This is a genomic window from Streptomyces sp. NPDC088812 (genome assembly GCF_044750285.1).
GTDB lineage: Bacteria > Actinomycetota > Actinomycetes > Streptomycetales > Streptomycetaceae > Streptomyces.
The window spans coordinates 238269-294523 of record NZ_JBIVJP010000009.1 but is presented as its reverse complement, the minus strand read 5'-3'; the positions used below and the strand labels follow the sequence as shown (position 1 = coordinate 294523).

50 protein-coding genes and 1 pseudogene (1 of these 51 only partly in view) are annotated in these 56255 nt (G+C 73.2%); 25 read left to right on the top strand and 26 right to left on the bottom strand.

Going from position 1 to position 56255, the window contains the following annotated elements:
• Positions 1-181: 181 nt before the first annotated feature.
• The gene (locus tag ACIP67_RS18670) at positions 182-1039 is read right to left on the bottom strand and encodes a helix-turn-helix domain-containing protein (RefSeq protein ID WP_401692885.1); all 858 of its coding nucleotides are present in this window, start codon (positions 1037-1039) and stop codon (positions 182-184) included.
• 502 nt (positions 1040-1541) lie between these two features.
• A complete protein-coding gene (locus tag ACIP67_RS18665) occupies positions 1542-2300 on the bottom strand; it encodes a GPP34 family phosphoprotein (protein ID WP_401692884.1) in 759 nt (252 codons plus the stop codon).
• Positions 2301-2696: 396 nt separating this feature from the next.
• Here ACIP67_RS18665 and ACIP67_RS18660 point away from each other — a divergent pair, with 396 nt between their 5' ends.
• The 3 genes from ACIP67_RS18660 (at position 2697) to ACIP67_RS18650 (ending at position 9282) form a co-directional block, all read left to right on the top strand.
• On the top strand, positions 2697-5222 hold the full coding sequence (locus ACIP67_RS18660) for a D-alanyl-D-alanine carboxypeptidase (protein ID WP_401692883.1): 2526 nt from the start codon (positions 2697-2699) through the stop codon (positions 5220-5222).
• Positions 5223-5404: 182 nt separating this feature from the next.
• Positions 5405-7477 (top strand): MFS transporter, encoded by a 2073-nt coding sequence (locus ACIP67_RS18655; protein ID WP_401692882.1) that lies wholly within the window; start codon positions 5405-5407, stop codon positions 7475-7477.
• 221 nt (positions 7478-7698) lie between these two features.
• Positions 7699-9282, top strand: a complete 1584-nt coding sequence (locus ACIP67_RS18650; protein ID WP_401692881.1) for a sodium:solute symporter family protein — start codon at positions 7699-7701, stop codon at positions 9280-9282.
• Positions 9283-9293: 11 nt separating this feature from the next.
• Here ACIP67_RS18650 and ACIP67_RS18645 read toward each other — a convergent pair whose 3' ends face one another.
• Together ACIP67_RS18645 and ACIP67_RS18640 are read right to left on the bottom strand one after the other, a co-directional pair.
• Complete coding sequence (locus ACIP67_RS18645; protein ID WP_401692880.1) at positions 9294-10079, bottom strand: hypothetical protein; 786 nt, start codon at positions 10077-10079, stop codon at positions 9294-9296.
• Positions 10080-10400: 321 nt separating this feature from the next.
• Positions 10401-11525: an ADP-ribosylglycohydrolase family protein gene (locus ACIP67_RS18640; RefSeq protein WP_401692879.1), complete on the bottom strand. Its 1125-nt coding sequence runs from the start codon at positions 11523-11525 to the stop codon at positions 10401-10403.
• Positions 11526-11705: 180 nt separating this feature from the next.
• On the opposite strand from ACIP67_RS18640, the gene ACIP67_RS18635 reads away from it, so the two are divergent.
• Entirely contained in the window at positions 11706-12236 is a 531-nt protein-coding gene (locus ACIP67_RS18635; protein WP_401692878.1) for a DUF2165 domain-containing protein, read from the top strand.
• A gap of 28 nt (positions 12237-12264) precedes the next feature.
• On the opposite strand, the gene ACIP67_RS18630 is transcribed toward ACIP67_RS18635, so the two are convergent.
• Positions 12265-12846: a hypothetical protein gene (locus ACIP67_RS18630; RefSeq protein ID WP_401692876.1), complete on the bottom strand. Its 582-nt coding sequence runs from the start codon at positions 12844-12846 to the stop codon at positions 12265-12267.
• 83 nt (positions 12847-12929) lie between these two features.
• Complete coding sequence (locus tag ACIP67_RS18625; RefSeq protein WP_401692874.1) at positions 12930-15542, bottom strand: bifunctional FO biosynthesis protein CofGH; 2613 nt, start codon at positions 15540-15542, stop codon at positions 12930-12932.
• Between the two features lie 347 nt (positions 15543-15889).
• Between ACIP67_RS18625 and ACIP67_RS18620 the strand changes: the two genes are divergently transcribed.
• Positions 15890-16576 carry a hypothetical protein gene (locus tag ACIP67_RS18620; RefSeq protein WP_401692872.1) on the top strand — a complete coding sequence of 229 codons (687 nt, stop codon included), beginning with the start codon at positions 15890-15892 and terminating at the stop codon, positions 16574-16576.
• 26 nt (positions 16577-16602) lie between these two features.
• Here ACIP67_RS18620 and ACIP67_RS18615 read toward each other — a convergent pair whose 3' ends face one another.
• On the bottom strand, positions 16603-17457 hold the full coding sequence (locus ACIP67_RS18615) for an LLM class F420-dependent oxidoreductase (RefSeq protein ID WP_401692930.1): 855 nt from the start codon (positions 17455-17457) through the stop codon (positions 16603-16605).
• A 337-nt stretch (positions 17458-17794) separates the two neighbouring features.
• Between ACIP67_RS18615 and ACIP67_RS18610 the strand changes: the two genes are divergently transcribed.
• Entirely contained in the window at positions 17795-19303 is a 1509-nt protein-coding gene (locus ACIP67_RS18610; protein ID WP_401692870.1) for a CehA/McbA family metallohydrolase, read from the top strand.
• 21 nt (positions 19304-19324) lie between these two features.
• On the opposite strand, the gene ACIP67_RS18605 is transcribed toward ACIP67_RS18610, so the two are convergent.
• From ACIP67_RS18605 to ACIP67_RS18595, 3 genes are all read right to left on the bottom strand, one after another.
• Positions 19325-19606, bottom strand: a complete 282-nt coding sequence (locus tag ACIP67_RS18605; RefSeq protein WP_385074284.1) for a hypothetical protein — start codon at positions 19604-19606, stop codon at positions 19325-19327.
• Positions 19603-19878 (bottom strand): hypothetical protein, encoded by a 276-nt coding sequence (locus ACIP67_RS18600; protein ID WP_401692868.1) that lies wholly within the window; start codon positions 19876-19878, stop codon positions 19603-19605. The genes ACIP67_RS18605 and ACIP67_RS18600 overlap by 4 nt, the downstream gene beginning before the upstream one ends.
• Before the next feature lie 74 nt (positions 19879-19952).
• Positions 19953-20390, bottom strand: a complete 438-nt coding sequence (locus tag ACIP67_RS18595; protein WP_401692867.1) for an ATP-binding protein — start codon at positions 20388-20390, stop codon at positions 19953-19955.
• Positions 20391-20588: 198 nt separating this feature from the next.
• Here ACIP67_RS18595 and ACIP67_RS18590 point away from each other — a divergent pair, with 198 nt between their 5' ends.
• Together ACIP67_RS18590 and ACIP67_RS18585 are read left to right on the top strand one after the other, a co-directional pair.
• Positions 20589-21440, top strand: coding sequence for a helix-turn-helix domain-containing protein (locus ACIP67_RS18590; protein WP_401692865.1), 852 nt, complete (start codon positions 20589-20591; stop codon positions 21438-21440).
• A gap of 10 nt (positions 21441-21450) precedes the next feature.
• Positions 21451-21747, top strand: coding sequence for a DUF397 domain-containing protein (locus tag ACIP67_RS18585; RefSeq protein WP_401692864.1), 297 nt, complete (start codon positions 21451-21453; stop codon positions 21745-21747).
• Here ACIP67_RS18585 and ACIP67_RS18580 read toward each other — a convergent pair.
• Positions 21737-22549, bottom strand: coding sequence for an endonuclease/exonuclease/phosphatase family protein (locus ACIP67_RS18580; RefSeq protein ID WP_401692863.1), 813 nt, complete (start codon positions 22547-22549; stop codon positions 21737-21739). The two genes, ACIP67_RS18585 and ACIP67_RS18580, sit on opposite strands and share 11 nt — an antisense overlap.
• Positions 22550-22630: 81 nt before the next feature.
• Complete coding sequence (locus tag ACIP67_RS18575) at positions 22631-23299, bottom strand: hypothetical protein (protein WP_401692862.1); 669 nt, start codon at positions 23297-23299, stop codon at positions 22631-22633.
• A gap of 119 nt (positions 23300-23418) precedes the next feature.
• Here ACIP67_RS18575 and ACIP67_RS18570 point away from each other — a divergent pair, with 119 nt between their 5' ends.
• The 4 genes from ACIP67_RS18570 (at position 23419) to ACIP67_RS18555 (ending at position 27606) form a co-directional block, all read left to right on the top strand.
• Positions 23419-23649 carry a hypothetical protein gene (locus ACIP67_RS18570; RefSeq protein WP_401692861.1) on the top strand — a complete coding sequence of 77 codons (231 nt, stop codon included), beginning with the start codon at positions 23419-23421 and terminating at the stop codon, positions 23647-23649.
• A complete protein-coding gene (locus tag ACIP67_RS18565) occupies positions 23625-23945 on the top strand; it encodes a type II toxin-antitoxin system PemK/MazF family toxin (RefSeq protein ID WP_401692860.1) in 321 nt (106 codons plus the stop codon). Before ACIP67_RS18570 ends, ACIP67_RS18565 begins: the two co-directional genes overlap by 25 nt.
• 145 nt (positions 23946-24090) lie before the next feature.
• Positions 24091-27063 (top strand): AfsR/SARP family transcriptional regulator, encoded by a 2973-nt coding sequence (locus ACIP67_RS18560; RefSeq protein ID WP_401692859.1) that lies wholly within the window; start codon positions 24091-24093, stop codon positions 27061-27063.
• A gap of 294 nt (positions 27064-27357) precedes the next feature.
• Positions 27358-27606 (top strand): hypothetical protein, encoded by a 249-nt coding sequence (locus ACIP67_RS18555; RefSeq protein ID WP_401692858.1) that lies wholly within the window; start codon positions 27358-27360, stop codon positions 27604-27606.
• Between the two features lie 106 nt (positions 27607-27712).
• Here the strand turns inward: ACIP67_RS18555 and ACIP67_RS18550 are convergent, their stop codons facing one another.
• From ACIP67_RS18550 to ACIP67_RS18540, 3 genes are all read right to left on the bottom strand, one after another.
• On the bottom strand, positions 27713-28279 hold the full coding sequence (locus ACIP67_RS18550) for a hypothetical protein (RefSeq protein WP_401692856.1): 567 nt from the start codon (positions 28277-28279) through the stop codon (positions 27713-27715).
• A gap of 103 nt (positions 28280-28382) precedes the next feature.
• Complete coding sequence (locus tag ACIP67_RS18545) at positions 28383-30749, bottom strand: PQQ-binding-like beta-propeller repeat protein (RefSeq protein WP_401692855.1); 2367 nt, start codon at positions 30747-30749, stop codon at positions 28383-28385.
• Positions 30750-31059: 310 nt separating this feature from the next.
• On the bottom strand, positions 31060-31794 hold the full coding sequence (locus ACIP67_RS18540; RefSeq protein WP_401692854.1) for a VOC family protein: 735 nt from the start codon (positions 31792-31794) through the stop codon (positions 31060-31062).
• Between the two features lie 134 nt (positions 31795-31928).
• On the opposite strand from ACIP67_RS18540, the gene ACIP67_RS18535 reads away from it, so the two are divergent.
• Positions 31929-32564 (top strand): TetR family transcriptional regulator, encoded by a 636-nt coding sequence (locus ACIP67_RS18535; RefSeq protein WP_401692929.1) that lies wholly within the window; start codon positions 31929-31931, stop codon positions 32562-32564.
• Positions 32565-32913: 349 nt separating this feature from the next.
• Here the strand turns inward: ACIP67_RS18535 and ACIP67_RS18530 are convergent, their stop codons facing one another.
• Positions 32914-33366, bottom strand: a complete 453-nt coding sequence (locus ACIP67_RS18530; protein ID WP_389521511.1) for an Lrp/AsnC family transcriptional regulator — start codon at positions 33364-33366, stop codon at positions 32914-32916.
• Positions 33367-33448: 82 nt separating this feature from the next.
• Between ACIP67_RS18530 and ACIP67_RS18525 the strand changes: the two genes are divergently transcribed.
• The 3 genes from ACIP67_RS18525 to ACIP67_RS18515 all read left to right on the top strand — a co-directional run bounded on the left by ACIP67_RS18525 (position 33449) and on the right by ACIP67_RS18515 (position 36103).
• The gene (locus ACIP67_RS18525) at positions 33449-34072 is read left to right on the top strand and encodes a LysE family translocator (RefSeq protein ID WP_401692853.1); all 624 of its coding nucleotides are present in this window, start codon (positions 33449-33451) and stop codon (positions 34070-34072) included.
• Positions 34073-34126: 54 nt separating this feature from the next.
• Complete coding sequence (locus ACIP67_RS18520) at positions 34127-34792, top strand: pyridoxal 5'-phosphate synthase (protein WP_401692852.1); 666 nt, start codon at positions 34127-34129, stop codon at positions 34790-34792.
• 312 nt (positions 34793-35104) lie between these two features.
• Entirely contained in the window at positions 35105-36103 is a 999-nt protein-coding gene (locus ACIP67_RS18515) for an expansin EXLX1 family cellulose-binding protein (protein ID WP_401692850.1), read from the top strand.
• A 221-nt stretch (positions 36104-36324) separates the two neighbouring features.
• Here the strand turns inward: ACIP67_RS18515 and ACIP67_RS18510 are convergent, their stop codons facing one another.
• Positions 36325-36933, bottom strand: a complete 609-nt coding sequence (locus ACIP67_RS18510; RefSeq protein WP_401692848.1) for a GNAT family N-acetyltransferase — start codon at positions 36931-36933, stop codon at positions 36325-36327.
• A 398-nt stretch (positions 36934-37331) separates the two neighbouring features.
• Between ACIP67_RS18510 and ACIP67_RS18505 the strand changes: the two genes are divergently transcribed.
• Together ACIP67_RS18505 and ACIP67_RS18500 are read left to right on the top strand one after the other, a co-directional pair.
• The gene (locus ACIP67_RS18505; RefSeq protein ID WP_401692846.1) at positions 37332-38975 is read left to right on the top strand and encodes a subtype B tannase; all 1644 of its coding nucleotides are present in this window, start codon (positions 37332-37334) and stop codon (positions 38973-38975) included.
• A 294-nt stretch (positions 38976-39269) separates the two neighbouring features.
• Complete coding sequence (locus tag ACIP67_RS18500; RefSeq protein WP_401692844.1) at positions 39270-40463, top strand: flavin-containing monooxygenase; 1194 nt, start codon at positions 39270-39272, stop codon at positions 40461-40463.
• A gap of 156 nt (positions 40464-40619) precedes the next feature.
• On the opposite strand, the gene ACIP67_RS18495 is transcribed toward ACIP67_RS18500, so the two are convergent.
• Positions 40620-41933 (bottom strand): MFS transporter, encoded by a 1314-nt coding sequence (locus tag ACIP67_RS18495; protein ID WP_401692843.1) that lies wholly within the window; start codon positions 41931-41933, stop codon positions 40620-40622.
• Positions 41934-42004: 71 nt separating this feature from the next.
• Here ACIP67_RS18495 and ACIP67_RS18490 point away from each other — a divergent pair, with 71 nt between their 5' ends.
• The gene (locus tag ACIP67_RS18490) at positions 42005-43009 is read left to right on the top strand and encodes a GlxA family transcriptional regulator (protein WP_401692842.1); all 1005 of its coding nucleotides are present in this window, start codon (positions 42005-42007) and stop codon (positions 43007-43009) included.
• Positions 43010-43554: 545 nt separating this feature from the next.
• Here ACIP67_RS18490 and ACIP67_RS18485 read toward each other — a convergent pair.
• From ACIP67_RS18485 to ACIP67_RS18475, 3 genes are all read right to left on the bottom strand, one after another.
• A complete protein-coding gene (locus ACIP67_RS18485) occupies positions 43555-44076 on the bottom strand; it encodes an ATP-binding protein (protein ID WP_401692928.1) in 522 nt (173 codons plus the stop codon).
• 734 nt (positions 44077-44810) lie between these two features.
• The gene (locus ACIP67_RS18480; RefSeq protein WP_401692841.1) at positions 44811-45323 is read right to left on the bottom strand and encodes an EF-hand domain-containing protein; all 513 of its coding nucleotides are present in this window, start codon (positions 45321-45323) and stop codon (positions 44811-44813) included.
• Between the two features lie 149 nt (positions 45324-45472).
• Positions 45473-45853: an STAS domain-containing protein gene (locus ACIP67_RS18475; protein ID WP_389521493.1), complete on the bottom strand. Its 381-nt coding sequence runs from the start codon at positions 45851-45853 to the stop codon at positions 45473-45475.
• 338 nt (positions 45854-46191) lie between these two features.
• Between ACIP67_RS18475 and ACIP67_RS18470 the strand changes: the two genes are divergently transcribed.
• From ACIP67_RS18470 to ACIP67_RS18455, 4 genes and pseudogenes are all read left to right on the top strand, one after another.
• Positions 46192-46773 (top strand): sigma-70 family RNA polymerase sigma factor, encoded by a 582-nt coding sequence (locus ACIP67_RS18470; protein ID WP_401692840.1) that lies wholly within the window; start codon positions 46192-46194, stop codon positions 46771-46773.
• Complete coding sequence (locus ACIP67_RS18465) at positions 46770-48257, top strand: maleylpyruvate isomerase N-terminal domain-containing protein (protein WP_401692839.1); 1488 nt, start codon at positions 46770-46772, stop codon at positions 48255-48257. The genes ACIP67_RS18470 and ACIP67_RS18465 overlap by 4 nt, the downstream gene beginning before the upstream one ends.
• Before the next feature lie 9 nt (positions 48258-48266).
• Positions 48267-48317, top strand: a pseudogene (locus ACIP67_RS18460) (hypothetical protein); the annotation flags it as partial.
• Positions 48318-48399: 82 nt separating this feature from the next.
• Positions 48400-48531: a hypothetical protein gene (locus tag ACIP67_RS18455; RefSeq protein ID WP_401692838.1), complete on the top strand. Its 132-nt coding sequence runs from the start codon at positions 48400-48402 to the stop codon at positions 48529-48531.
• Between the two features lie 16 nt (positions 48532-48547).
• Here ACIP67_RS18455 and purU read toward each other — a convergent pair whose 3' ends face one another.
• Both purU and ACIP67_RS18445 read right to left on the bottom strand, forming a co-directional pair.
• On the bottom strand, positions 48548-49432 hold the full coding sequence (gene purU, locus ACIP67_RS18450) for a formyltetrahydrofolate deformylase (protein ID WP_389521487.1): 885 nt from the start codon (positions 49430-49432) through the stop codon (positions 48548-48550).
• A gap of 185 nt (positions 49433-49617) precedes the next feature.
• The gene (locus tag ACIP67_RS18445; RefSeq protein ID WP_401692837.1) at positions 49618-50121 is read right to left on the bottom strand and encodes a hypothetical protein; all 504 of its coding nucleotides are present in this window, start codon (positions 50119-50121) and stop codon (positions 49618-49620) included.
• Between the two features lie 117 nt (positions 50122-50238).
• Here ACIP67_RS18445 and ACIP67_RS18440 point away from each other — a divergent pair, with 117 nt between their 5' ends.
• Complete coding sequence (locus ACIP67_RS18440; protein WP_401692835.1) at positions 50239-51555, top strand: ABC transporter substrate-binding protein; 1317 nt, start codon at positions 50239-50241, stop codon at positions 51553-51555.
• A gap of 139 nt (positions 51556-51694) precedes the next feature.
• On the opposite strand, the gene ACIP67_RS18435 is transcribed toward ACIP67_RS18440, so the two are convergent.
• Together ACIP67_RS18435 and ACIP67_RS18430 are read right to left on the bottom strand one after the other, a co-directional pair.
• A complete protein-coding gene (locus tag ACIP67_RS18435; RefSeq protein ID WP_401692833.1) occupies positions 51695-53455 on the bottom strand; it encodes a hypothetical protein in 1761 nt (586 codons plus the stop codon).
• A 212-nt stretch (positions 53456-53667) separates the two neighbouring features.
• Complete coding sequence (locus ACIP67_RS18430; protein WP_401692831.1) at positions 53668-55053, bottom strand: transcriptional regulator; 1386 nt, start codon at positions 55051-55053, stop codon at positions 53668-53670.
• A 408-nt stretch (positions 55054-55461) separates the two neighbouring features.
• Between ACIP67_RS18430 and ACIP67_RS18425 the strand changes: the two genes are divergently transcribed.
• Positions 55462-56124: a bifunctional DNA primase/polymerase gene (locus ACIP67_RS18425; protein ID WP_401692830.1), complete on the top strand. Its 663-nt coding sequence runs from the start codon at positions 55462-55464 to the stop codon at positions 56122-56124.
• A 46-nt stretch (positions 56125-56170) separates the two neighbouring features.
• On the opposite strand, the gene ACIP67_RS18420 is transcribed toward ACIP67_RS18425, so the two are convergent.
• Positions 56171-56255, bottom strand: partial view of a hypothetical protein gene (locus ACIP67_RS18420; RefSeq protein ID WP_401692829.1) — the 3' portion only. 50 nt of this gene lie beyond the right edge of the window; 85 of the gene's 135 nt are visible here — the last part of the coding sequence; its start codon lies off the right edge, out of view — the gene reads right to left on this strand; the stop codon is at positions 56171-56173.

Here is a 56255-nt window from a genome sequence, read left to right as displayed (position 1 = left end):
ACGACTGCGGGCCCACGGCACGGTTTACGCCAACGGTGGTGTCCGCTGGCGTGATCGACGCTACTGGCTGACATCGACTTCCGAAGCGACTATTCACTCGACCGGTTGGCATATTCCAGGCGGGTCTTCCCTACCGGCCGGGCCACGGTGTATCGTGCGGCGCTTTTCCGGCGAGAACGCCCTAACGGGCGTAGTCCTTCGCGATGTCGGCGATGAACTGGCGGGACTGGTCCACGTTCAGTGCCTGGGCCCGCAGGTGCTCGTACATCACGCTGTACTTCTGCACGTCGTTCGGCTTCTCCAGGTAGAGGTCGCTGGTGACGCCCTCGATGTAGACGACACTGGAGTCGGACGCGTCGGGGAACTCCAGGATCGCGTACTGGCCGTTCAGACCCGGGTGCGCGCCCATCTCGAAGGGGATCACCTGGACGGTGACGTGCGGCAGCTGGGACTGCTCGACGAGGTGCTCCAACTGGTCGCGCATGAGGGAGCGGTTGCCGACGACGCGGCGCAACGCGGCCTCGTCCATCACCGTCCACAGGCGCAGCGGGTTCTCCTCGGCGCTGATTCGTTCCTGCCGCCGCATCCGCACCTGCACCCGCTTCTCGATCTCCGTGGGCACGGTTTCCGGCAACGCCCCCGAGATCAGCGTCTCGGCGTACTGGCGGGTCTGCAACAGGCCGGGCACGACCTGCGGGTCGTACACGCGCAGGCTCGCCGCGTCCGTCTCCAGGCCGATGTAGACGCTGTAGGGGACGTCCCCGAAGGCGTGCCACCAGCCCTGCTGGCGCGAGTCCTTGGCCATCTGCATCAGCGAATCGACGATCCGCTGGTCCTCGACCTCGTAGACCCCGCACAGGTCGCGGACGTCGCGCTGGCTGATGCTGCGGCGGCCGTTCTCCAGGCGGCTGATCTTCGACTGGGACACGAGCAGGCGGTCGGCGACCTGTTCGGCCGTCATGCCCTTGTCCTCGCGGAGCTTGCGCAGCTCCTGGCCGAGCCGGCGCCGCCGGACGGTGGGATTGACATTGGACGCCACGGGACGTGCACCTCCGGCTGCATGCCTGTCATTGACACTTTGCGTATCTGCTGTTGAGCAGACTGCCACCAAGGTGCTCACTACCGCTGGAAAACGGTGGATATGCGGCCGGTACACGTCACTTGGGTGTTTCCGCAGTTCCGCTCCCACCCCTTCCCGTCCTCCCACCCCTTCCCGTCCTCCCGCCCTCGCTTCCGCCGGACATGCGTCCGCGCGGGGCGGTGGCGCCGGGTGTCCCGGGGGACGTACGGCTTCACCGCCCCGCGCGGCCGCGCGGCTCCCGAACGGGCTCTGCGGGTCTTGCGGGGGCGCAGGGGACCGGCGTCTGCGCGCCGGGTCCCTTACGGGTCGTACGGGTCATGCGGGTCGTACGGGCGGCCGTGCGTCCACACGGCCCCGCGCCCGTACGGGGCTTACGGGTCTTGCGGGCCGTACCGGCGGTACGGGCTGTGCGCACCGCACCGGTCGTGCGGGCCGTACGGGTACGGCGTGGGACGGCGACTCAGTGGGCCACCACGCGCGCCATGGGGCCTCGGCCCGGCTGCGCCGGAACGCCATGAGCGGGTTCCGGAGCGGACCTGGCTCCCGGTCCGGCCTGGCGGCCGGGCGCCTGGGCCGGGTTGCGGCGTGGCTGGGCCCCGGCACCGTTCTGAACGTCCATCACGGCGTGCGCCACGAGACCGCCCATGGGGTCGTGCCGGATCAGGTCCCGCAACCGGGACCGGGACGACCGCCCCTCGTTGCCCGGGTACAGGTGCTTGCCGAGACCCACCGCGTGCGCCAGCGCGGCGAGCGCCGCGGTCCGCGGGTCCGGCGGCACGCCGGTGCGGATCGCCGAGTCCAGCCGGGTCCTGATCTCCCGGCTGATCGCCGTGTCCGTCGCCTGGTAGCGAGTCGTCGGCAGCACTCCGCACATCTGGCCCGCGACGGCATGCACCATGCCGCACCGCTCCAGATGCGAGAGGTAGGTCTGGCGGAGCCCGAGACGCGGCCCGCCGATCCAGTGGACGGCCCGCACCGGTGCGCCGCGCCTTCGCAGCAACTCCAACGCGCAGTCCAGTGTTGGATCTCCAGTCGGCCGTGGGGACACCACGGCGATACGATCCCCGTCTGGGGCTATCCGTCCGGCCAGCGCCAGCTCCACTAGCTGTGCTCCGGCCAGACCAAGGTCGAGCGACTGCGGCTGTGCAGTGGTACCCGTGGTCGGGTCCAATGCCAGCAACAGAAGCTCCTCCGGAATTGTTCTGCGGCTCCTGCCCATCCATGCCTCCCCGCGTGGATGAATGACAGGGTGACCCCTCTCACATTCATCTGTCGAGGGTGCGTGACCTGTTCGTAGTGGAACCAGTAGGTATGTCGTTCTCGTCTACCGCTGGAGCCAAGCCCTCGACACAGGACACTGGTAGATGGTTCGGACAGCCCGTGAGGCGGTGTCCCGGGCGGGCGGTTCATGGTTCGACAGGCGCGCGGTGGCGTGCGGCACATGGAGGAGGCATCGGTGGCGGGCGAGTCCCCCGACAGGTCGAAGCAGCGTGAGTCGTCGGAGGAACCGACGTCGGGGAGCGCGGGAACGGTTCCCGAGGCCCGGGATCCGCGGGTCCCGATGACGCGGGAGAACGAGGCGTCGGCTTCGGCGCCGGGCCCGTCCCGGGGCGGAATGGACACGGCGACCCGGGTGTTCTCCGTGCGCGACCTGAAGTCCGAGGGCGAGGGCGAGGACACGGCGGGGGACTCCGCCGGCGGCGCCGACCCCGCCGAGGGCGCGTCGGCGGACACCGAGGGCCGGGAGAGGCCCGAGGGCACCGGGAAGGCCTCCACGGGCCCTGAGGCCGCCGAGACGGCCGGGGAGGCGCGCGAGGGGGCGCGGGGGGCGGACACGGCGGCCTCCGGCGGCTCCGGCGCCCCGGAAGGCGGCGACACGCGCCTGAAGGCCGCTGTGGCCCAGTGGGTGGTCTCGGCGGACGAGAAGGGCGAGAAGGGCGGCGGCGGCGCCGGAGAGGCCGACGGGTCCGTCGGCACCGGCACTACCGGCGACACCGACGACACCGGCAAGACCGGCAAGACCGGCGATGACACCGCCGCCGACGCGGACGCCGATGCCGACACCGGACCGGAGCCCGAGGCCAAGTCCGCGCCGAAGGCCGCCCCCAAGTGGGCCACGGGCTCCGCCGGGAACGCCGAAGCCGAGTCCGGGTCCGGGTCCGGGTCCGGGCCTGAGACCGAGTCCGGGTCCGGGTCCGGGTCCGGGCCTGAGACCGGGCCCGGGTCCAAGACCGAGTCCGGGTCCGGGCCCAGGGCGGAGTCCGGGTCCAGGGCGGAGTCCGGGTCCAGGGCGGAGTCCGGGTCCAAGGCGGACGCCAAGGCCAAGGCCGACGGACCGAAGTCGGACGAGCCGAAGCCCGCCGCGGCCGACGCCCCCAAGGCCGAGGGCACCCAGGCCGACGCGGTCGACACGTCCGACGAGGACCCCGCCTCCCCCGTCGACCAGCCCACCGCCGTCTTCAAGGCCGTACGGCCCCCCGCGCCCGCCGTCGACCAGCCGACCACCATGCTGAAGCTGGGCGGTGCCGCGAAGGCCGACGCGAAGCCGGGCTCCGAGACCGACGCGAAGGCCGATGCGAAGCCCGGCACCGATGCGAAGCCCGGCACCGGCGAGCGGGGCCCGAAGGGCGAGCCCGGGGCCGAAACCGAGCCCGAGGCCGAGCGGACCAGCAAGTTCGTCGCGCTCAAGCCGCTCGACGACCCGTCCGCCCGCAAGCCGAAGCCGGCGGAGCCCACGGCGCCCGCCACACCCGGAAAAGCACCGGGGAAGGCACCGGGGAAGGCGCCCGGAACCACTCCCGCCGAGGCCACCGCCGTCGTCCCGCAGATCGGCCCCGAGCGGACCACCCAGCAGCCGCTGCCGCCGAAGCCGCCGCTGGACCTGCTGGCCGAGCTGACGAACACCCCGCCGCCCCCGCCGACTCCGCTGCGGACGTTCGCCCGCCGGGTCAAGATCTGGACGCCGCTGGTCATCCTGCTGATCATCGTCTTTGCGATCGCGCAGGCGGTGCGGCCGCTGCCGGCGACCGCGCTGACGCTCACCGCGAAGGACTCGTACACGTTCGAGGGCGGCGAGCTGTCGCTGCCGTGGCCGGACGAGGGCCAGGGCTGGATGGACGTCGACGGCATCGGCACGATGGACGGCTTCGGCGACCAGAACCCGGTCGCCATCGGCTCCGTCGCCAAGGCCATGACGGCGTACGTCGTCCTCAAGGACCACGCGCTGAAGTCGGGCGAGGAGGGGCCGAGCGTCCCGGTCGACGCCACCGCCGAGAAGGAGGGCGGCTACGACGCGGACGGCGAGTCCACCCTCAACACCGTCAAGGAGGGCGACAAGCTGACCCTGCGCCAGGCGCTCTCCGCGATCATGATCCCGTCGGCGAACAACATCGCGCGGCTGCTGGCCCGCTGGGACGCGGGCACCGAGGCGGACTTCATCGAGAAGATGAACGCCACCGCCAAGGAGCTCGGGATGAAGAACACGACGTACACCGACGCCTCCGGGCTGAAGGAGACCACCGTCTCCACCGCCGAGGACCAGGTGAAGCTGGGCAACGAGCTGGTGAAGATCCCCGCGCTGATGGAGATCACCAAGCTGCCGGAGTGGACCGACCCGTCCGGTCAGAAGTGGCGCAACTACAACACGCTCGTCCCCTACAACGGCGCCATCGGCATCAAGACCGGCTCCACCACCAAGGCCGGCGGCAACCTGCTGTTCGCGGCCACCAAGGAGGTCGGCGGGGAAACGGTCACCCTGGTCGGCGCGGTCCTCGGCCAGCACAAGCCGTCGATCATCGACACGGTCAACGCGGTCAGCAAGACCGCGCTGCTCGCCGCGCAGGACGCGCTGGTCTCGTCGAAGATCCTGACGAAGGGCGACGTCGTCGGGTACGTGGACGACAAGCTGGGCCACCACACCCCGGTCGTGGTGACGAAGGACGTCACGGCGGTCGGCTGGGCCGGGCTGACGACGAAGCTGTCGTTCGCCGCCGGGGACGTGCCGCACACCGCGAAGGCGGGCACCCAGGTGGGCACGCTCACCGTGGGCGACGGCTCCGGCGGCGCGGTCGAGGTACCGGTCGCCCTCCAGGCGGACCTGGTCGAGCCCGGCTTCCTGGACAAGTTGACCCGCGTCGGCTGACCCGCCGGCCGCGCACGGCCCCTCTCCCACCCCTACCGCACCCCGCCAGGGCCACCGCCCGGCGGGGTGCGTGCTAGCGTCACGAAACGGACAGGTCGGCGGTCGCGGCGACGCGGCCGTGAAACGGGCGCGAACGGGACGCGGCCGAGAAGAGAAGACGGGACACGGGGAGTTGCCTTCAGGTGGCCACTGCGGAGCCGACACGCGCCGACGACACCGATCCGGGCCCGGACACCGGCCCGCGGCTGCACCTGCCCGCGCCTCAGGCCGGTGACCACGACCGCGACGCCGACGACCGTCACGCCGACGGCCGTGACGCCCACGACCGTGACGCCCACGACCGTGACGCCGACGACCGCGGTCCCGGTGACGGCGGCCCCGGCGACCGCGATCAGGGCGACCGCACCTCCGGCGACCGCACCCCCGGCGGCGGCCCCGACGGCAGCGCCGGCGGCCCCGGCGACGGCGTCGGCGCCCTCGGTGACCGCCGCACCGGCGAGCGGGAGCCCGCTGCCGGGGCATCCCGGGTGAGGGGACTCCTCGGCCGGGTCGCCGCATGGCTGCGGCGGCATCTCGTGTTCTCCGTGACGGTCCTGTCCGGCGTCCTGCACGTCGTCTGGTTCTTCGCGTTCGCGAACAGCGGTGGGGATCTGGCGGCGCAGGACGCCTGGGCCGAGTTCGTCGGCCGTCACCCCGACTCCGCGTACAACCTCGCCTGGTACGGCGGGATGCACCCGGTGTCGTACAGCGTGGTGTCGCCGTATCTGATGTCCGTCCTCGGCGTCCGGACGACGATGATGATCGCCGGGACGCTCTCGGCGGGGCTGCTGACGCTGATCCTGCTGCGCTGCCGGCCGGTGCGGAACCCCCTGTGGCCGGCGCTGGCGGGGGTCTTCGCCCTGCTGTGCAACGCGGTCTCGGGGCGGGTGACGTTCGGGCTCGGCAACATGTTCGCGCTGGCGGCGGTCGCCGTCGTGTTCTGCTGGCCGTACCGCTGGCGCTACAAGCGGTGGGCGAAGGCGCTGTGCGCGGCGCCGCTGGCCGCGCTCGCCACCATGGGGTCGCCGGTGGCGGGCCTGTTCGTGGGTCTGGTGGCGGCCGCGCTGTTCCTCCAGAAGCGGCGGCCGGGCGCGTGGGCCCTGGGCCTGGCGCCGAGTGCGGTCGTCGCGGTCTCCGCCTGGCTGTTCCCCTTCTCCGGCACCCAGCCGATGTCGTTCGGCTCGGCGTCCCTGCCGCTGGTGTTCTCGGTGATCGTCTTCGCGGTCGTGCCGCGCGACTGGAAGACGGTACGGATCACGGCGGCGGTGTACGGGCTCGCGGTGCTGCTGGTGTGGGTCATCAGCTCGCAGATCGGGTCGAACATCACGCGTCTGTCGATGCTGTTCGCGGGTGTGGTGCTGATGGCGGCGCTGCCGTTCGCGGTGCCTCGCACCGTCAAGTGGTACGTGATCGTGCTGTCGTCGGTGCTCTTCGTCGGCTGGATCGGCTACAAGTCGGTCGACGACATCGTCCGCACGACGCCGGCCGCGTCCTGGGCGCGTGAGCTGGCGCCGCTGGTCAACGAGTTGCAGGAGGTCGGCGCGGAGAAGGGCCGGGTGGAGGTCGTCCCGGCCCGCTCGCACCGCGAGGCCTCCGCGCTGGCACCGTACGTCAACCTGGCGCGCGGCTGGAACCGGCAGGCGGACATGGAGCGCAACCCGCTCTTCTACGACGACACGCTCAACTCGGCGAACTACCACGAGTGGCTCCAGCGGTGGGCCGTGCACTTCGTGGTCGTGCCGAAGGACGAGCCGGACGGGGACGGCGGGCAGCGGGAGCGGGAGCTGGTGCAGCGGGGGCTGCCGTATCTGGAGCAGATCTGGGGCGACGCCAACTGGCAGCTGTTCCGGGTCACCGACCCGGCGCCGCTCGCCGAGCCGAACGCGGTGGTGGAGCTGGCGGCGCAGGGCGAGATGAGGATCGACGTGCGCAAGGCGGGGCGGATCCTGATCCGGATCCCGTACTCGCCGTGGCTGGGCCTGGTCGACGCGGAGGGCGAGGGCCTGGAGCCGCCGCAGGAGACGGAGGCGTCCAAGGACCGGGCCGAGGGCGAGCCGAAGACGTACGAGAACGTGAACGGCTGTCTGTTCGAGACGGAGGAGGACGCGGACGGCGACCGGTGGACCATGCTGGTCGCCCCGTCGGCGGGGACGTACCGGCTGGCGGCGCCGTACCAGTTGCGTCGGGGGACCCCGTGCCCCGACGAGCTGAAGTGACCCCGACGGGCCCATGAGCTGACCGCTCGTTCGCACCCGTCAGCCGACCGCTCGTTTTCGGCCAACTCCCGCACGAATCACGCTCGTTCAGATCTGTGAATCCAGGTCACCACGGAGAACTATTTTACCTGCTCTTGACCTTCCATGCGCTTGCCGCGGGCATGTCACCGAACCCAGAGTTCACATGCCTGACCCTGGCGGCTGACCCTGGAAGGGGACACATGAACGGTCTCGACTGGGCCGTGCTCATCGGCTACTTCGGTGTGATGGTCGCCATCGGCGTCTGGTCCCACAAACGGGTCGACAACGTCAGCGACTTCTTCACCGCGGGCGGCAAGATGCCCTGGTGGCTGTCCGGCATCTCGCACCACATGTCCGGCTACAGCGCGGTGATGTTCACCGGATACGCCGGCATCGCCTACACCTACGGCGTCACGTCCTTCGTCACCTGGTCCTTCCCCATCGCCCTCGGCATCGCCATCGGCTCCAAGCTGTTCGCGCCCCGCATCAACCGGCTCCGCTCCCGGCTCCACGTCGCCTCCCCGCTGGAGTACCTGAAGAACCGGTACGACCTGAAGACCCAGCAGGCGCTGGCCTGGTCGGGGATGCTGCTGAAGATCGTGGACGTGGGCGCCAAGTGGGCCGCCATCTCCACCCTGCTGTCCGTGTTCACCGGTATCTCGCTGAACCAGGGCATCCTCATCACCGGCGGCATCACGGCGATCTACTGCACGATCGGCGGGCTGTGGGCGGACGCGCTGACCGAGCTGGGGCAGTTCGTCATCCAGCTCCTCGCCGGTGTCGCGATGTTCATCGCGGTCGTGCTGGAACTCGGCGACCGGAACATCGGGTTCCTCGGTGCGTGGGACGAACCGGCGTTGCAGGGCCACGACAAGCCGCTGGTCGGACCGTACGGCACGGTGTTCCTGCTGGCGTTCCTCTTCATCAAGCTCTTCGAGTACAACGGCGGCATGCTCAACCAGGCCCAGCGCTACATGGCCACCGCCACCCCGCAGGAGGCCGCGCGCTCGGCCCGGCTGTCGGCGGTGCTGTGGCTGGTGTGGCCGGTGGTCCTGTTCTACCCGATGTGGATGTCGCCGCTGCTCGTCGAGTCGCAGAAGCCGGACGGTTCCGACTCCTACGGCCTGATGACCGAACAGCTCCTGCCGCACGGTCTGCTGGGGCTCGTCATCGTCGGGTTCTTCTCCCACACGATGGCCATGTGCTCCTCCGACGCGAACGCCATCGCCGCCGTCTTCACCCGTGACTGCGCACCGGTGTTCTCGGCGAGGGCCCGCGCGTGGAACCAGCGCTCCGGTCTGATCGCGGCCCGGATCGCGACGGTCGTCTTCCTCGCCCTGTCGATGGCGGCCGCCACCCAGGTCAACTCGCCCACCTTCAAGGACATCATCACCGTCGTGATCAAGTGGGTGGCCGGGCTGATGGGACCGATGGCGATCCCGATGATGCTCGGTCTGCTGCGACCGTTCCGCCGCTCCGGCCCGACGGCCGCCCTGACCAGCTGGTCGATGGGGCTGCTCGCCTTCTGGCTGGTCAACTACCCGATCAACTGGAACGTCGAGGGCGGGGTGCCGCTCCAGTACCAGGTGTCCGTGCCGCTCGCGGTGTCGCTGGTGCTGTACGTCCTGATCGGCTTCCTGAAGCCGGAGGACACCCCGGAACGGCTGGCGATCATCGACCGGATCAACTCGGACGGGGACGGCCCCGGCGCGACGGGGTCGGCGGTACCGCTCCCCGCGGAGCCCGTGCAGGACGTCGTACGGGCTCCGGCCGAGGACCGGTGAGGGGCGCCCGCTCAGGTCGCCCACGCGAGCGCACCGGTCATGGCGCTGTGCAGGAGGGTCAGGACCCGCAGCGGATGGTTCTTGGCCGTCGCGGTGTTCACGACCAGGACGTGGTGGAGGACGACGCGCCCCGACGCGCCCGTCGGCCGGAGGGGCGTCACCCAGAAGGTGAGGTCGCCCACCGTGACGGGTGACCCGTCGGTCTCCACCCGGCCCTGAGGGCCCACGTACGTCTGGCGGAAGGCCGCCGCGACGCTCTCCGCGGCGCGGCGGTTCTGCTTCGTGTCCGTCACCAGCTTGTACAGACTGACGCCAGGCATGTACAGGTGCGGGTTGCGCAGGCTGCGGTGCGCGAACCAGTCCGACGGCTCGGTGACCGCGCCGGCGCGGGTCGGCGGGGTCACCCGGGTCAGCCTGGTCGGCCTCGGCGGTGTCCCGATGAGCGTGCTTCCGGGGCCGGTGAGCCAGAACGCCTGGTTCTCCCCGTTGTGGAGGAAGTACCGGGTGCGCTCGGGCTGGTTGCCGTCGATGAGGGTGTTCGTCGCCTCGATGAAGTGGACCGGTCCCCGCACCTCGTCGCTCAGGCCGAGCGGCGTCACCGCGAACCGGAGGCCGGCCTCCTCCGTGAGGGCCCTCTCGGCGGGGACCTGCCCGTGGTCGTCGAGGATCGCCTGGTGGAACAGCAGCCGCGCGGCCTCGGTCGCCTTGCTGTCGCTGAGCCAGCTCTCGACGGTCCGCTGGACCAACGCCGTCGCGAGCGCTCCGCCCACGATCTTGGCAATGCTGAACCAGACCATGCGACTCCCCCCGTGGAATCGAAAGTGTGGACTCCCGCCTGAGAGCGGAGACTACGGCAGCTCCCGGACTCACCGGCAGGGCGTTGTGGGGCGCGAACGACGGCGTGCGGTATCGCCGGGCGCGCTTGCGGTCGGAACGCACGCCCCCTGGCAGGTGCTGTCTGCGACAGGTGCCCGCCGACGGGGGCTCGACGGAGAACCGGGTGTGCGTTCTCCTGGGTCTTCCTGGGTACAGGCGTCTACCTGCGGAGGCCGGCAGCGTCGCCGGCCACGACGGCCGCCGCCGGTACGCCCGTTCGGGCCGCTGACGCGGTCACGGGCCTACGCCCTGTCGCCCCGGGGGTAGCGTGCCAGCCAGCCCGGTGACGCGCCCGTGGGGTTGTGGAGGGCCGGACCCTGGGTCATCTCCATGGCGAAGTCGTCGGCGAGTTCGAGGATCGTGGGACGGCCCTCCAGTTCGGCCAGCCAGGCCGGCGGAAGGGCCGTCTCGCCGTGCAGGGCGCCGAGCAGGCCGCCGGTCAGGGCGCCGGTGGGTGCCGAGGGGGCGCCGTGGTTCACGGCGAGGCGCAGACCGTGGCGGACGTCCTCCGCGACCAGGGCGCAGTAGACGGCGGCGGCCAGGACCGCCTCGGCCGTGCCCGCGCCGGCCAGTTCCTCCACCCGCGCCGGGCCGGGCAGTCCCTGCCGTACGGCGCCGAGCGCGTGCTGGAGCGCCTGCGACACCGCCTCGTGTCCGGGCCGTGCGGCCAGCAGGGCGAGCGCCCGCTGCACCGCGCCGTCGAGGCTGTCGCCGCGGGCCAGAGCGTGCACGGTCACCGCGTACGCGCCCGCCGACAGGCAGGCCGTGGGGTGGCCGTGGGTCTGGGCCGCGCACTCGACGGCGAGCTGGGCGACGAGTTGCGGCTCCCAGCCGACGAGGAGGCCGAACGGCGCCGATCGGACCGTGGCCTCCGGGCCCGTGGCGCCGGTGTTCTTGGGCGACTCCAGGGTTCCCATGGTGTCGTCGCCGAGCCCGAGCAGCAGGGGCCGGGTCGGGTCCCGGCGGGCGTACAGCCACTCCTCGCGGGCGAGCCAGCCGTCGTCCTTGCGGCGCAGGTCGGGTCCCCAGTCGCGCTGGGTCGCCGCCCAGCGCAGGTACGCCCGGTGCAGGTCGGTCGGCGGGTGCCAGGCGCCGGTGTCGCGGCGGACCTGGGCGCGGATCAGGCCGTCCACGGTGAAGAGGGTGAGCTGGGTGAGGTGGGTGACGGCCCCGCGGCGGCCGTAGGCGGGGGCGAGGTCGACGAGGCCCTCGGGGCCGTGGGCCCGGCGGATCTCCTCCAGGTCCATCAAGCCGACCGGTGTGCCGAGGGTGTCCCCGACGGCCGCGCCCAGCAGCGTGCCACGCACCCGGCTGCGGAAGTCCTGCTGTTCGCTGCGGCCCCAGACGGCGCCGGTTGTCGCACCCACCAAGTCCTCCCGGGCACCGTCCGTACGTACGACGTTCGTCACTGTAATCGACAGAGGCGACAGGGGGCCGTGGAGGTGGTGAACCCTTGAACCACACGTCGGTCTACGTCAGTTGGCGTCGGCGCCATTCTGGCGCGATGTGTGCGGGAGGCCGCACCCCCGGCCGGGCAGATCTCCCCCATGACCACAACCACCTCACGTACCACATCGACCCCGACCGACCGCGCCCGCACCACGGCGGCGACGGTCCTGACCGCCACGGTCGCCCTCTACATCACCCTGGTCGCCTTCGGGAACATCACCGATTTCGGGACCAACCAGCAGTTCGTCAGACATGTTCTGGCCATGGACACCACCTTCAAGGACGAGGACCTGATGTGGCGGGCCGTCACCAGCGAGTGGCTCCAGGACGCGGCGTACGTCGCGATCATCGCGTGGGAGACCGTCTCCGCGCTGGTCCTCCTGGCCGGGACCTGGCTGTGGATACGGCGGGACGAGGCGCGTGCCCGTCAGGTCTCCACCTACGGGCTGCTGATGCTGATGCTGCTGTTCGGCGGCGGGTTCATCGCGATCGGGGGTGAGTGGTTCGCGATGTGGCAGTCCGGCGACTGGAACGGGCTGGACGCGGCACTGCGCGTCTTCGTCCTCAGCGGGATCGTGCTGATCGTCCAGTACCTGCCGGCAGGCCGTGCGCCCGGAGGTGACGCCTGACCGGTTCAGAGTCCGGGCGGGATGCCGATCACTCCACGACCCGGACGATCGTCCCCGTCGCCCCGAACGCCCACAGGGCCGCCCCGTCGGCCTTCGCCATGCGGATGCCGCCGGTCCGGGTGCCGGCGGCGGGGGGCGGGGAGGAGCCGTCGACGGCGTTGGAGAAGGCGATGTTGACGCCGGACTGCACGGAGAAGTAGATGATGTGCTCGATCTCGACGCCGTCGGAGCCCGTGGTGGCGCCCTTGCGTACGGAGACCGTGTAGCTGCCGGGGGCGGGGTTCACCGTGCCCGGCCAGACCGTGAAGGTGCGGCGGGCCTGGTCGTCGGCGTCGACCAGCCAGACCCGCTGCTGCTCCAGCGAGTAGACGACGCGGCGGCCCGTGCCGGAGGCGTCCGGCACGGACTGCGCCGTCGGGCTCGCGGAGGGGGCGGGGGCGGGCTTCGTCCCCGCCGAGGCGGAGGCGGAGGCGGACGGTTCGACCGACGCCGCCGTCGGATGCGGGCCCTGTTCGGCCTTCACCGTCAGAGCACCGACCACGACGATCGCGCCGGCCGTCAGACCGGTGACCCAGGCCCACGAGGGAAGCCGTCGGGCAGCCACGGGCACGCCTCTCCTCAGTCTTCGGCCCCCGGGTGCCCGGGGGTTGGATCATCGTACTGTGAGGCCCCTGTCCCCCTGCCCCCCTGTCTTCAGTCCAGCACCGGCAGTAGTTCCGGCAGGTGCCCGTCCGACGCGTGGGCGGCCCGTCGCCGTTCCTCCGGGACGTCGCCGTACAGCGTGGTGCGAGGCCTGGCCGGCCGTCCGGCCGCGTCGGCCACGGCGACGAGGTCCTTGACCGACTTGTAGGAGCCGTAGGAGGAGCCCGCCATCCGGGAGATGGTCTCCTCCATCAGGGTGCCGCCCAGGTCGTTGGCGCCGGAGCGGAGCATCTCGGCCGCACCCTCCGTGCCCAGTTTGACCCAGCTGGTCTGGATGTTGGGGATATGCGGGTGGAGGAGGAGCCGGGCCATCGCCGTGACGGCCCGGTTGTCCCGCGTGGACGGGCCGGGGCGGGCGATGCCGGCCAGATAGACGGGGGCGTTGGTGTGGATGAAGGGGAGGGTGACGAACTCGGTGAAGCCGCCGGTGCGTTGCTGGATGCGGGACAGGGTGCGCAGGTGGCCGAGCCAGTGCCGGGGCTGGTCGACATGGCCGTACATCATGGTCGAGGAGGAGCGGATGCCCAGTTCATGGGCGGTGGTGACGACCTCGATCCAGGTGGCCGTCGGCAGCTTGCCCTTGGTGAGGACCCAGCGGACCTCGTCGTCGAGGATCTCGGCGGCGGTGCCGGGGATGGAGTCGAGCCCGGCTTCCTTCGCGGCCGTGAGCCATTCGCGGACCGACAGTCCGGTGCGGGTCGCGCCGTTGACGACCTCCATGGGGGAGAAGGCGTGGACGTGCATGCCGGGGACCCGGTCCTTCACCGCCTTCGCGATGTCGAAGTAGGCGGTGCCGGGCAGGTCGGGGTGGATGCCGCCCTGCATGCAGACCTCGACCGCGCCGACGTCCCAGGCCTGCTGGGCGCGGTCGGCGACCTGTTCCAGGGAGAGGGTGTAGGCGTCGGCGTCGGTGCGGCGCTGGGCGAAGGCGCAGAAACGGCAGCCGGTGTAGCAGACGTTGGTGAAGTTGATGTTGCGGGTGACGATGTACGTCACGTCGTCGCCGACGGCCGCCCTGCGCACGTCGTCCGCGATCCGGGTGAGGGCGTCCAGCGCGGGGCCGTCCGCGTGCAGGAGGGCGAGTGCCTCGTCGTCGGTGAGACGCGTCGGGTCGTCGGCGGCCGTGGCGAGCGCCGCCCGTACGTCGGTGTCGATGCGCTCGGGTGCCATGCCGGGGGCGGCGGCCTCGCGCAGGGCGCCCCAGTCGCCGTAGACCTCGTCGAAGTCGTCGCGGCGGTCGGAGGTGCGGCCCTCGGTGTCGATCGTGGTGTGCAGGTCGGTGCGGCCGGTGGCGGTGAACGCCTCCTCCGGCTCCTGCCACGGCCGGCCCTCGACGACGGCGTCCGGGCGGGCCAGGCCCGTCTCGGGGTCGGCGAGCGCGCGGACGTGCGGCAGGAGCCGCGGGTCGAGCCAGGGTTCGCCGCGGGTGACGAACTCCGGATAGACGCAGAGCCGTTCGCGCAGTGCGAACCCGGCCGTCCGGGAGCGCTCGGCGAGTTCCTCGATCTGCGGCCAGGGGCGTTCGGGGTTGACGTGGTCGATGGTGAGCGGGGAGACGCCGCCCCAGTCGTCGATGCCGGCGCCGATGAGGCGTTCGTACGCGGAGTCGACGAGGTTCGGCGGGGCCTGGAGGCAGGCGGAGGGGCCCATGAGGTGGCGGGCGACGGCCACCGTGGCGACCAGTTCGTCCAGTTCGGCGTCGGGCGTGCCGCGCATCGCGGTGTCCGGCTTGGCGCGGAAGTTCTGGATGATCAGTTCCTGGACGCCGTGGTAGGCGCGGGAGACCTTTCGCAGCGCGAACAGGGACTCGGCGCGCTCCTCGTACGTCTCGCCGATGCCGATGAGGATGCCCGAGGTGAAGGGGACGGAGGAGCGGCCGGCGTCCTCCAGCACCCGCAGGCGGACGGCGGGCTCCTTGTCCGGGGAGCCGTGGTGCGGGCCGCCGGGCTCGGACCAGAGCCTCTCGGCCGTCGTCTCCAGCATCATGCCCATGGAGGGGGCGACGGGCTTGAGCCGCTGGAAGTCGGTCCAGGTCATGACGCCGGGGTTGAGGTGCGGGAGGAGTCCGGTCTCCTCCAGGATGCGGATCGAGATCGCGCGGACGTAGGCGATGGTGTCGTCGTAGCCGTGCGCGTCGAGCCATTCGCGCGCCTCCGGCCAGCGGTCCTCGGGCTTGTCGCCGAGGGTGATCAGGGCTTCCTTGCAGCCGAGGGCGGCGCCCTTGCGCGCGATGTCGAGGACCTCGTCGGGGGACATGAACATCCCGTGCCCGGCCCTGCGCAGCTTCCCGGGCACGGTGACGAAGGTGCAGTAGTGGCACTTGTCCCGGCACAGCCGGGTCAGCGGGACGAAGACGCTCTTGGAGTACGTGATGACACCGGGGCGGCCGGCCGCCTCCAGGCCCGCGTCCCGCACCCGGGCGGCGGACGCGGCGAGGTCCTCCAGGTGCGCGCCGCGGGCCTGGAGCAGGACCGCCGCCTCGGAGACGTCGAGGGCGACGCCGTCCCGGGCCCGTTTGAGGGCGCGACGCAGGGCGTTCTCGGTCGGGCCGGTGCCGCCGGGGCGGTCGGTGGGGCCGGTTCCGGAGCTCGCGGAAGTCGTCATTCTCCGAGCATACGATCACGTTTTCCGGGCGTTCCCGGGTGTGGGTCGGGCGGGGGGAGCGGGGCGCCCGGGATCTCCGGGCGGTTGGGCGGCCGGGCGGGCCGGGCGGGCCGGGCGGGCCGGGCGGGCGGGCGGGCCGGGATTTCCGGGTTTCCGGGTTTCCGGGTTTCCGGGTTTCCGGGTTTCCGGGATCTCCGGGATCTCCGGGATCTCCGGGCCGGCCGGGATCTCCGGGGTTTCCGGGATCTCGGGTTCCCCGGAAGCGGTGGGCCCTGAGTACGCGTACCCATCCCCCGTGCGCTGCCGCACCGATACGCCGCGTGCCCCGGCCGTTCTACGGTCCCCCCATGCCCGAGGAGATCACCCCCGCCCCCGCGACCGGCACAGCCTCCGCTCCCGCCCCGGCGCGCACCAGCGTCGCGCGAGCCGTCGGGATCGGCTGCGCGGCGCTCGTCGCCGTACCGCTGCTGCTCGTCCTCGCCCTGGTCGTCTGGCTCGCCGTGGTGACGAAGGACGCGTCGGACTTCCCCCGCGTCGCGCCCGAGGTGATGGCGGGCCGCGCGGTCGACCGCTCCCAGGAGGCGTACGACGTCCTCGGGTTCACGCGCACCATCGAGCCCGGAGTCGAGGACCTGGGCGTCTCGACCGAGAACACGCTCGCCGCGGACTACTGCTACCGGGGCGGGCTGACCGACGAGACGGTCGACGGCGCCTACCGCGTCAGTCACAGCTGGGCGCTGGACGACGTGCCCGCCGAGCAGGCGGTCCCCGCCCTGCGCCGGCTGCACCGGCACCTGGAGGACACCGGCTGGGAGATCTCCTCGTACCGGGAGAACGTGTCCGGCGACCAGTGGGACCTGTTCGCCTCGCGCTCGGACGGCGAGGAGCGGGTGTCCTTCCACTGGTACGCGGACCGCGGCTGGTTCACCGGCGGCGCCTCCACGTCCTGCGCCGTGGACCCCGGGTGGCGGGCGGGCGAGGACCAGCCCGCCGAGGCCGTGCTCACGCCGCCCGCCTTCGGACCGTCGGCGTAGGCGGGTCAGGCCCACTCGTCGGCGGGTCAGGACTGCTGGAGGTACGGCGCATACCCGTCCAGGGCCCGCAGCACCTCCGCCTCCCCCGCCGGGGGCAGTTGTACGACGGTCTCCTCGATGCCCAGGTCCGCGAAGTGCGCGAGCTTGCCGGGGCTCGGGTGGACGGCGTACGGGACGACCTGGAGGGCGGACGGGTCACGGCCGGCGTCGGCCCAGGCGGCACGCAGGGCGGGCAGCGACTCGGTCAGGCCGCGCCCGCCGATGGGCAGCCAGCCGTCGGCGTACGCGCAGATGTGGGAGAAGAGCCGGGGTCCGGCGGCGCCGCCGACGAGGGTGCGCGGGCCGGTGACGGGGCCGCGCGGCTTCCGGACGGGCTTGGGATGGGCGGTGCTGGCCCGCACGCCGCCGAACTCGCCCTCGTACGCGGTGGGTTCCTCGCTCCACAGGGCGCGCATCAGGGCCATCCGCTCCCGTACCAGCTCGCGCCGGGTGCGCCACTGCACACCGTGGTCGGCGGCCTCCTCCACGTTCCAGCCGAAGCCGACGCCGAGGGTGAGGCGGCCGCCGGAGAGGTGGTCGACGGTCGCGACCTGCTTGGCCAGGTCGATCGGGTCGTGCTGGGCGACGAGGGTGATGCCGGTGCCGAGGCCGAGGTGCTCCGTGACGGCCGCCGCCTGGCCGAGGGCGACGAACGGGTCGAGGGTGCGGCCGTACTCGCGCGGCAGCTCGCCGCCGCCGGGGTAGGGCGTGGTGCGCTCCACCGGGATGTGCGTGTGCTCGGGCAGGTAGAGGCCGGCGAAGCCGCGCCGCTCCAGCTCACGGGCCAGGCGGGTGGGGGTGATCGTCTCGTCGGTGAGGAAGATCGTGACGGCGATGCGCATGGGGGGCATGGGGGCCTTTCGTACGCGGGTGGACGGCGCGATGGGGCGGGGCGGTTGGGCAGGGGGCCATTGGGTGGGGCGGCTGGACGGGGGACGGCGTGGGTGCCCGCAGGTGCACGCGTGTTCCCCGGTACACGGGTGAACCTGGGGGATATACGGGTGGCACCCCCTGCCGGTGCCTGCGGTCATCTGTACCGCCCTCGACCCCGCCTGTCGATACCGACCGGTCGGCATCCTCGCCGCGACCGGCGCCGCATCTCGTGCTCATGACATAACGCCGCTCGCGGATCGCCCGTTCTTCCACGGGAGTTCACCCCTGACCGCCACACTGCCGGACATGTGTGACGACGCCCAGGGAATCGGAAGACGCGCACTGTTCGTGACGGGCACCGCCGCCGCGCTTACGGTGGGAGGCGTGAGCTTCGCCGGCGCCTCCGGCCGTGAGCCGGAGACGAGGACCGTCCGGGGCACCCTGCCCACCGGGTCGCCGGACTTCGTGTACGTGCCCGTGGAGGTCCCGCCGGGAGTGCGGGAGCTCAGGGTCGCGTACACCTACGACCGCCCCTCCGTGCCCGCCGGCACCCCCGGCAACGCGCTCGACATCGGCGTCTTCGACGAGCGCGGCACCGAGCTGGGCGGGGAGGGCTTCCGGGGCTGGTCCGGGGGCGCCCGCACCGAGTTCTTCGTGCGGGCGGACGAGGCGACGCCGGGCTATGTCGCCGGTCCGGTGCGGCCGGGCACCTGGCACATCGCCCTCGGCCCGTACACGGTGGCGCCGCGGGGGCTGGCGTACGAGCTGACGATCACCCTCACGTACGGCGAACCGGGCGAGGCCGCCGCGCCGGTGTACCCGCCGGAGCGGGCGCGCGGGCGGGGCCCGGCCTGGTACCGGGGCGACTGCCACCTGCACTCCTGGTACTCCGACGGCCGCCGCACCCCCGCCGAGATCGGGGCGCTGGCACGCGCGGCCGGCCTGGACTTCGTCAACGCCTCGGAGCACAACACGCACGCCGGGCACGGCCACTGGGCCGACGTGGCCGGGGACGACCTGCTGGTCCTGCTCGGCGAGGAGGTCACGACGCGCAACGGCCACGTACTGGCCCTCGGCACCGACCCCGGGACCTTCGTCGACTGGCGCTACCGGGCGCGGGACAACCGCTTCGGCCGGTTCGCGCGGCGGATCCGGCGGGCGGGCGGCCTGGTCGTCCCGGCCCACCCGCACGCCACCTGCGTCGGCTGCGGCTGGAGGTTCGGCTTCGGCGACGCCGACGCGGTCGAGGTGTGGAACGGCCCCTGGACGCCCGACGACGAGGTCGCCCTGGCCGACTGGGACGCGATGCTGGTGGCCGGGGTGCGGGAGGGCCGGCGGGACTGGATCCCGGCCATGGGCAGCAGCGACGCGCACCGCGACCCGGACGTGGTCGGCCTGCCCCAGACGGTGGTGTGGGCCGACGACCTCACCCGCCGCGCGATCCAGGACGGCATCCGCGCCGGGCGGTCCTACGTCGCCGAGTCCGGCCGGGTGTCCCTGACGTTCACCGCGACCGGCGCCCGCGGCGAGCACGCGGGCATCGGCGAACGCCTGGCCGTCGCCCCGGACACCCCGGTGACCGTCCGCCTGGAGGCGACCGGCGCCCCCCGCTGCACGGTCCGCCTCGTCACCGACCAGGGCGTGCTGTTCACCGGCGACCCGCTGCCGGTGACCGGCTCCGGGGTCGTGGAGTGGCGCACGACGGCCGCGTACGCCGCGTACGTCCGGGCCGAGATGCGCCACGAGGTGGCGGCGGGGCCCCTGCCGGGGACGTTGGCGGCGTTCACCAATCCGGTGTTCCTGGGCAGGGACTGAAGACGGCACGGCCGGGGCGGCTCAGTCCACCACCTGTGGGTCGCGGAAGTAGTAGACGACCGTCACTCCCATACCCGGGGTGTGCGTGTACACGACCGTGATCGCCTCGGCCGAGTCACGGGCGAGAGGAGTGGTGTACGTGTACTCCACGGACGGAGGCCGCCAACCGGGGATCTCGCGACCGACCGCCGGGTCGCGCCCGATCGCCGTGAGCGCTTCCCGGACGGCCTCCCGCTCCCCCTCCGTCAGGTCTCCGAACGCCTTCCTCGCGGGCTCGGCCTCCTCCAGCGGGACTCCGTTCACGTACCCCCGCCTTCGGCTCGCGCGTCCTCCAGGGCGGCCATGATCTCGGGCGAGTTCCTGATCAGGATCCGGTGCCGGTAGGCCCGGACGACCGCCGCCGCGCCTTCGAAATCGTTGGTCGGCGAGGCTCCTATGGCGGCGGCCAGCTCCTCCTCGAAGCGCTCCCGGTCACCGGGGAAGCCGTAGCGGCTGAGCGCGCTGCGCAGGTCGTCCACCGTGCGAATCGCCGGGAGGGGCATCGCTCCCCAGCCGTGCTCGGGCTGTGCGCTCATGATCTGCTCCTGCTGAACGGGCGTGGCTCCGCCTTCCAGTATGGCCGCGCCCGACCGGGACGGGCATCGCGTGCTCACCACGTCCGCCCACCCCCGCAGTCCGCCCACAGCAGCTTCCCGCCCCGCGACGCGCCCAGGTGCCGGAGCACCGACACGCCCACCTCGTCGGCGCACGCCCGCACCAGGTGCAGACCCCGGCCGCCCTCGGCGTCGAGCGGGGCCGGGGCGGCCTTGTCGTCCGAGAAGCCGGGTGGGACACGGGGGTCGGTGTCCCACACCGCCACCCGGACCCGCCCCTGCCGCGGGGAGAGGACGCGCAGGGCGTACGGGCCCTCGGTGTGGCTGTGCGAGTTGGTGAGCAGCTCCGCCGCAAGCAGTTCGGCGGTCGAGGTCAGCTCGCCCATCTCGTGGGCGGCCAGGATGAGGCGGAGCGCACCCCGCGCGACACCCGGTGCGCGTGGATCACGCGGAAGGTGCAGGGTGTAGTTCCAGGACGGGGATACGGTGGCCATGGAAGTCTCCGGTCACTGAGGGGAGTTGGACGGATGCCTGGTGTCTCTGCCGCGGCGTCCCACGGTGCGCTTCCGGGCGGGGCGCCTGAGAAAGACGATAGGACGCCGCAAATGCCATTTGCCGAAATTCGAGATAGTTGGGCTTATATCTCCCTCGTGTGGGTGACCCTATGAGACATGCGTTCAGGAGGAACTGACGTGCCGGCAAGGCCCCCTCTGACGGCCCGCCGCCTCCGACTCGCCGTGGAGTTGCGCAAGATGCGCGAACGGGCGGGCATGACGGTGACCGAGGCCGCCCGCACGCTGGGCACGAGCCAGGGACAGCTCAGCAATGTGGAGTCGGGGCGTTTCGGGGTGAGCGCCGAACGCATCAGATCGCTGGCCCGCATCTACTCATGTCCGGACCAGGACTTCGTTGAGGCTCTGGTCGGCATGACCGGTGAGAAGTCCACCGGGTGGTGGGAGTCGTACAGGGAAGTGCTGCCGTCAGGGCTTCTCGACCTCGCCGAGTTGGAGCACCATGCCGTCCGGATGCGCACCGCGTACACCTCCAACATGCCGGGTCTGCTCCAGACCGCCGATCACGCGCGGGAGATCTTCCGTCACGTCATCCCGGCGCCCACCCCGCCTGAGGTCGAGCACCGCGTTTCCCACCGGCTCAAACGGCAGGGCGTGCTGTACAAGGCGCATCCGGCCCCTTACAGCACGGTCGTGCACGAAGCGGCCCTGCGCATGGGCGTCGGGGGGCGGGGTGTAGCTCGGGCGCAACTGCAGCACCTGCTCGACATGAGCGAACGGGATCACGTCACCGTTCGCGTCCTCCCGTTCGGAGTCGGCGCCTTCCCCGGATCGGGCCAGTCCATCAACTACCTGTACGGACCCGTGCCGCAGCTCGACACCGCTCAACTCGACCAGTTCCACGGGCCGGTGCTGCTCGACGCCGACGCACTTCTGCAGAAGTACCGGCATCTCCTCGACATCGTGGAGGAGACCGCCCTCACCCTCGAGAAGTCCCGCGACCTGATCCACGCCATCGCCCAGAGCCTGTGAAGGAGTCGATGTGTTCCACGAGAGCTGGCAGAAGTCGTCCTACTGCCAGGAAGGCGACGCCTGCGTCCACGTCGCGACCACGGCGCAGAAGTCGTCCTACTGCGCCCAAGGCGAATCCTGCATCCACGTCGCCACGACAGCCCAGAAGTCGTCCTACTGCGCCCAAGGCGAAGCCTGCGTCCACATATCCGCCGACCACCCCTCCCCCACCACCATCCACCTCACCGAATCCGCCGACCCCGCCCGAGCCGTGCTCTCCGCCACCCCCGCCGCCTTCGCGGCGCTGCTCGCCTCCCTCAGTCGGTGAGGTCGGCGACGACCGCCGCGTGGTCCGACGGCCACACCCCGTCGACGGGGCCGTCGCCCGCCCGCCGCACCGCCCGTACGCGGACCGGCGTGCCGGGGACGGCGCCGACGTGGACGTAGTCGATGCGGGCGCTCGGCGCGCCGCCGCGTGCGACGTACGGGTTGGCGGCGTCCCAGGTGGCCCAGGGGGCGGCCGGGTCGGCGTACTCCCAGGCGTCGAGGAAGACCTGGCCCGGCACGGCCGGGGCCGTCTTGTAGCCGCCGAAGAGGCGGATCTCGTCGGAGTCGGGCCAGGCGTTGAAGTCGCCGGTGACGATCGGCGGGAAGGGGGTGCCGCCGCGGTGGCGGGCGACGAACGCGGCGAGGGCGGTCACCTGGTCGCGGCGGACGGCCGAGGCGTGGAGGTGCGAGGTGAGGTGGGCGGTGAAGAAGGGGATGTCGTGGGCCGGGGCGGCCAGACGGGCGTAGAGGGCCGGGCGGCCGTCGTCGATGTCGGCGGGCGCCGGCAGCGGGAGGACCGCCGTCTCCGCGACCGGCCACCGGCTCAGCACCGCGTTGCCGATGTCCACCGGCGCGCCGCCGATCCGCCGCCGCCAGCGCTCGGGGGCGTGGGAGGGCGCCCAGGCCCAGTGCAGGCCGAGTTCGCCGGCGAGCCACTCGGCGAGGTTCTCGCCGTCTGCGGCCCACACCTCCTGGAGGCCCACGACGTCGGGGCGCAGGTCGCGCAGTGTCGTGAGGATCGCCTTCTGCCGGTCCTCCCAGGGCCCGAAGCGCCACCACAGGTTCCAGGTCACGACCCGCATTCCCACCACCGCCCTCATCACGCACGTCCGCCGTCATTGAAGCAACTGCCGGTGTCCGTGCGGTGAATGAGGCGTGGGGTATCAGTAGCGCTGGGCCTTCGCGACGACGGCGGTGAGCTGCGGCTCGGGGGGCTTGCGGCTGATGGCGAGGGGGTGGGCCCGGTCGCCGGGCTCGAGGTTCTCGGCGCCGACGTAACGGGTCTCCAGCACCTTGCCGTTCGCGTCGCGGAAGTCGACCTGGACGGCGTAGGAGGCGGTGTCGTCCGTGCTGTTGGCGATGTTCACGACGACGGCGAGCAGGCCGCCCGTCTCGGACCGCGGCTTGCCGGTGAGCGACACGTCGGCGGTGGCGTCGCCCTTGCCCGCGATGTCCTTCAGTTCCTGCTGGGCGGCGGCGTTGGCGCGGGCGACGTCGGCCGACACCGACGCCTCGAACGCGGAGGCCCGTGCGGAGGCCGAGGAGGCCGCGGCCGAGGCGGCCGCGCGGGCGGACTCCTTGACGGACGCGCCGAGCGAGGCGAGCGCGGAGGGGGCCTCGCCGGAGAAGGAGACGGTGCCGGCCCCCGTGGGCGTCGGGGTGAACGTGGCGCCGCCGCCGGCGTCGCCGCCCGTACCGCACGAGACGAGCGCCACCGCGCCCACGCAGCCGAGGACCAGCCCGGCGAGTGCGACGGCAGCCCCCCGGGCGCGGGCCCGGGCCCTGGCCCGTCGCGGTGGTTCCTGCGCATCCGACGTGTCGGCGCTGGTCATGCCGGGTGATCCCTTCGCGAGGTGATGACACCTTTCGTTCCGGTTATCGTGCACGCTGGGTGACGGTTCGGCCACTCAAGCGGGAGCGTCGAGGCGTCATGCATGCGTATGATGACGACATGACGCTCAACATGACGATGAGCCTGCCGGACGACGTGGCGGCCTTCGTGAAGTCCAAGGGCAACGCCTCCGCGTACACGGCGCGCATACTGCGCCGCGAGATGCTCGCCGAGGAACTGGAGAAATCCGCGCGCGTACGCGCCGAGGCCGGAATCACGACGACGGTCGCGGAGCCCGCCGAGAGCGAGGACGACACCCTGGAGCGATGGGGACGGGTGGCGGGCCGGTGAAGCGCGGGCACGTCTACCAACTGTCCTTCGCCGGAGGCCCCGCGCACGTGCTGGTCGTGTCTTCCGATGCACTCAACGCTCAGCACAAGTCGGCGACCTGCGTGCTCGTCTATCCGCAGCAGGTGCGCGAGGCCACTCTCGTGGACATTCCCGTGAGCTCCCCCTCGGCCGGCACCATCGTGCTCGGCGAGTTCCGGACGCTGTCCGCCGTCCGCTTCACCGAAGACCTCGGCCCGGTGGACGAACGGGTGCTGGAGGCGGTGGAGATCGGGCTCCGCGCCGTGTTCGACCTGTAGTCGGGAGCCGCGGTTCAGGTCGCCGGGTGTGTGAGGCGTGTGTCCGGCGCGTGGCGCCCTGTGATCGGTGCCTCGCCCGGCTGACGTTTCGGGCACGGGCAGGGCAAACTGACCCCCGTTGGTCGTGATGCCTAGGGAGACCCCGATGGACGAGGGTGTACCGCGCGTGCCGGAGCAGCGACGCCCCGGCTCCCCCGAGGGGCCGTCGGAGTTGCGCTTCGACGTGCTCGGTCCGGTGCGCGCGTGGCGCGGCGACGCGCCGCTGGCGACCGGCTCCCCCCAGCAACGCGCCCTGCTCGCCGCCCTGTTGCTGCGCGGGGGCCGGACGGCGACGGCGGCCGAGCTGATCGACGCGCTGTGGGGCGAGGACCCTCCGTCGCAGGCGCTGGCGGCGGTGCGGACGTACGCCTCCCGGCTGCGGAAGGTGCTGGACCCGGGCGTGCTGGTGAGCGAGTCGGGCGGGTACGCGGTGCGCGGTCTCGGCGAGGGCGTCCTGGACCTGGCGGTGGCGCAGGAGTGCGCGGCCGAGGCCGAGAAGGCGCGGGCGGCCGGCGACCTGGACCACGCCCGGCAGGTGCTGAACCGGGCGCTGGCGCTGTGGGACGGCGAGGCGCTGGCGGGCGTGCCCGGCCCGTACGCGGAGGCGCAGCGCGTCCGGCTGGAGGAGTGGCGGCTGCAACTCCTGGAGACGCGCCTGGAGATGGACCTGGAGCAGGGCTGCCACGCGGAGGCGGTCTCCGAGCTGACCGCGCTCACGGCGGCGCACCCGCTGCGCGAACGCTTCCGTGAGCTGCTGATGCTGGCGCTGTACCGCAGCGGCCGGCAGGCGGAGGCACTGGCGGTGTACGCGGACACCCGGCGGCTGCTGACGGAGGAGCTGGGGGTGGACCCGCGGCCGGGGCTGCGCGACCTCCAGCGCCGCATCCTCCAGGCCGACCCGGACCTCGCGGAGCCGGCGGCGCCGGCGGCCGAGGCGCCGTCCGCGCCGGCGCGCCCGGCGCAACTCCCGGCGACCGTGCCGGACTTCACCGGCCGCGCCGCCTTCGTGACCGAGCTCAGCGAGGTACTGGCCGGGGCGTCGGGCGAGGGCGGGGACACCGGCCGGGTGATGGCCGTGTCGGCGCTGGCCGGCATCGGGGGCGTAGGGAAGACGACCCTCGCGGTGCACGTGGCGCACCGGGCCCGTCCGGCCTTCCCGGACGGGCAGCTGTACGTCGACCTCCAGGGTGCGGGCGCGCGGCCGGCGGACCCCGAGACGGTCCTCGGCTCCTTCCTGCGCGCCCTGGGAACCGCGGACTCGGCCATCCCGGACTCCCTCCAGGAGCGGGCGGCCCTGTACCGCTCGGCGCTGGACGGGCGACGGGTCCTGGTGCTGCTGGACAACGCGAAGGACGCCGCGCAGGTGCGTCCGCTGCTGCCCGGGACGGCCGGGTGCGCGGCGCTGGTCACCTCCCGGGTGCGGATGGTGGACCTGGCCGGGGCGCACCCGGTCGACCTGGACGTGATGTCCCCGGACGAGGCGTTGCAGCTGTTCACCCGGATCGTGGGCGAGGAGCGGGTGGCGGCGGAACGGGAGGCGGCCCTCGACGTGGTGGCGGCCTGCGGTTTCCTCCCGCTCGCCATCCGCATCGCCGCCTCCCGTCTCGCCGCCCGCCGTACCTGGACGGTGTCGGTCCTGGCGGCGAAGCTCGGCGACGAACGCCGGCGCCTGGACGAGCTCCAGGCGGGCGACCTGGCGGTGAAGGCGACCTTCGAGCTCGGCTACAGCCAGCTGGAGCCCGCCCAGGCCCGCGCGTTCCGCCTGCTCGGCCTGGCGGACGGCCCCGACATCTCCCTGGCCGCCGCCGCGGCCGTACTGGACCTGCCGCCGGAGGACACCGAGGACCTGCTGGAGTCCCTGGTCGACACCTCCCTGCTGGAGTCGGCGGCCCCGGGCCGGTACCGCTTCCACGACCTGGTGCGGCTCTACGCGCGGGCGTGCGCGGAGCGCGACGAGTGGCCGCCCAGCGAGCGGGAGGCGGCCCTGTCGCGGCTGCTGGACTTCTACCTGGCGACGGCGGCGGGCGTCTACGCGATCGAACGCCCCGGGGACCGGTTGGTGGACCACCTGGCGACGCCGGTGTACCCGGGCCTGACCTTCCAGGACCGGCACCGGGCGCAGGACTGGCTGTACGCGGAGGCGGTGTCGCTGCTGGCCTGTGTCCGCCAGTCCGCGGCGTCGGGACTGCTCGGGCGGGCGGTCGACGCACTGTGGGCGGCCGTCGACCTGGCCGAGTCCGGCACCAACTCCAAGGCGTACGAGTCGGTCGCCTCGGCCCTGCGCGCGGCGGCGCGGGAGAGCGGGGACCCGCGCGCGGAGGCCCGTGCGCTGATCACGCTCGCCTACGCCCACAGCGTCACCGGCCGGTTCGACCTGGCCGACGAGGAGGCGTCCCGCGCCCGCGAGCTGACCAGTGCCGCCACCGATCCGCTGGCCAGCTGCTGGTCGTCCAACGTCCTCGGCGTGATCGCGCTCTACCGGAGCCGCCACGACGACGGCGAGGCCCACCTCACGCACGCCATCGAGAGCTTCCGCGCCTGCGACGACCGGCCCGGTGAGGCGAGCGCCCTGTGCAACCTCTCCCGCATCCACCTCGCCACCGGCCGGACCGACAGCGCGGTCTCCCTGGCACGGCAGGGCACGGAGATGTACGACGCCATGGGGCACGCCCTCAAGGGCGCCAACGGGCGTTACGCACTGGGTCTCGCCCTCACCCAGCACGGCAGGCTGCCCGAGGCGGCCGCGCGCCTTCAGGAGGCGCTGAAGGTGTTCCGGGACAGCCGCCAGCGCCTGTGGGAGGGCATGTCCCTGTTCCGGCTGGCGGAGGTCGATCTCGCCGCGGGACGTCCGGCGCAGGCCGCGTCGAGCGCCGAGACCGCCCTCACCGTCCTGCGCGGCATCGGCGGCGACTGGCGCCGGGCCAACGTGCTGCTCGTCCTCGGCCACGCCCTGAGCGGCATCGGGCAGTCCGGGCGGGCCCAGGTGTGCTGGCGCGAGGCCCTGGAGTCGTTCGAGGCGCTGGGAGCGCCCGAGGCCGACTCCGTCCGCGCCCTGCTGAAGCCGCTCGCCGTGGCCTGAGCGCGGTGCCACGGCCGCGCGTGCGGTGACACGGCCGCGGGGCGGTGCCACGGCCGCGGGGCGGTGCCACGGCCGCGGGGCGGTGAGAGCGGGTCCCCGACCGGACGTTCATCGTTCGTTTATCGCCGCCCGGCAGGCTCGTCGTGTCGTTCCGTCGCGTCGGGGGGCAGACGGGGCGACCTGGGCCGTTGCACTACGGTGAGCGGTCACCGACACCTGTCCGGCGGCCCTCGGGGGAGCTGCCGGGCAGGTGATCATTTCAGGGCACCCGAACTGTCAGGGGAGGCACTCACCATGAGCGACACCATCGGCACCGAGAACATCCACGCCACGGACGCCGCGGCCACGGCCGTGGAGACGAAGAACATCCACGCGACGAGCGAGCCGCTCGTCGCCGCGAACCCGGTCGAGGCGGCCGCCGGGACCACGGAGACCACCGGGACCACCGCGACCGCGGAGACCACCGGAACCGTGGAGACCGCCGAGACCGCGGAGACCGCGGAGACCGAGGGCAACATCCACGCCACGGGCGAGCCGGTCTGACCCGGACCTCACCGGAACGGGTATCGGCCGCGGCGGCGCGGAGGGGAGCCGCCGCGGCCGACGTGTGTCCGCAGTCCGTAGGCCCGGTTTCCGGTCGGGCGGCCGGTCAGGCTTCCGGCTGGGCGGTCGGTTCGGTCTCGCAGTGGTCGGGGGCCTCGCCCGCGGCCTCGGCGTCGAACGCCACCCGGACGCTCTTCGTGTCGTACGCCGGCACGTTCACGGTCTGCTGGGCCGAGTCCAGCATCGAGTCGTTCTCGTCCAGGAAGTACACGAAGAGCGCGAAGTCGTGGGCGGCGGCGTTCGGGTTGGTGACCTCGACGGTGGCGTACGGATCGTCCGCGGTCGCACAGCTCACCACCTCCACCGTGGCCGGCTCCGGCGTGGCCGTCGAGGAGGAGCCGGAGCCGCCCGTGTCAGCGGTGTCGTCACCGGTGACGTCGTCGTCGTAGTCGTGGTAGCCGCTCGAACCGGACGACGTCTTGCCGACGCTCGACGACGAGCTGTCGTGGTCCTGGCCGGAGCTGCTGCACCCGCCCCCGCCGCCGTCCGAGCCGCTGTGGCTGCTGCTGCCGTGACCGCGTGCGGTGGAGAAACCGGTCAGCGCCAGCACCACCAGTGCGGCCACGGCGGTGAGCCTGAGCCCGCGTCCTCGTGCGTGTCCCCGTTGATTCATGATCGCCACTTTAGGCAACTTCTGTCACGGCCATGTCACCAGGGGGCGACCGGCGGGCGCCCGGCGGACCTCCGGCCGCACCGGGGCGGCCCGCACGGCAGTGTCACGCCGTGCGGGCCGTCCCCGTCCCCTTCTCCGCGTCCAGCGCGTACACGCACCGGTCCTTGCTGCACGCGTACACCACCCCGTCCCGGACCACCGGCGAGCCGGTGATCTCGCCGCCGGTCGCCAGCTTCCAGCGGAGCCGGCCGTCGTCGGCCTTCAGGGTGTACAGCAGGTGGTCGGTGGAGCCGAAGTGGATACGGCCCTCGGCGACCACGGGCGCGCCCACGATGTCGCCGCCCGCCTGGAAACGCCACTTGGGCGTGCCCGTGACCGCGTCCAGGGTGTAGAGGCCCTTGCCGCTGCCGACGTGGACGTGGCCCGCGGCGACCAGCACCGGGTCGACCGAGGAGCGGGCCTCGGTGGCGATGCGCCAGCGGTCACGGCCGTCGGTGGCGTCGAGGGCGTAGACCGTGCCGAGGTAGTCGGCGAGGTAGACGCCGCCGCCCGTGACGGCGGGGCCGGGCACGAAGGCGGGCGGGGAGAGGAAGACCGCCGGGGCCTCGAAGTGCCAGCGCACCATGCCGCTCGCCACGTCCACGGCGAGCACGCGGGTGCCGGCGGAGATGTAGGCGTAGCCGTCGGGCGCGGCGGTGACACGGACCGGGACGCCGCCGCAGGAGGCCGAGTCGCCGATCGGGTACGACCAGCGCTCCTCGCCCGTGCGGGCGTCCAGGGCGCGCAGCCGGGCGTCCTGCCAGACGTAGACCGTGCCGTCGTGCAGGGCGGGACCGGCCTCCGGGGACTCGAAGTCGGTCTGGCAGCCGGTGACCTCCCACAGCCTCTGGCCGGTGGAGGCCTCCCAGCCCTGGACACCGCCGCCGCGGGTGCCGGTGACGACCGTGCCCCGCTCGGCCTTGAGGCAGTACACCCAGGCGTCCGTGGGCAGCCGCCACAGGTCGGTGCCCTCGCGTGCGTCCAGCGCGAAGAGGGTCGGGCCGTCGGAGGCGTGGACACGGCCGTCCGCGACCGCCATCGACCAGGCCACGTCCCGTGTCTTGAAGCGTCGGCGGCCGGTGGCCACGTCGAGGGCGTGCACCTCGAAGGAGGTGACGTAGACGAGGTCGCCGTCGACGGCCGGGGTGCCCCAGACGTCGTTCGACATGCGGAACCGCCAGGGCCGCCAGCCGGGCGGGCTCTCCGGGGGCGCCGGCGGGGCGGCCGGGGCGGCGGTCTGGTCGGCGCCGTTGACACCGGGGCGCGGCCGGGACCAGGAGGCGACCAGCCCGGGCTCGGGCACGGGCGCCTTGACGGCGGCGGTGGCGCGGACGTCGGCGACGACCGGGCCGGGGCCGATCGGGACGGCCGCCCCGGCCAGCCGTACGGGGCCGGTGCCGGGGGCGCCGGCCCCGACCGGCGCGGGCGCCGGGACGACGGGGTCGTGCGAGGGCGGGGGCGGTACCGCCGGGCGGGCCGGGGCCGGGGCCCCGCCGCCGCGGCCCGCGGCGGGCGCGGCGGGCTTGGCGGGCGGACGGCCGCCGCGGCGGGTCTCGATGAGGGCGACCGCCTTCTCGGGCAGCCACGCGGACGCCGTACCGCTGTCGTCGGAGCCGGAGCCGAAGAGGTGGGGGGCGAGCTGGGCCTGGAGGTCGGCGGGGCTGGGGCGGCCCGGCGCGTCCATCTGCATGCAGGAATCGATGAGCGGGCGCAGCTCGTCGGGCAGGCCCGCCAGGTCCGGGCCCTCGCGCAGCAGCATGAAGACCGTCTCGACCGGGTTGGCGCCGTGGAACGGGGGGTGGCCGGTGGCGGCGAAGACCAGGGTGGAGCCGAGGGAGAACACATCGCTGGCGCCGGTGACGCTGCGCGAGTCCTTGGCCTGCTCCGGGGACATGTAGGCGGGGGTGCCGACGGCGACGTTCGTCATCGTCAGACGGGTGTTCGACACGCCGGAGGCGATACCGAAGTCGATCACCCGGGGGCCGTCCTCGACGACCAGCACGTTGGACGGCTTCAGATCGCGGTGGACGAGCCCGGCGCCGTGGATGGACTGGAGGGCCTCCGCGACGCCCGCGGCCAGCCAGCGCACCGCCTGGGCCGGGAGCGGCCCGCACTCGTTCACTATCTCCTCGAGCGAGGGCGCGGGCACGTACGCGGTGGCCAGCCACGGCACGGCGGCCCGCGGGTCGGCGTCGACGACCGCGGCCGTGTAGAAGCCGGAGACCGCCCGCGCCGCCTCCACCTCGCGCGTGAAGCGCACGCGGAAGAGCTGGTCCTCGGCGAGCTCGGTGCGGACCGTCTTGATCGCCACGCGCCGGCCCGAGGCCGAGCGTGCCAGATAGACCAGCCCCATGCCGCCGGCCCCCAGCCGTCCCAGCACCTCGAACGGCCCGATCCGCCGCGGATCGTGCTGCGTCAGCTGATCCACCACTTGCCTGCCACCTCCCCGTACGAGCCGCGTCACCCGCATGTGTACGCGACCGAAGTGCCGCGACCGAAGTGCAGCGTCTCACCACCGCACCGCCCTGGCGGCACGCACCCCGATTCTTCCTGGCCGGGCCACCGGTTGCGAACCCGCGGACAATCGGGGTGTCTCCTTTCATATACCGGCAAAGAGCGCGGTTGTCCCGGTGAACGCGACGCTTGTACCGGCCAACGACACCGGCCGACGCCGCCGGTCGACGCCCCCGCCGACGACACCGGCCGATGCCCCCCGCCGGCGACACGGGCCGCGGCGCGGCTCAGCGCTGGAGCAGCGCGAACGACGCCCCCTGATTGTCGGTGACGACGGCCACCGTTCCGTAGGAGGCGGTGAACGGGCCCGCCTGCACGCGCCCGCCGAGCCGGCTCACCGCGCCGAGCGCCGCCTCGCAGTCCTCCACGCCGAAGTGGACGAGGAAGTGGGGCGGCATGACCTCCGGGAAGACGTCGGCGACCGGCGCCCGGCCGAAGTCGGGGTCGGCTCCGGGGCCGAAGAGGGCGTCGTGGAAGAGGTGCCCGTAGAAGGTGTTCACGATGTCGGTGTCGCGGGCGTAGAGCTGCGCCCAGGCGAAGGCGCCGGGCCGGTGCCGGACCCCGAAGCCCCGGTGGCCGCCCGGCTGCCAGAGGCCGAAGACGGCGCCCTCGGGGTCGGCGGCGAGGGCCGCGGTGCCCAGGCCGCCGACCGGGAACGGCGCCGTGACGAGCTGCCCGCCGGCCGCCCGGATGCGGCGGGCCGTGGCCTCCGCGTCCGGGGTGGCGAAATACACCGTCCAGACGGTGGGCATCCGGCCGTCCGTCTTGGGGGCGAGCGCGGCGACCGGCTCGCCGTCCAGCCGGGCCCATACCGAGGCGCCGTACGCCGAATCGAACGTCCATCCGAAAAGCTCGCCGTAGAACCGGCGCCCCGCGTCCACGTCGGGAAGCTGAGCGTCCACCCAGCAGGGGACGCCCTCCGTGACTCCCTGTGCGCTCACCGATGCCCTGTTTTCGGCCATGCAGCCAAACTAACGGCGGTTCCCGCAACCCGCAGACCAGGCACAGCGTCGCCCGAAGCCCCTCGCACCCCATTTGCAGTCGGCCGAATCGCGCTCGGATCACCCCTCGGTAAGCTGACGACATGACAGGACAAGTGCGTACCGTCGACGGCCGCGTGGCCGGTCGGCGCGGGCAGGCGACGCGGCAGAAGTTGCTCGACTGCCTCAGCGACATGCTCAGCTCATCGCCTTACCGGGACGTCAAGGTCATCGACGTCGCCCGGAAGGCGGGCACTTCGCCCGCGACCTTCTACCAGTACTTTCCGGACGTCGAGGGCGCCGTCCTGGAGATCGCCGAGCAAATGGCCGCCGAGGGCGCCGGGTTGACCGAACTGGTCGGCGGCCGGTCGTGGGTCGGCAAGGCCGGCTGGCAGACCGCGCAGGAACTCGTCGACGGCTTTCTGGAGTTCTGGAAGAAGAACGACGCCATCCTGCGCGTCGTCGAGCTCGGCGCCGCCGAGGGCGACAAACGCTTCTACAAACTGCGCATGAAGATCCTGAACTCGGTGAACAGCTCCCTCGCGGACGCCGTCGCCGAGTTGCAGTCCAAGGGCAGGGTCGACAAGGACGTGAACCCGGCCGCGATCGCCGGGGCCCTGGTCGCCATGCTCGCGGCGGTGGCCTCGCACCAGAAGGGTTTCCTGGCGGGAGGCGTCAAGCAGGCCGAGATCAAGCCCAATCTGGCGTTGTTGGTGCACCTGGGCATCACCGGCAGGAAGCCGACGAAGTAGCCGCGGCGGCAGCGCTTCCGCTTCCCCTTTTTCTTCTTTTCTTTTTCCAGGCCCCAAGTCCTGTCTGGTTTTTCCAGGCCCCAAGTCCTGTCTGGCAGGCGGTGGTCACCCGGTCGCTGCGGGTGACCACCGCCTGTCGCGTTGTGGGGCGGCCGATACGTCGCGGGGCCGCTGACGCGTTGAGGGGCGGCTGTTGCGTTGCAGAGCGGCTGTTGGCGGCTGTCGTTCGCGTGGCGGCTGTCGCGTTCGCGTGGCGGCCGTCGTGTTGTGTGGCGGCCGCCACGCGTCGGGCTCTCGGCGGCTGTCGCACTGTCCGGCGGCCCCTGTCGCGGGGAAGGTGCCCGGACGTTCACGCGGGCAGCGGGCGGTCCTTCACCACGTGCTTCATGACCAGCGTGGACGTCAGCCGCTGCACCCCCGGCAGCGTGGCCAGCCGCTCGTCGTAGAGCCGCTGGAAGGCGGCGAGGTCGGCGGTGGCCACCCGCAGCAGGTAGTCCGGCTCCCCGAACAGCCGCTGGGCGTCGAGCACGTGCTCCAGCTCGCCGACGGCCCGCTCGAAGTCGGCGACCGTGTCCCGGTCCTCCTGCCGCATCGAGACGAAGACCAGCGCCTCGAAGGTCAGCCCGACGGCGGCGGGCTCCACCACCGCGCGGTACCCGCTGATCGCCCCGGACCGCTCCAGCTCCCTCAGCCGCCGGTGACACGGAGAGACGCTCAGCCGCACGCGCGCGGCCAGCTCGGTCACGGTCAGTCGCCCGTCCTGCTGGAGCTCGGCAAGGATTTTCCGGTCCACGTCGTCCATGAGGCAGATCTTCCCCCTGCCGTGCCGTGTCCGTGAAAACTTCGGGAACACCTTTGGCCAAAGCGTGACTAACCTCCCCGATATGGACTCCGCATCACTGATCTCCTTCCTCGCCGTGGACCTGCTGCTGGTGTGCGTGCCGGGCGCCGACTGGGCGTACGCGATCTCCGCCGGACTGCGCGGCCGCTCGGTGGGCGTGGCGGTGAGCGGGCTGGTGAGCGGCTACGCCCTGCACACGGCACTGGCGGCGGCCGGTCTGGCGGTCCTGGTCGCCGGCTCGCCCGCGCTGCTCACCGCGCTGACGGTGGCGGGCGCGGCGTACCTGGTGTGGCTGGGGTGGGGGGTGCTGCGCCGGCCGGGGGTGCCGGAGGCGGGGGAGGCGGTCGAGGCGGGCCGACGGCGGGTCTTCCTGCGCGGGGCGGCGATCAGCGGCCTGAACCCCAAGGGGCTGCTGCTCTACCTCTCGGTCCTCCCCCAGTTCCTCGTCCCCCGCGACGCCCGTCTGCCGGTCCCCGCGCAGACCGCCGCCCTGGGCCTGCTCCACATGGCGTGCTGCGCCGCCGTCTACCTGACGGTGGGCGTCCTGGCCCGCTCTCTGCTCGGCACCCGCCCGTCCGCGGCCCGCGCGGTCACCCGGACGTCGGGAGCGGCCATGCTGGGGATCGGGGCGTTCCTGCTGGTGCAGCGACTGGCCCTCGGGGGGTGAGCCGCCCATGACCGCCCCGGCACCCCGCGACCGCACCGGGGCGATACTCGGGTCATGGGAACGGATCTTCACGAACTGCTGAGGTCGCTGCGGGTGTGGGACCCGGAGGTGACCGAGCTGCGGACGTTCGACCCGGCGGCGGCCCCCGCCGAGCCGCTGCCGCTGTTCGCCCGGTGGCTGGCCGAGGCCGCCGCGGCCGGCGAACGCGAGCCGCACACGATGACCCTCGCGACCGCCGGCGAGGACGGCCTGCCGGACGCCCGGATCGTGATGCTGCACGGCGCCGACGCGGACGGCTGGTCCTTCGCGACCCACGCGACGAGCGACAAGGGCCGCCAGCTCGCCGCCCGCCCCTACGCCGCCCTCACCTTCTACTGGCCCACGCTGGGCCGCCAGGTCCGCGTCCGCGGACCGGTCGTCGTCGCCCCGGCGGAGGCGGCGCGGGCCGACCTGAGGATGCGGTCGACGGGGGCCCTGGCCGCCGCGCTGACCGGGCGGCAGAGCGAGGTCCTGGGCTCGGTGGAGGAGTTGGCGAGTGCCTCGGAGGCGGCCTGGGAACGGGCCCGGCGGGACCCGGCAACCCCGTCCCCGACCTGGACGCTGTACCGGCTGCGTCCAGAGGCGGTGGAGTTCTTCCAGGGCGACGAGAGGCGACGGCACGTACGGCTGAGGTATTGGCGGAACGCCGGGGAGTGGGTCGCGGAGCTGCTCTGGCCGTAGGGCGCCCGCGCCCCGCGAGGACCGGGAAGGGACGACGGACCCGCCCCTCATGACGACGGACCACCCTCCGCGACGCCGGACCGCCCTCGCGACACCAGACCACCCCTCGCGGAACCAGACCACCCCTCGCGGCACCAGAGCGTCCCCCGCAACGCCAGACCGTCCCCCGCAACGCCAGACCGTCCCCCGCGACGGACCGCCTCTCGCGACGGCGCGGCCCCTCGCGACGGCGGCCTGCCCGCGGCAACGTTCCGGGCCCCGGCGGCGACCGAGAGGCAGACGTGCTCTCCCGGACCGCGTAAGGACTCAGCCGTGGCATCCCCCTCGCACCGCCGTTCCCGCCGTTCCCGCCGTACGCGGCGCCCCGTCCCCGGCCTCGCCGTGGCGGCTGTCGCGGCCGTCGCGGCCGTCGCGGCGGTGACGCTCCTGGTGGCCCTCGTGGTGGCCTTCCGCCCCGACCGCGGAACCGACGGCACCCGGGACGCGGCGGCCGGGACCGTCGCGGGAGCCGGGGTCACCGCCTCGCCGACGGCTTCGACGACGGTCCCGGCACCGTCCACGGCGTCCCCCACGCCCCCGAGCCCGTCGGCCGGCCGGAGCACCTCACCCGCCACCCCGACGGCGGCCCCGGCCACCGCGTCGGCACGGTCCACGGCCGCGGGAGCCGCCCGCACGCCGTCCGCCGCGGCACCACTGGCGGGACGGATACGGCCCGGAGTCACCCGCCAGGGCGTCGCGACCTCCTACGACGCCGGGGACGGTGACGGCGCCTGCTCGTACGGTCCCGCCGACGACCTCATGGTCGCGGCGATGAACACCGCCGACTACGAGACGTCCAAGGCGTGCGGGGCCCACGTCCTGGTCCGCACGGCGGACGGCACGTCCGTGACCGTCCGGATCGTCAACGAGTGCCCGGCGCCCTGCGAGTCCGGCCAGCTCGACCTCAGCACCCAGGCCTTCGCCGAACTCGCCCCCCTCTCGGCCGGCCGTGTCGCGATCACCTGGAGCCTGCTGAGCCCCGCCGGCTCCGACCCGGTCTCGATCCGCTACAAGACCGGCTCCAGCCGCTACTGGTGCGGCATCCAGGCCCTCGGCCACCGCAACCCGCTGGCCCGGTTGGAGGTCCGTACGGGCAGTGGCTGGACCGCGCTGACCCGCACCGAGTACAACTACTTCCTCTCCGAGCAGGGCACCGGCTGCGGCGGCGCGCTCCGCCTCACCGACATCTACGGCGAACGCCTGACGATCGACGGCATCGCCCTGCGCCCGGAGGCCGTGCAGCCGACCGGGGTGCAGTTCGCCCGGCACTGATCGCCCGGCACTGATCGCCCGGCGCTGATCGCACGGCGCTGACCACCCGGCACTGATCGCACGGCGCTGACCACCCGGCACCGGATACCGACCACCCGGCACTGACCGCCCCGCACCGATCACCCGGTACCGATCACCCGGCACCAGCCGCCCCGCCCCAGACGCCCGAACCAGACGCCCGGCGCCGACGCCCCCCTTGCGCGGGCAGGAGAACCGGCCGCTCACAGCCCCCCGAGGTCCGGCTCCGGGTCCGTCGCGAGGCGGCCGTGGCGGTGGACGTCCCGCCAGGCGTCCCTGCGGCCCGCCTCCCACATCGCCCCGCGCAGGGTCCCCTCGTACGGGAAGCCGCACCGCTCGGCGATCCGGCAGGACGCCTCGTGGCCGAGGGCGTGGCCCAACTCCAGGCGGTGCAGGCCGAGTCCGGTGAACGCCCAGCGTGCCACCAGCAGCAGCGACCGGGTGGCGACCTGGCGGCCGCGGGCCTCGGGCAGGACCCAGTAGCCGACGGTGGCGACGCTCTGGACGGGGTCGACGGCGGCGAGCCCGACCTGGCCGAGGACCGTCCCGTCACCGGCGTCCGTGACGCAGAGGGTGACGCCCGTACCGGCCTCCGCGTCGGCGGCCTTGACCCGCAGCGACTCCCGCGCCCCGTCGGTGTCGGTGACCGTCCGCAGCGGTGTGTTCCAGCGCAGGAAGTCGGGGTCGGCCGGGCCCCGCAGCCAGGCGCTCACATCGGTGGCGGACCCGGGGTCCCACGCGCGCAGGCGCAGGCCGTGACCTCGGAGGACCGGGGTGGCGGGAAGAGCGAGCGACTCGCGGCTGTCGGCCATCCGGTCATTGAACACCCGTCCGACCGGGCAGGCGCGCCCCGGTTCCCCCCCTCACCGGCAGACCGGCCCGGCCTCCCCGCCTGACCCTCCGTCACCACCGCTTTGCACAGTGGCCGTTGAGCCACACACCCATCCCCCGCACCCCACACACCCATCCCCCCGCCCCACACGCCCATCCCCCCGCCCCACACACCCATCCCCCACCCGTCCGCCCCCGCACCCCCGACACCCCCGGTGCGCCGACCCCCCGTTCCTCGCAGCCCGCGCACACCCCCGGCCAGCCTGTGGGGTCACCATGAAACTGTGCATCGGCCATGAAGTTCGCGGATTGTTGGCAATTTTGTCGGCACTACTACTACGTTCACACCCGCAAGCCACAAGCAGCGAGGAGTCGAACGGTGAAGCACAGGGCAGTCAAGCGCAGGTCCGTCGTCATCGGCATCGGGGCCACCGCCGGCGTCGCGGCGGTGGGCGGCATCGCCCTGACCGCGCAGGCGTCCGGTGACTCCTCGTCCTCCTCGTCCTCCTCCGACTCCCTGGTCTTCGACCCCGAGGCCTACACGAAGCTGACGACGACGATCACCGACGCGGACGGCACCGACCACGAGGTGACGTACCACTTCTGGAAGGCGATCACCTACGTCGCCAAGCCGGTCGACGAGGCCTACCAGAGCCTGAACGTCAGCGTGCCCGTCGAGATCGACGGCACGGCCGTGGACGCGGGCAACGCACCGATCCTCTTCGCGAACTCGGTGGGCGGCTACATGCCGTCCTCGGTCGCGGAGGCGACGGGTGTGGGCGGCGGCGGGATGACCGGCGCGCCCACCGGTGGCACCGGCGGCGCCTCCGCGAGCGCGGCCCCCAGCGCCTCCGCGTCGAGCGGCACCGGCGAGGTCGCCTCCGGCGGCAACGCCATGCTGAACGCCGGCAAGATGGTCAGCCTCCCCCAGCTGGCGCTGGCGGCCGGCTACGTCGTCGTCGAGCCCGGCGCCCGCGGCCGCACCCTCAAGAACTCCGCGGGCGAGTACTACGGCGTCGCCCCGGCCGCGATCGTCGACCTCAAGGCCGCCGTGCGGTACGTACGCGCCAACAAGGGCCGCATCCCCGGCAACACCGACCGGATCGTCTCCTCCGGCACCAGCGCGGGCGGCGCCCTGTCCTCCCTGCTCGGCGCCTCCGGCGACAGCCCGATCTACGCCAAGTACCTGAAGGAGCTCGGCGCGGCCGACGCCTCCGACGCGATCTTCGCGACCGGTGCCTGGTGCCCGATCGCCGACCTCGAGCACGCCGACGGCGCCTACGAGTGGAACTGGGGCACCAACGTCCTGTCCACCGGCAAGGTCGCCGACCAGACGGTGTCGAAGGAGCTCCAGGCGCAGTTCGCCGAGTACCAGGCCGGCCTGAAGCTCAAGGGCCTCGACGGCTTCGGCACGCTGACCGCCCGCAACTACGACGAGTACCTGGTCGAGCAGTACCTCCAGCCGTCGGCCACCACCTACCTCGCCGCCCTGTCGGACTCCGACCGCGAGACCTACCTGGCCGCCAACACCTTCATCACCTGGGAGAACGGCAAGGCGTCCTTCACCTGGGCGGACTTCCTCACCCACGTCGGCGCCCGCAAGAAGACCATCCCGGCCTTCGACGGCTTCGACCTGTCGACGGGCGAGAACAACGAGTTCGGCAAGGGCACGACCATCGCCCGCCACTTCACGGCGTACGGCCTGAAGAACGACACCACCGGGCTCACCGCCAAGCGGCTCGACAGCGACATCCCCGAGCTGCTGCGCCTGATGAACCCGATGTACCACCTGGTCGACGAGCCCAACGAGAACCGCACCAAGCACTGGTGGATCCGCCTCGGCACCAAGGACTCCGACACCTCGCTGACGGTCTCCGCCAACATCGCCGCCGCCGCGCACACCCTCGGCGACGACGTCAGCCACCTCTACTACTGGGACGAGGGCCACGGCTCCAACACCGACCCGGGCGACTTCATCGCGTGGATCGCAAAGGTCGCGGGCTACAAGGCCAAGAAGAAGTAATCACCGGCCCCCCTCCGGCCTCCCTCCGGGAGGCTTCCGGGACACGGCGTCCGTTTCCCGTCATAAAAACCGACGCCGTCCGCCGCGCCGCCGGACCCCAGCGCACCTGGGCCCGGCGGCGCGGCTTTTCTTCCGCAGCTTCCGGAGAACGAGGGCGAGGACGAGGGCGAGGACGAGAACGAGGACGGCGTACGCCACCGGCCGCAGGCGCGCCTCCGCAAGCGTGATCAATCCGCAACCGATTCCGGTCTTGACCGAGACCCATCAATCCTGTGCTTGATTACGCTCCCGCTCATGGCCGACTCCACACCGTCCCCGAGCCCCTCCGCGCCCACCGCCCCGACCCCCGCCGACCGCCCGGTCTACGTCATCGGCGGCGGCCCGGCCGGACTCGCCGCCGCGTACGCGCTGCGCACCCGGGGGATACGGGCCGTGGTGGTGGAGAGGTCCGACCGGGTCGGGGCGTCCTGGCGGCGCCACTACGACCGGCTGCGCCTGCACACCACCCGGCGCCTGTCGGCCCTGCCCGGGCTCGCGATGCCGCGCCGGTTCGGACGGTGGCCGGCCCGCGACGACGTGGTCCGGTACCTGGAGAAGTACGCCGAGCACCATGAACTGGAGCTGGTCACCGGCGTCGAGGTGTCCCGCGTCGAGCGCACCGCCGACGGCACCGGCTGGCTGCTGCACGCCTCCGGCGGCCGGGAGCTGACGGGCTCGGCGGTCGTCGTCGCCACCGGCTACAACCACACCCCGCACCTGCCGGACTGGCCGGGCCGCGAGACGTACACCGGCGACCTCGCGCACGCCTCCGCGTACCGCGACGGCACCCCCTACGCCGGCCGGGACGTCCTGGTCGTGGGTGTCGGCAACACCGGCGCCGAGATCGCCGTCGACCTGGTGGAGAGCGGCGCCGGGCGGGTGCGGCTGGCCGTGCGGACCGTGCCGCACATCGTGCGCCGCTCGACCGCCGGCTGGGCCGCCCAGTACAACGGCATCCTCGTCCGCCGGCTCCCGGTCGCCCTCGTCGACCGGCTCGCCCGGGTGCTGGCCCGGGCGAGCGTGCCCGACCTGTCGGCGCGGGGGCTGCCGCGCCCCGACACCGGGCTGTACACCCGGGCGAGACAGGGCGCGATACCCGTGCAGGACGTCGGTCTGCTCGACGCCGTGCGCCGGGGCAGGGTCGAGGTGGTGGCCGCCGTGGAGGGCTTCGAGGACGGCGAGGTGGTCCTCGCCGACGGCGCCCGGATCTCCCCGGACGCCGTCGTCGCCGCCACCGGGTACGTACGCGCCCTCGACGGCCTGGTCGGCCACCTCGGTGTCCTCGACGGCCGCGGCCTGCCGGTCGCGCACGGCCCCCGCGCCCCGAAGAACGCGCCCGGCCTGTACTTCACCGGCTTCACCACACCGCTCAGCGGCGCCCTGCGCGAGGTCGCGCTCGACGCGGAGCGGATCGCGAAGGCCGTACGCGCCCACCTGCGGCGCCCCTGACGACGGCCCGCCCGACGCCCGGCCCGCCCGTGCGCCGGGTGGGGCGGGGGTGCGGTCGCCCGTGCGCCGAGCAGAGCGGGGGTGCGGTCGCCCCGCCCGCCCGCGCCTCGCAGAGTGTGACCCCTGCTCATCCGTCCGCGCGGCGCGGTCCGGCGGTCAGCCCGCCACCGCGCGCCGGACCGTCCCGGCGTCCGGGCGCCGCCGGATCACCAGGGCCATCAGCGCCGCCGCCGCGCACAGCGCCCCCGACGCGTACCAGACCACGTCGTAGGAGCCGAGGACGTCGCGGGCGACACCGCCGAGGAAGGCGACCAGGGCCGCGCCGACCTGGTGGGAGGCGAGGACCCAGCCGAAGACGATGGCGCTGTCGTCGCCGTACTGCTCGCGGCAGAGCGCGAGGGTGGGCGGGACGGTGGCGACCCAGTCGAGGCCGTAGAAGACGATGAAGAAGACCATCGGGGGGTGGACCGTGGGGGCCAGCAGCATCGGGAGGAACAGCAGCGAGACGCCCCGGAGCGCGTAGTACACCGCGAGCAGGCGGCGCGCCTCGAAGCGGTCGGTGAACCAGCCGGAGGCGATCGTGCCGACCACGTCGAACACGCCGATGACGGCGAGGAGCGAGGCCGCCGCCGTGACGGGCATGCCGTGGTCGTGGGCGGCGGGCACGAAGTGGGTCTGGACGAGGCCGTTGGTCGAGGCGCCGCAGATCGCGAAGGTGCCGGCCAGCAGCCAGAACGGGCCGGTGCGCGCGGCCGAGAACAGGACGGTGACCGCGCGGCGCGCGGCGCCCGTGACGGGCGGCGGCTTCGGCACGAACTCCCGCGCGCCGTACGGCTTCAGGCCGACGTCCGCCGGGTGGTCGCGCAACAGCAGCCATACGAACGGGACGACGGCGAGGGCGGCGAGGGCGACCGTGACGGCCGCCGGGCGCCAGTCGTAGCGCGTGACCATCCAGGACAGCAGCGGCAGGAAGATCAGCTGGCCGGAGGCGGAGGCCGCGGTGAGGATGCCGCTGACCAGGCCCCGGCGCTCGGTGAACCAGCGGTTGGTGACCGTCGCGGCGAACGCCAGCGCCATCGATCCCGACCCGAGGCCGACCAGCAGGCCCCAGTACAGCAGGAGTTGCCAGGCCGCCGTCATCCACACGGTCAGGCCCGAGCCGACCGCGATCACGGTCAGGGCGACGGCGACCACGCGCCGGACGCCGAAGCGGTCCATCAGCGCGGCGGCGAACGGGGCGGTGAGCCCGTACAGCGCGAGGTTGACCGAGACGGCGGCGCCGATCGTGCCGCGCGACCAGCCGTACTCCTGGTGCAGGGGGTCGATGAGCAGTCCGGGCAGGGAGCGGAAGGCGGCCGCGCCGATGATCGTCACGAAGGTGACGGCGGCGACGAACCAGGCACGGTGGACACGCGTCGGCCGCCTCTCCCGACGGACGGCGGTCACGGGGGCTTGGGTTGTCTGGGTCACGCCATCGAGCTTCCGATGCCCGCCCCGCGCGAACGAGTGGCCCGGAAGACATGGTTCGTTAGGATCGGGCCATGACCTGTGAGCCGGATGCACCGCGGTTCCGCCCGCACCGTGTCGCCGTCCTCGCCCTGGACGGTCTGCTCCCCTTCGAGCTGGGCATCCCGCACCGCATCTTCGGCCGTCCCCGCGACGCCCTGGGGCGGCATCTGTACGAGGTCGTGACCTGCTCGGTCCGCCCGCCCGGCCCGGTCGAGACGGACGCCGACTTCGCGATCCAGGTGGAGCACGGCCCGGAGACCCTCGCCACCGCCGACACCGTGATCGTCCCCGCCTCCTACGAGCTGGGCCCGGTCCACGAACAGGGCGTGCTCACCGAGGAGCTGGCCGCCGCCCTCGCCCACCTGCGCCCCGGCACCCGCCTCGCCTCCATCTGCACCGGCGTCTACGTCCTCGCCGCCGCCGGGTTCCTCGACGGCCGCCCCGCGACCACGCACTGGGCCGACGCCGAGCGCCTCCAGCGGCTGTTCCCGAAGATCGACGTCGATCCGGACGTGCTGTTCATCGACGACGGCGACGTACTGACCTCGGCGGGCGTCGCCGCCGGCATCGACCTGTGCCTGCACATGGTGCGCCGCGACCACGGCACCGCCGTCGCCAACGACGTCGCCCGCCGTACGGTCGTCCCGCCGCACCGCGACGGCGGCCAGGCGCAGTACATCGAGCGGCCCGTGCCCGATCCGCAGCTGTCCGGCACGACCACCGCGCGCGCCTGGGCCCTCGGCCGCCTCCACGAACCGATCCAGCTGCGGGACATGGCCGCCCAGGAGTCCATGTCGGTACGGACCTTCACCCGCCGCTTCCGCGAGGAGGTCGGCGTCAGCCCCGGCCAGTGGCTCACCCGGCAGCGCGTCGAACGGGCCCGGCACCTGCTGGAGTCCACGGACCTGTCCGTCGAACAGGTCGCCCAGGACGCCGGCTTCGGCACCGCCCAGTCGATGCGGCAGCACCTCCAGGCGGCGCTCGGGGTGACGCCGACGGCCTACCGCCGCACCTTCCGGGCCACCGTCCGGACGTGATCCGGCGTCCCCGGCACGCACGGCGTCCCCGACGTCGTCAAGAGTTGTCCACAGCCTGTGGAGAAGGGGGTGGACGCCGGACGGCGGCGCGCCTCCCCACCGCCGGCAGCACCCGGGCGGGAGATGCCCCCGGCCCGCCCCGGGCACGGCAGCGCGCGCCACCGTCCGACTCGGCGTACGCCTCCCCACTCGCGGCTCGCCCGAGCGGGGGGACCCTCATCGGTTCCCCTCGGCCCTGAGGGATCCGACGCCGAACCGGCGACCCGCACTCGGCGAGGACTCCCGTCACCGGAACCCTCGTCGTCCCCTCACGGCGAATCACCGACCACAAGCGTGATCAAACGGACACGCCGCGTCAACACCCGATCGGTGATTCATCACTTACGCCCTCTTTGCGGTGGGCGCGCACGGAAGCACACCCGGCGCACCGCCACCCGCCGGACACCGGCCGACAGCACTGCCCGCGCCCGTGCATCCGTCGGCCGTGCGCCCGTCGGCCGTACACCCGGTCGGCTATGCGCCCGTCGGCCGTGCACCTCCAGCCGTCACACGGCCTCGCAGGCGAACCCCTCGTACGCCGGCCCCCGGTAGGCCACCGACGGTTCGGGGCGGGACGGCGTGCCGCCGCGGTCCGCCGGGCTCCCGCACTCGGCCTCGTCCGCGCGGGGCCGCGCACAGCGGTCGAGTTCGCACCAGATGCGCTTGCCGGGCCCCTCGACGCTCCAGCCCCAGCGGTCCGCGAGGCAGTCGACGAGGGCCAGACCGCGGCCGCCCGTCGCGTCACCGTCCACGCACCGGGGCACGGGTGCCCGGCTGCTGCTGTCGGCCACCTCCAGACGGACGGTGGAGCCCCCCGCCTCCCCTCCGGCGGCGCGCGGCAGGGAGAGGCGCAGCACGGCCGGACAGCCCGTGTGCACCACGGCGTTGGTGACCAGTTCGGAGACGAGCAGGATCAGCGTCTCGGCGAGCGGCTCGTCGGCCTTTATCCCGGACCCGGCGAGGCGCGAACGGGCCCACCTCCGGGCCCGCCCCACCTCGGCGGGGTCGGGCCGGATCTCCAGCTGCACTTGAAGCACCTGCACCGCTCACACCATCCGAACCGGCGGACACATGGCCGCGCGCCACGTGAGCCACGCAAGCCACGCGAGCACCATGACGACGAGAGCCACGATCGTAGCCATTTTCTGCATGACCAGGACAATGGCCAGAGGCAGCGTGACGGAACGTGAATCCCTTACGAGACAGCCTGGTTGACGCACCGTCACCCCAACAAGCGCTTCGGGCATATTCCAGCGCGAAGGAGTACGCGTGCGGCATACTGTGCGACGCTCGTCCCGGGGAGTCGAACAGACGGGGCCCCGGCGCACATCCGCCCTGCAAACAGGGGTGCGCACCCTCGTGCACGGCACCGTCCCCGGGGCACCACCGGCACGGCTCGCACTCGGAACCAGTCGCATTTCACAGACGGTACCCGAGCGACTCCCCGACTCCGGGCCGTGACGGGTCACGCCTCGGACACAACCGCAATTCACGCTCCGTGACAGCGGTGCGCCACAATCCGCGACACCGGCGCCGTCGGTCGTCCATCACCGCAGGCCGGCGCCGTGCCGCCGTGTCCGCACCCGGGGGCCACGAAGGGGCCTTCGGTCACTCTCCGTATGACTGCACGCACATCGAGTGCACCTATGTGCGGGCTGCGACTCCGCCTCCCAGGTGAACCCTGTTATATGCCTGACGTGATGTCAGATCAGTGTGGGCGCGGGCCTGACCGACGTTCAGTCAGGCGGCGTCGCGCCCTCGGCTACTCCGGCACGGTGAAGTAGCGGGCGAACGCCGGCACGACGTCCGCCTCGCCGACCTTGCCGTCGGCGCCGGTGCCCAGTGCCGCCGCCACCGTGCGGGCGGTCTCGTCGGGGACACCGAGGGCCTTGAGGACGCGGGCGGTGTCCTCGACGGTGGCGCGGCCGTCGCCGTCGGGGTCGGCGACGTCGAGGGCGGCGTGCAGGAAGGGGCGGGCGATCTCGGCGAACCGGTCCGGGTTGTCGCGCAGCCGCTTGACCGCGCCGTTCACGAACTCGTCGCGGCTGATGCGCTGGTCGCCGTCGCGGTCGGCGATCCCCGCCATGCCCTGCCAGAAGGCCTCCGCCCCGGCGTACAGGGCCTGCCCCTTGGCGGACCGGGCCGGTGTGCCGAACTCGGCGAGCAGGGCCTTGGCCGCGGCGCCGAAGTCCTCCCGGTCGATGGTGCCGTTGCCGTCCTGGTCGAAGGTGGCGAACCGGCCGGCGATCCTGCGTTCGTACTCGCTGCTGACCATGTCTTCTCGGGCCGCCTTACGTCGTCGCGTGCGGGTGCTTCCGGCAGGGAGCGTACGACGTCGGCGACGCTCCGGCGGCGGCTGAGTGACGGTTGTGCCAAGACAGGGGGAATTTCGGGACAGGAGTGTGGCCGAGCGGGTGGCGCGGGTCACGCCGACAGGGGTTCGGTCCCTTCGTCGACGGCCTCCGCGACATCGCCGTACACGTCGAAGAGCCGGCGTACGCCCAACGCGCCGAGGACCCGGTTGACGTGGGAGTCCTCGACGGCGCCGCGCGCCGGGAGGATCAGGCGCAGCCGGCCCCGGCAGGACCGGATCAGACGGCGGGCGGCGATGAGGACGCCGACGCCGCTGGAGTCGCAGAAATGCACCTCGGAGAGGTCCAGGACGAGGCTGTGGCGGCCCTCGGCCACCACGTCGTGGACCCGCTGACGCAGCACCGGCGACGTCACCAGGTCCAGCTCGCCCGACACGTGGAGCACGGCCCATCCGCCCCGCTCGCCGCCGGTCACTTTGAACGCCACCACCACGCCCTTCGCTCGCCGTAAACGGAAGCCGTCCCTTCGCTTCCTTGCAGCGCGGCTGCCCAGCGGCCGTGCCCCGAAACACCGCACGTAAAACGGCCACTGAAGGAAAGAGGCCGATTCCCGTCATATTCAGTCCTGTTCAATCTCTGTCGATCAATCTTGTACTGATCCGATCGGGTCTGATCAGTACCGAGCCGGGTAGCCAACGCCCGATACCACCCTCCGCCGGACCGGGGGCGCACATTGCATCAAAGGGGCGTGCGGCATCGAACGTGCCGACTACATTCGAGGTGACGGTGGACGCACGCTGGACGCAGACACGAGGACGACGAGGGGGTCGCATGGCGCGGAAGGACGCACCACCCCGCTGGGACCGCAAGATGCAGCAGCGGCTCGCGCGCGGCGAGGCCGCCGCCCTCGGTGAGCTTTACGACCGCTTCGCTTCGCTCGTGCACGGACTCGCCCATCGCGTGCTCGGAGACGAACGGGCCGCCGACGGCATCACCCGCGAGGTCTTCGCCCATGTCTGGGAGCACCCCGACGCCTACGACCCCGCGCAGGGCCCGCTGCGCACCTATGTCGCCGCGCTGACCCACCGTCTCGCCGTGCAGCGGCTGCGCGCCACCGAGACCGCGGCGCTCGCCCGCGGCGGCCCCGGCACCACCGAGGAACTGGAGAACAAGGTCCGCCACGCCTCCGTCGCCGCCCGCGCCGACTACATCGTCCAGTCCATGCCGGCCCCGTTGCGGGCCGCCCTCGAACTCGCCTACTTCCAGCGCCGCGACTACCGCCAGACCGCCGCCGACCTCGGCGTCACCGAGGACGAGGCCCGCCGCCGCCTCCGTCTCGGCCTGCAACTGCTCTCCACGGCCCACGACACCGCCGCCCCGGGCGCACCCCCCGAATACGGGGGCGCGGCGTGAGCGGCACGGAACGCTCCACGGCGTTCGACGACGACACCCACGGCCCCGGCGGTACGGGCGGTCCCGGCCCGACCGACAGTCCCGGCCCGACCGGCGGTCCCGGCCCGACCGACGGTCCCGGCCCGACCGACGGTCCCGGCCCGACCGACGGCCCCGACCCGACCGACGGCCCCGACCCGACCGGCGGTCCCGGCCCGACCGGCGATACGGGCGGCTCCGGCGGTACAGACGGTCCCGGCGGTACGGACGGTCCCGGGGGCGACGGCGGCCCCGGGGGCGACGGCGGCCCCGGGGGCTCCGGCTGTGCAGACAGCCCCGGCGGCCCCGGCGGTCCTCCGTCGCCGTCCGCCACGGGCCCCGCCGGACCGACGCCCCCGCGCCTGGAGCATCCCGTCCTCAAGTCGCTGCTGGGCGCGTGGGCGCTGGCCGCCTGCTCGGCCGAGGAGACCGCCGCCGTGGAGGAGCACCTGGGCGACTGCGGCACCTGCGCCGACGAGGCCCGGCGGCTGCGCGAGGCGGTCGGCCTGCTCCAGCGGCCCGAGAGCCTCGACCTGGACCCCGGCCTGCGCACCCGCGTCCTGGGCGGCTGCCTGGACCGGCGCCCGCCCCGCGTCCCGGTGCCCGCGTGGGCCACGTCGTACGACGCCGAGACCGCCCGCCTGGACGCCCTGCTCCAGGACTTCGGGGACGCGGAGTGGCACGCGCCGGTCCGGCTGCGCTGGTTCGGCGGCGAGGACGGGACGAGCCGCCGTACGACCGTCGCCGGGGTCATCGCGCATCTGCTCGCGGTGGACGGACTGATCGCCGTCGCCCTGGGCCTGGAGGACCCGCTGGCCGGGGACAAGCCGGCGGAGACGCCCGCCGAGCGGACGGAGGCGTACTGGGGTGCCTCGCGCTTCCCGCCGACGCGTACCGTGCGCGCGCCGTGGCGGGAGCAGACCCACGCCGTCGTCCGCACGGTGTCCTTCACCGGTGGCGGCCGCGGCACCCTGCCGGTGTCGTACGGCGGCTTCGAGCTGCCGCTGCGGGACGCGCTCGCCGACCGGGCCTTCGAGTGCTGGGTGCACGCCGAGGACATCGCGGAGGCCGTCGACTACCCCTACGCGCCGCCCGCCCCGCGCCACCTGCACGACATGATCGACCTGGCCGCCCGCCTGCTGCCGGGCGCCCTCGCCGAACGGCGGCGGGCGGGCCTCGCCGCGCCGGGACGCAGCCGGCACCTGGTGACCGCCGGCCGGCCCGGCCGCAGTCTGCGGCTGGAGATCGAGGGCCTGGGCGGCGGCGAGTGGCTCATCCCGCTGGACTCCCCCGCCGCGGTGGGCTCCGCCGACCACGAGGTGGCCCATGTCGCCCTGGACGACGTGGAGTTCTGCCGGCTGGCGGCGGGCCATGTGTCGCCGGAGGAGGCCGCGGCGGGACAGGTCGGGGACCCGGAGGCGATCAGGGACGTCCTGTTCGCGGCGGCGTCCCTGAGCCGTATGTAGGCCGCCGCCCTGCGCGTCCACACCGCCGAGGGCGAGCGGGGCCTCACGGTCGGGGCGGTCACCAAGGCCGGCGGGGTCGGTCCGGGCAGCCTCCACCACCACTTCGGCAGCGTCGGGGGAACTCGCCCCGCTCCCCCTGGCGTTGATCGAGTCGCTGGCCCCCGGACCGGTCATCGGCGTCGCCCGCCGCCGGCTCTCCGGGGCCGACGACGTCGATCTCGACGACGTCGCGCGGATCCTGCCGGAGCGGATCTGGCGCTCGGTGAGCCCGTGAGAGCCGGGGGGACGGGTCAGGCGAAGACGACCGTCCGCCGCCCGTTCAGCAGGATCCGGCGCTCCGCGTGCCACTTGACGGCCCGCGCCAGCGCCTGGCACTCCACGTCCCGCCCGATCGCGACCAGCTGGTCCGGGGTCACGTCGTGCCCGACCCGCTCGACCTCCTGCTCGATGATCGGCCCCTCGTCGAGGTCCGCGGTGACGTAGTGCGCCGTCGCGCCGATCAGCTTCACGCCCCGCGCGTGCGCCTGGTGGTACGGCTTGGCGCCCTTGAAGCTCGGCAGGAAGGAGTGGTGGATGTTGATGATCCGGCCGCTGAGCTGCTTGCAGAGGTCGTCGGAGAGGACCTGCATGTAGCGGGCGAGCACGACCAGTTCGACGTTCTCCCCGCGGACGATCTCCAGGAGCTTGGTCTCGGCCTCGGACTTGGTGTCCTTCGTCACCGGGATGTGGTGGAAGGGAAGGTCGTAGGAGGCCACCAGCTCGGCGAAGTCGGTGTGGTTGGACACCACTGCCGCGATGTCGACCGGCAGTGCGCCGATCCGGGCGCGGAACAGCAGGTCGTTCAGGCAGTGGCCGAACTTGCTGACCATGAGGACGATCCGCATCCGCTCGTCGGCCCGGTGGATCTGCCAGTCCATGTGGAAGGAGTCGCCGATCGCCGCGAAGCTCGCCCGCAGCTTGTCCACGGTCACCGGGGGCTCCGCCGAGAAGTGGACGCGCATGAAGAACAGACCCGTGTCGTGGTCGCCGAACTGCTGGCTGTCCTCGATGTTGCACCCGGTCATGAAGAGGTAGCTCGACACGGCGTGCACGATGCCCTGCTTGTCGGGGCAGGACAGGGTGAGGACGTACTGGTCGGCGGGGGCCGCCGCGGCTCGGGTGGACTGCTCACTCATGCACGACAGGGTCTCACGACCGCACCGGCCCGGTGGAACTCCGTCCGCAGGACGGACCCGCTCCGGTACGCCCCTCGTCCCCGGCCGGCCCGCCCTCCCCGGACGTCTGCCCCGCGCGCCGCCTCCCCGGACGTCCGCCCGCGCGCCGTCTCCCCGGTACGCCTCCCCGGCGTACCCTCCCCGGCCTATGCGGACCGGGTCAGGATCCGCAGCACTTCCAGCGTGCGCGGCGGCGCGTCCGGGTCCTCCCCGTCGGCCACGGCCATCCGTACGTGCGCGTCACGGGCCGCCCGCACCGCCTCCGGCCACGCCTGGTGGTCGACGTAGGCGGAGACCGGCGCGTCCGGGCCGACCTGGTGCATGATCCGCAGCACCCGCAGCACGGCGGTGTCGACGAGCGCCGCCTCCTGCGAGTCGCGGAAGATCGTGCCGACGTACTTCTCGGCGGACCAGTTGTCCAGCCAGGTGTCCTCGACCAGGCGGTACACGGCGTCGGTGACGTCGCCGTACCCCTCGGCCCCGGCCAGCCAGACGTCCCGCTGGAACAGCGGGTCGGAGAGCATGTGCAGCGCGGAGCGCACATTGCTGCGCCAGCGCCACCACGGCATGTCGTTGAGTGGCATGCCGCCCATGGTGGAGGAGCGACGGTTGCGACGGGAAGAGTTCTCCGAACCTTGTTGCACGGTCATCGATCGTACGTTCCGCGTCCCGGGCGTCCCACCCGCCCCGGTAATTCACCTGCGCGTCACCGCGCCTTGACCAAGAGTCACTCGGCGGTTGGTGATGTGGCGGAATCGTGTCGGTTCATGACCGGTAGGCGACGCACGCGAAGCACCTTCCTCCCCAGGTACCTCCGCCTCACCCGATCCGCCAGAGCCACCGCCCTGTCGGCGGGCGCCCTGATCGCCTGCGCGTCATTCGCCGCGGGATGCGGGATCGTCCCCGGCACCACGGGGGGCTCCGGGGACGATCCGATCGTCGTGATGACCTGGGCCCCCGAGGGCACGGCCGCGACCAACAAGCCCGGAATGCCCGCCTTCGCCCGCGCCTACGCCCGCTGGATCAACGCCCACGGCGGGCTGGGCGGCCGCGAACTGACCGTCCTGACCTGCAACGACCACAACGACAGCGTGGCCTCCGCGAAGTGCGCCCGGCGGGCGGTCAAGGAGGGGGCGGTCGCCGTCATCGGCTCCTACAGCCAGCACTCGGAGTCCTTCCTGCCGCCCCTGGAGGGCGCCGGCATCCCCTACATCGGCGGCTACGGCGTCACCAACGAGGAGTTCACCAGCCCCCTCTCCTACCCCGTCAACGGCGGGGCGCCGGCGCTGCTGGCCGGACTCGGCAGGGAACTCGCCGCGGTCTGCGGATCCGTCGCGCTCGTCCGCCCCGACACCATCGCGGGCGACGCGCTGCCCGCCATGCTCAATGCCGGACTGAAGGCGGGCGCGCACGACGCGGCCGACGACCAGCTGGCGGCGGAGGACGCCGCCCAGTACACGGCGCAGGCCGAGGCGGCCCTGGAGTACGCCACCGACGGCACCGACGGGAAGGGGTGCGTGGTGCCCGCGCTCGGCGACCGCACCAGCACCTACATGGACTCCTTCCGCCGCACCCGCGAGGACTACCCCGCCGTGCGCACGGCCACCGTCCTCGGCAGCGTCGACCAGGCGGTGATCAACTCCACCGGCGGCGCCACCGGCCCCTTCGAGGGGTCGTACGTCACCGGCTGGTACCCCGTGGCGGACGACTCGCGCTGGGACGCGATGAAGAAGGTCATCAAGGAGCAGGCCTTCTCCGACACCCGGATCGACGCGTCGGACACCGGGGTGCAGACCACCTGGATCGCCTACTCCGTGTTCCGGCGGGTCGTGGAGTCGCTGGGCAGCGGCGAGGTGACCGCCGACAGCGTGCGCGGCGCCCTGGACGACGGGCTGGAGATCAGCACCGGCGGGCTCACGCCGACCCTGCGCTGGGAGTTCAGCGACAAGCTCGCCTCCATCGGCTTCCCGCGCCTGGTCAACGCCGACGTGACGCTCCAGACGGTGCGCAAGGGCCGGCTGGTGGCCGCCCGGGACGGTTTCGTCGACGTGACGAAGACGCTGGAGAACGCGGACGTCGACTGACCTCCCGGGCGGGCTCGCAGCCGGGCCGGCCGGCAAGCCTCGCAGCCGGGCCGGCCGGCAAGCCTCGCAGCCGGGCCGGCCGGTGGGCCTCGCAGCCGGGCCGGCCGGTGGGCCTCACAGCTGGTTCGGCCGGTGGGCCTCACAGCTGGGTCGGCTGGCGCTCCGTCAGTCCGTACGTTCCGGCGATCTGGTTCCAGATCGTGGCGGCCTGGGTCTTCTGGGTGCTGGCGGTGCCGCTCTCACGGTTGCCGGCCTGCGTCTGGGCGGTGGTCGGGGCCTGGCCCTTCTTGCAGCTCTTCTTGTTGGCGGCGACCTGGTCGGCCCAGGCCGCGTAGTGGTTGTCGGCGGACGCGGACGCCTGCCACGCCTTGGTGAGCGCGGTGGTCAGCGCGGCGTGGTTCGGGAGCTGGTCGACGCTCAGCCCGGACAGCCTGGTCACCAGCTCGGTGCGCTGCGTCGCCGCGTCCCGCAGGTTCTTGGCGGCCTGGGCGAGGTTGCTGCACTTCTTCACGTCGGCCACCGCGCCGATCACGGTGGCCCGGCTGCTGCCGCTGTCCGCGAGCAACGCGTCCAGCGCGATCGCCTGCTGCTCGGCGGGGTCGGCCGCCGACGCCGAGGGGGACGCCTCGGTGGCGGGCGCGGACGCCGCCACGGTCTTGTCGTCCCCGCCCTCGTCGCCCGTGCCCCCGCCGGCGAGCAGCGCTCCCGCGCCGATCCCGACGACGGCGATGGCCACGCCGATCGCGGCGAACAGCGGCACCCGCGATCCGGTGCGGCCGCCGCGGCCGCGCCCGTGGTCGTCGTCCCGCGCGGCGCGCCGCCCGCCGCCGCCGGGCGGGGCGTACGAGGACCGGTCGGACCCGTGACCGGGCCCGGCGCCGTAACCGCCGTGTCCGGCGGGCTCCGGCTCCGAGAACCGGGGCAGCTGCTGCGTCGACCCGGCCGGTCCGTCGTCCGCGGGCCCGCCCCGGAAGAGGTTCTCGAACTCCGCGGGCGGCTGCCGGTCCGCGCCGCCCCCGCCGTACGGCGGCTGACCGGTCACCGGAGGGATGTACTGCGTGGCCTCGGAGTCGGGGTGCGCGGCACCGGGCAGCGGACCGGGGTGGGCGCCGGGGTGCGTACCGGCGCCGGGCAGGGGCCCCGCGCCCGGGTGCGACGGGCCGCCGGGGTACGCCGGGGCGCCCGGGACGGGGCCTGCGCCCGCGTGTGCGCCCGCGCCCGGGAAGGAGCCGGGCTGCGCGCCGCCCGGCATCGGGCCGGGGCCGCCGTGGCCAGCCGAGCGGCCCAGGAAGCGGGTCGACTCCGACGGCGCCTCCGGGGGCAGGGCACCCGGTCCCACCGGCGGCAGGTACTGCGTGGCGCCCTCGTCCACGGGGGCCGCGGGCACCGGCGGTATGTACTGCGTCGCACCGTCGTCCACCGGGGCGGCGGACACGGGCGGTATGTACTGCGTCGCGCCGTCGCCCACGGGTCCGGCCGGGACCGGCGGGATGTACTGGGTGGCGGCGTCGGCGGGCGGCGGCAGCGGAGCCGACGGCACGCCGTGGCCGTACGACGGGGCCGGGGCGCCCTCGGGCGGCAGCGGGGCGGCGCCCGGGCGGGACCCGGAGCCCCACGCGTCGTGTCCCGCCGGCTGCGGGGCGGCGCCCCACTGCCCGTCCGCCGGGGGCGGCCAGCCCTGGCCGCCCGGCTGCTGCTGCTCGGGGCCCCACGGCCCGCCCCAGGTCTGTCCGCCGGACGGCGCGGACACCGGCGGCGCCTGCTGCCCGTACGGCCGCCTGACCTCGTGGGAACTGCTCGTCATGCCCGGCAGCAGGGGTTCCCCGCCGTCGGAGGGCAGCACGATGCCTTCGCGCGCGGGCCGCGCCGAGGGCTCCTCGCCCTGTCCACTCTGCGTCACCGGGACTCCAACTGATGGGGGACCTTCGGAATCGTCGGCTCACGCTACCGGGTCGGCGGAACCCCGTGCCACGCAGCTCAGGACGTGATCTCCCTCCCAAGGGGACGAGTGTGAGATGTGTGACGGAACCGGAGCGCCGTGCGCCGTGTCCGTCGCGCACCGCGCGACGACGGGCCGTTTCCCGGCCGTTCACGCACCGACGCTCCGTCCGTTCACGCGGCGGCCTGGAGGTCCAGACGGGCCCCGAACTCCCTGACCACGGGTTCCTCCCGGAACGGCTGGAGCCGCTGCTGGAGGTCCTCCAGGTACTCCGCGCCCCGGTTGGAGCGCAGTGTCTCCAGCAACTCCACCGCCTTCGTACCGGTGTTGCAGGCCTGCTCCACCTCGCGCTGCTGCACCTGTGCCGTGGCCAGGAGCACATACCCGATGGCCCGCCGTCGGGCCCGGCTCCGCGGGTGCCCGGCCAGGGACTGCTCGGCGCACCGGGCCGCCGCCTCGGCCTGGCCGAGATCGCGGTGGCAGTGCGCCAACTCGTCGGCCAGATAGGCCTCGTCGAAGTGCGCGATCCACGACGGGTCGTCGCCGGCCGCCGGATCGGCCGCCTCCAGCGCCGCCACCGCCCGGCCGGCCGCCCCCTGGGCCGCCCGTACGTCGCCCAGGAGCGCGTGTCCACGGGCCTCGGCCGCGTGGAACATCGCTTCCGCCCGCGGCGTCACGCGCCCCCGTGCGCCCTCCTGCGCCGCCCGTGCCAACTGGGCGATCTCGCGCGGGTTCCCGAGCTGCGCGGCCAGGTGGCTCATGGAGGCGGCGAGGACGTAACCGCCGTAGCCGCGGTCGCCGGCCGCCTGCGCGAGGCGCAGGGCCTGGATGTAGTAGCGCTGGGCGAGCCCCGGCTGTCCGGTGTCGACGGCCATGTAGCCGGCCAGCTCCGTCAGCCGGGCCACGGACGCGAAGAGTTCACGCCCCACCGCCTCCCGGTAGGACCCGGCGAGCAGGCCCGAGACGACGCTGTTGAGGTAGTGCACGACGACCGGGCGCACATGCCCGCTGCCGTACTCGTGGTCCAGGTCGACCAGCGCCTGGGTCATCGCCTTGACGGCCGCCACGTCGGACAGGCCCACCCGCGGGCCCGCCGAGCGCGCCACCTGCGCGTCCGGGGAGGAGATCAGCCAGTCCCGGCTCGGCTCGACCAGCGCCGAGGCGGCCACGGACGACCCCGAGAGGAAGTCCCGGCGGCCCACGTCACTGCGCCACAGCTCGCAGACCTGCTCGATGGCCCCCAGTACCGTCGGCGAGAACTGGAGTCCGACACCCGACGCGAGGTTCTTGCCGTTGGCCATGCCGATCTCGTCGATCGTGACCGTACGGCCGAGCTTGCGCCCCAGCGCCTCGGCGATGATCGCCGGGGCGCGTCCCCGCGGCTGCTGTCCGCGCAGCCAGCGGGCCACGGACGTCTTGTCGTAGCGCAGGTCGAGGCCGTGCTCCGCGCCGCACATGTTGACGCGGCGGGCGAGCCCGGCGTTCGAGCAGCCCGCTTCCTGGATGAGCGCCTGCAACCGTTCGTTCGGCTGCCGCGCGACAAGAGGCCTTGCGGCCATGGGCACTACCCCCTGTTTCTCGGCGGCTCACCTCCGGTGCGCGCCGCTGGTGCCGGGTGGACGGCCCGGCGGGCCCGTGGGCCTCCGTCCCGTTCGTCCCGCCGGCGCCGGCGCTCCCTTCGGATCGTCCGCCCTGTGGCTGCGGTGCCGTCCCGCGCACCGAGTTGATGTGTCTTCCACCGAATAGTTCCGGCCGTGAAGATCAATGCCCCACGGATACGGCGAGAATGCGAGGCATGTGAGGATTGCCGGGGTAATGGCGGAAGCCGACCCCCAAGCGTGACTACCCGCTTCCGCGCTCATTCCTGCCGCGCGCCCCCGCCGGTGCACCCATGCGCCCCGGACACGGGATCGATGCTCCTCCCCCGCGCACATGGGCGGGCGTAACCCCTGGTGACGCCCAGAGTTGTGTTCATCGTGGAAGAGACCATCGCGGGCGCCGAAGCCGCTCAGATCCCGAAGCAGCGCGGGGAATCGCTGCTGGACACCGCTGTTCGCTATGCCGAGGAACGTCACTGGGACGTCTTTCCCGGCACCTGGCTGGAAGCCGTGGAGGGGATGCAGCGGTGCTCCTGCGGTGACGCCGCGTGTCCGGCGCCCGGGGCGCATCCCGCGCGGCCGGACTGGGCCACGCAGGCCACGGGCAGTGCGACCGTCGCGCGCCGGATGTGGCAGAAGCAGCCGTCCGCCTCGATCCTGCTGCCCACCGGGCGGACGTTCGACGCGATCTCCGTGCCGGAGACGGCGGGCTTCCTGGCGCTGGCCCGGATGGAGCGGATGGAACTGACGCTGGGGCCGGTGACGTTGACGCCGGACCGCCGGATGCACTTCTTCGTCCTGCCGGGCGCGTCCGCGAAGCTGCCCGAACGGATCCGCACACTGGGCTGGTCGCCGGGGTCGCTCGATCTCGTCGCGCTGGGCGAGGGGACGTACGTGGCCGCGCCGCCCACCCGGTTCGGGTCGCGGGGTGCCGTGCAGTGGGCCTGCCGGCCGACTCCCGCGAACCGGTGGCTGCCGGACGCGGAGGAGCTGATCTCGCCGCTGGCCTACGCGTGCGGGCGGGACCGCTAGCGGCGCCGCCCGCACGGTCCGGCGAGGACGGCAGGGACGGCCTCTCTCACCCGGCGACGACGGCCGTGACCGTCTCGCTCACCCCGGCGACGACGGCCGTGACGGTCTCGCTCACCCCGGCGACGACGGCC

Excerpts from the sequence above, each read along its gene's own strand:
- ACIP67_RS18610 (WP_401692870.1), top strand. The coding sequence starts at position 17,795 with ATGTGTGACGACGCCCAGGGAATCGGAAGACGCGCACTGTTCGTGACG.
- ACIP67_RS18575 (WP_401692862.1), bottom strand. The coding sequence starts at position 23,299 with ATGACCAGCGCCGACACGTCGGATGCGCAGGAACCACCGCGACGGGCC.
- ACIP67_RS18440 (WP_401692835.1), top strand. The coding sequence starts at position 50,239 with ATGACCGGTAGGCGACGCACGCGAAGCACCTTCCTCCCCAGGTACCTC.
- ACIP67_RS18600 (WP_401692868.1), bottom strand. The coding sequence starts at position 19,878 with ATGAGCGCACAGCCCGAGCACGGCTGGGGAGCGATGCCCCTCCCGGCG.
- ACIP67_RS18540 (WP_401692854.1), bottom strand. The coding sequence starts at position 31,794 with ATGGCCGAAAACAGGGCATCGGTGAGCGCACAGGGAGTCACGGAGGGC.
- ACIP67_RS18635 (WP_401692878.1), top strand. The coding sequence starts at position 11,706 with ATGACCACAACCACCTCACGTACCACATCGACCCCGACCGACCGCGCC.
- ACIP67_RS18470 (WP_401692840.1), top strand. The coding sequence starts at position 46,192 with ATGGCGCGGAAGGACGCACCACCCCGCTGGGACCGCAAGATGCAGCAG.
- ACIP67_RS18520 (WP_401692852.1), top strand. The coding sequence starts at position 34,127 with ATGGGAACGGATCTTCACGAACTGCTGAGGTCGCTGCGGGTGTGGGAC.
- ACIP67_RS18660 (WP_401692883.1), top strand. The coding sequence starts at position 2,697 with ATGGACACGGCGACCCGGGTGTTCTCCGTGCGCGACCTGAAGTCCGAG.
- ACIP67_RS18665 (WP_401692884.1), bottom strand. The coding sequence starts at position 2,300 with ATGGGCAGGAGCCGCAGAACAATTCCGGAGGAGCTTCTGTTGCTGGCA.
- ACIP67_RS18650 (WP_401692881.1), top strand. The coding sequence starts at position 7,699 with ATGAACGGTCTCGACTGGGCCGTGCTCATCGGCTACTTCGGTGTGATG.
- ACIP67_RS18625 (WP_401692874.1), bottom strand. The coding sequence starts at position 15,542 with ATGACGACTTCCGCGAGCTCCGGAACCGGCCCCACCGACCGCCCCGGC.
- ACIP67_RS18430 (WP_401692831.1), bottom strand. The coding sequence starts at position 55,053 with ATGGCCGCAAGGCCTCTTGTCGCGCGGCAGCCGAACGAACGGTTGCAG.
- ACIP67_RS18560 (WP_401692859.1), top strand. The coding sequence starts at position 24,091 with ATGGACGAGGGTGTACCGCGCGTGCCGGAGCAGCGACGCCCCGGCTCC.
- ACIP67_RS18555 (WP_401692858.1), top strand. The coding sequence starts at position 27,358 with ATGAGCGACACCATCGGCACCGAGAACATCCACGCCACGGACGCCGCG.
- ACIP67_RS18480 (WP_401692841.1), bottom strand. The coding sequence starts at position 45,323 with ATGGTCAGCAGCGAGTACGAACGCAGGATCGCCGGCCGGTTCGCCACC.
- ACIP67_RS18510 (WP_401692848.1), bottom strand. The coding sequence starts at position 36,933 with ATGGCCGACAGCCGCGAGTCGCTCGCTCTTCCCGCCACCCCGGTCCTC.
- ACIP67_RS18565 (WP_401692860.1), top strand. The coding sequence starts at position 23,625 with ATGGGGACGGGTGGCGGGCCGGTGAAGCGCGGGCACGTCTACCAACTG.
- ACIP67_RS18530 (WP_389521511.1), bottom strand. The coding sequence starts at position 33,366 with ATGGACGACGTGGACCGGAAAATCCTTGCCGAGCTCCAGCAGGACGGG.
- ACIP67_RS18615 (WP_401692930.1), bottom strand. The coding sequence starts at position 17,457 with ATGCGCATCGCCGTCACGATCTTCCTCACCGACGAGACGATCACCCCC.
- ACIP67_RS18525 (WP_401692853.1), top strand. The coding sequence starts at position 33,449 with ATGGACTCCGCATCACTGATCTCCTTCCTCGCCGTGGACCTGCTGCTG.
- purU (WP_389521487.1), bottom strand. The coding sequence starts at position 49,432 with ATGAGTGAGCAGTCCACCCGAGCCGCGGCGGCCCCCGCCGACCAGTAC.
- ACIP67_RS18500 (WP_401692844.1), top strand. The coding sequence starts at position 39,270 with ATGGCCGACTCCACACCGTCCCCGAGCCCCTCCGCGCCCACCGCCCCG.
- ACIP67_RS18550 (WP_401692856.1), bottom strand. The coding sequence starts at position 28,279 with ATGAATCAACGGGGACACGCACGAGGACGCGGGCTCAGGCTCACCGCC.
- ACIP67_RS18595 (WP_401692867.1), bottom strand. The coding sequence starts at position 20,390 with ATGGCCACCGTATCCCCGTCCTGGAACTACACCCTGCACCTTCCGCGT.
- ACIP67_RS18620 (WP_401692872.1), top strand. The coding sequence starts at position 15,890 with ATGCCCGAGGAGATCACCCCCGCCCCCGCGACCGGCACAGCCTCCGCT.
- ACIP67_RS18490 (WP_401692842.1), top strand. The coding sequence starts at position 42,005 with ATGACCTGTGAGCCGGATGCACCGCGGTTCCGCCCGCACCGTGTCGCC.
- ACIP67_RS18580 (WP_401692863.1), bottom strand. The coding sequence starts at position 22,549 with ATGCGGGTCGTGACCTGGAACCTGTGGTGGCGCTTCGGGCCCTGGGAG.
- ACIP67_RS18645 (WP_401692880.1), bottom strand. The coding sequence starts at position 10,079 with ATGGTCTGGTTCAGCATTGCCAAGATCGTGGGCGGAGCGCTCGCGACG.
- ACIP67_RS18570 (WP_401692861.1), top strand. The coding sequence starts at position 23,419 with ATGACGCTCAACATGACGATGAGCCTGCCGGACGACGTGGCGGCCTTC.
- ACIP67_RS18445 (WP_401692837.1), bottom strand. The coding sequence starts at position 50,121 with ATGACCGTGCAACAAGGTTCGGAGAACTCTTCCCGTCGCAACCGTCGC.